The 57,671-nt window shown below is 68.4% G+C and carries 54 protein-coding genes (1 of these 54 running past the window's edge); 33 read left to right on the forward strand and 21 right to left on the reverse strand.

Translation table 11 applies throughout. From position 1 onward, the window contains the following. Positions 1-186 precede the first annotated feature (186 nt). From A5756_RS23740 to A5756_RS23750, 3 genes are read right to left on the reverse strand one after another with little or no spacing between them, the layout of a single operon-like run. The gene (locus tag A5756_RS23740; protein WP_066958148.1) at positions 187-1,461 is read right to left on the reverse strand and encodes an alpha/beta hydrolase; all 1,275 of its coding nucleotides are present in this window, start codon (positions 1,459-1,461) and stop codon (positions 187-189) included. After that, positions 1,461-3,023, reverse strand: a complete 1,563-nt coding sequence (gene fadD12, locus A5756_RS23745) for an acyl-CoA ligase FadD12 (protein WP_232005403.1) — start codon at positions 3,021-3,023, stop codon at positions 1,461-1,463. Before fadD12 ends, A5756_RS23740 begins: the two co-directional genes overlap by 1 nt. A gap of 60 nt (positions 3,024-3,083) precedes the next feature. Beyond that, positions 3,084-3,824, reverse strand: coding sequence for a lysophospholipid acyltransferase family protein (locus A5756_RS23750; RefSeq protein WP_231989078.1), 741 nt, complete (start codon positions 3,822-3,824; stop codon positions 3,084-3,086). A gap of 259 nt (positions 3,825-4,083) precedes the next feature. Here A5756_RS23750 and A5756_RS23755 point away from each other — a divergent pair, with 259 nt between their 5' ends. From A5756_RS23755 to A5756_RS23795, 9 genes are all read left to right on the forward strand, one after another. Next, complete coding sequence (locus A5756_RS23755) at positions 4,084-4,560, forward strand: hypothetical protein (protein ID WP_066958153.1); 477 nt, start codon at positions 4,084-4,086, stop codon at positions 4,558-4,560. Between the two features lie 142 nt (positions 4,561-4,702). Further along, entirely contained in the window at positions 4,703-6,514 is a 1,812-nt protein-coding gene (locus A5756_RS23760) for a DUF3556 domain-containing protein (RefSeq protein ID WP_066958155.1), read from the forward strand. Next, complete coding sequence (locus A5756_RS23765; RefSeq protein ID WP_066958158.1) at positions 6,511-7,938, forward strand: NAD(P)/FAD-dependent oxidoreductase; 1,428 nt, start codon at positions 6,511-6,513, stop codon at positions 7,936-7,938. Before A5756_RS23760 ends, A5756_RS23765 begins: the two co-directional genes overlap by 4 nt. A 116-nt stretch (positions 7,939-8,054) precedes the next feature. Further along, on the forward strand, positions 8,055-9,074 hold the full coding sequence (gap, locus tag A5756_RS23770; RefSeq protein WP_066958160.1) for a type I glyceraldehyde-3-phosphate dehydrogenase: 1,020 nt from the start codon (positions 8,055-8,057) through the stop codon (positions 9,072-9,074). A 2-nt stretch (positions 9,075-9,076) separates the two neighbouring features. Next, positions 9,077-10,315, forward strand: coding sequence for a phosphoglycerate kinase (gene pgk, locus A5756_RS23775; RefSeq protein ID WP_066958162.1), 1,239 nt, complete (start codon positions 9,077-9,079; stop codon positions 10,313-10,315). After that, complete coding sequence (gene tpiA / locus A5756_RS23780; protein WP_066958164.1) at positions 10,312-11,097, forward strand: triose-phosphate isomerase; 786 nt, start codon at positions 10,312-10,314, stop codon at positions 11,095-11,097. Before pgk ends, tpiA begins: the two co-directional genes overlap by 4 nt. Positions 11,098-11,128: 31 nt before the next feature. Next, positions 11,129-11,362 (forward strand): preprotein translocase subunit SecG, encoded by a 234-nt coding sequence (secG, locus tag A5756_RS23785; RefSeq protein ID WP_040624202.1) that lies wholly within the window; start codon positions 11,129-11,131, stop codon positions 11,360-11,362. Positions 11,363-11,407: 45 nt separating this feature from the next. Further along, positions 11,408-14,215 (forward strand): phosphoenolpyruvate carboxylase, encoded by a 2,808-nt coding sequence (gene ppc, locus A5756_RS23790; RefSeq protein WP_066958166.1) that lies wholly within the window; start codon positions 11,408-11,410, stop codon positions 14,213-14,215. A 16-nt stretch (positions 14,216-14,231) separates the two neighbouring features. Then, positions 14,232-15,044, forward strand: a complete 813-nt coding sequence (locus tag A5756_RS23795; protein ID WP_066958168.1) for a DUF1206 domain-containing protein — start codon at positions 14,232-14,234, stop codon at positions 15,042-15,044. Positions 15,045-15,056: 12 nt separating this feature from the next. Here the strand turns inward: A5756_RS23795 and A5756_RS23800 are convergent, their stop codons facing one another. The 6 genes from A5756_RS23800 to tkt are packed head-to-tail and all read right to left on the reverse strand — an operon-like array spanning position 15,057 to position 21,900. Beyond that, positions 15,057-15,446: an ATPase gene (locus tag A5756_RS23800; RefSeq protein ID WP_066958169.1), complete on the reverse strand. Its 390-nt coding sequence runs from the start codon at positions 15,444-15,446 to the stop codon at positions 15,057-15,059. 28 nt (positions 15,447-15,474) lie between these two features. Beyond that, complete coding sequence (gene pgl / locus A5756_RS23805) at positions 15,475-16,230, reverse strand: 6-phosphogluconolactonase (RefSeq protein WP_066958171.1); 756 nt, start codon at positions 16,228-16,230, stop codon at positions 15,475-15,477. Further along, positions 16,227-17,138 (reverse strand): glucose-6-phosphate dehydrogenase assembly protein OpcA, encoded by a 912-nt coding sequence (gene opcA / locus A5756_RS23810; protein ID WP_066958279.1) that lies wholly within the window; start codon positions 17,136-17,138, stop codon positions 16,227-16,229. The genes pgl and opcA overlap by 4 nt, the downstream gene beginning before the upstream one ends. Next, a complete protein-coding gene (gene zwf / locus A5756_RS23815) occupies positions 17,135-18,679 on the reverse strand; it encodes a glucose-6-phosphate dehydrogenase (protein ID WP_066958173.1) in 1,545 nt (514 codons plus the stop codon). Before zwf ends, opcA begins: the two co-directional genes overlap by 4 nt. Then, entirely contained in the window at positions 18,676-19,794 is a 1,119-nt protein-coding gene (gene tal, locus A5756_RS23820; RefSeq protein WP_066958175.1) for a transaldolase, read from the reverse strand. Before tal ends, zwf begins: the two co-directional genes overlap by 4 nt. Before the next feature lie 15 nt (positions 19,795-19,809). Next, positions 19,810-21,900 carry a transketolase gene (gene tkt, locus A5756_RS23825; RefSeq protein WP_066958177.1) on the reverse strand — a complete coding sequence of 697 codons (2,091 nt, stop codon included), beginning with the start codon at positions 21,898-21,900 and terminating at the stop codon, positions 19,810-19,812. A gap of 255 nt (positions 21,901-22,155) precedes the next feature. On the opposite strand from tkt, the gene A5756_RS23830 reads away from it, so the two are divergent. Then, positions 22,156-23,085: a heme o synthase gene (locus A5756_RS23830; RefSeq protein ID WP_066958179.1), complete on the forward strand. Its 930-nt coding sequence runs from the start codon at positions 22,156-22,158 to the stop codon at positions 23,083-23,085. Positions 23,086-23,094: 9 nt separating this feature from the next. Here A5756_RS23830 and A5756_RS23835 read toward each other — a convergent pair whose 3' ends face one another. Then, the gene (locus tag A5756_RS23835) at positions 23,095-24,069 is read right to left on the reverse strand and encodes a quinone oxidoreductase (protein WP_066958182.1); all 975 of its coding nucleotides are present in this window, start codon (positions 24,067-24,069) and stop codon (positions 23,095-23,097) included. Between the two features lie 19 nt (positions 24,070-24,088). Here A5756_RS23835 and A5756_RS23840 point away from each other — a divergent pair, with 19 nt between their 5' ends. Further along, a complete protein-coding gene (locus A5756_RS23840; protein ID WP_066958184.1) occupies positions 24,089-24,760 on the forward strand; it encodes a hypothetical protein in 672 nt (223 codons plus the stop codon). Here the strand turns inward: A5756_RS23840 and A5756_RS23845 are convergent. From A5756_RS23845 to mptB, 4 genes are all read right to left on the reverse strand, one after another. Then, positions 24,710-25,654, reverse strand: coding sequence for a heme A synthase (locus tag A5756_RS23845; protein ID WP_197505824.1), 945 nt, complete (start codon positions 25,652-25,654; stop codon positions 24,710-24,712). The two genes, A5756_RS23840 and A5756_RS23845, sit on opposite strands and share 51 nt — an antisense overlap. Positions 25,655-25,794: 140 nt before the next feature. Further along, the gene (locus A5756_RS23850) at positions 25,795-26,574 is read right to left on the reverse strand and encodes an ABC transporter permease (RefSeq protein WP_066958188.1); all 780 of its coding nucleotides are present in this window, start codon (positions 26,572-26,574) and stop codon (positions 25,795-25,797) included. Beyond that, positions 26,571-27,506, reverse strand: a complete 936-nt coding sequence (locus A5756_RS23855; protein ID WP_197505310.1) for an ABC transporter ATP-binding protein — start codon at positions 27,504-27,506, stop codon at positions 26,571-26,573. The genes A5756_RS23850 and A5756_RS23855 overlap by 4 nt, the downstream gene beginning before the upstream one ends. Continuing rightward, a complete protein-coding gene (mptB, locus tag A5756_RS23860) occupies positions 27,503-29,215 on the reverse strand; it encodes a polyprenol phosphomannose-dependent alpha 1,6 mannosyltransferase MptB (protein ID WP_066958281.1) in 1,713 nt (570 codons plus the stop codon). The genes A5756_RS23855 and mptB overlap by 4 nt, the downstream gene beginning before the upstream one ends. An 87-nt stretch (positions 29,216-29,302) precedes the next feature. Between mptB and A5756_RS23865 the strand changes: the two genes are divergently transcribed. Further along, entirely contained in the window at positions 29,303-30,133 is an 831-nt protein-coding gene (locus A5756_RS23865) for a HugZ family protein (RefSeq protein ID WP_066958192.1), read from the forward strand. A 42-nt stretch (positions 30,134-30,175) separates the two neighbouring features. Here A5756_RS23865 and A5756_RS23870 read toward each other — a convergent pair whose 3' ends face one another. After that, the gene (locus tag A5756_RS23870) at positions 30,176-30,466 is read right to left on the reverse strand and encodes a hypothetical protein (protein ID WP_066958195.1); all 291 of its coding nucleotides are present in this window, start codon (positions 30,464-30,466) and stop codon (positions 30,176-30,178) included. Between the two features lie 126 nt (positions 30,467-30,592). Here A5756_RS23870 and A5756_RS23875 point away from each other — a divergent pair, with 126 nt between their 5' ends. Genes A5756_RS23875 through A5756_RS23905 form a run of 7 tightly spaced genes read left to right on the forward strand, consistent with a single transcriptional unit; the run spans position 30,593 to position 36,849 of the window. Next, positions 30,593-31,381: a metalloregulator ArsR/SmtB family transcription factor gene (locus tag A5756_RS23875; RefSeq protein ID WP_082948051.1), complete on the forward strand. Its 789-nt coding sequence runs from the start codon at positions 30,593-30,595 to the stop codon at positions 31,379-31,381. Then, positions 31,378-32,838, forward strand: coding sequence for a Fe-S cluster assembly protein SufB (gene sufB / locus A5756_RS23880; RefSeq protein WP_066958201.1), 1,461 nt, complete (start codon positions 31,378-31,380; stop codon positions 32,836-32,838). Before A5756_RS23875 ends, sufB begins: the two co-directional genes overlap by 4 nt. After that, positions 32,835-34,001, forward strand: a complete 1,167-nt coding sequence (sufD, locus tag A5756_RS23885; RefSeq protein WP_066958204.1) for a Fe-S cluster assembly protein SufD — start codon at positions 32,835-32,837, stop codon at positions 33,999-34,001. The genes sufB and sufD overlap by 4 nt, the downstream gene beginning before the upstream one ends. Beyond that, a complete protein-coding gene (gene sufC / locus A5756_RS23890) occupies positions 33,998-34,780 on the forward strand; it encodes a Fe-S cluster assembly ATPase SufC (RefSeq protein ID WP_066958206.1) in 783 nt (260 codons plus the stop codon). Before sufD ends, sufC begins: the two co-directional genes overlap by 4 nt. Positions 34,781-34,782: 2 nt before the next feature. Next, positions 34,783-36,030 carry a cysteine desulfurase gene (locus A5756_RS23895; RefSeq protein ID WP_066958209.1) on the forward strand — a complete coding sequence of 416 codons (1,248 nt, stop codon included), beginning with the start codon at positions 34,783-34,785 and terminating at the stop codon, positions 36,028-36,030. Further along, positions 36,027-36,527, forward strand: coding sequence for a Fe-S cluster assembly sulfur transfer protein SufU (sufU, locus tag A5756_RS23900; protein WP_066958212.1), 501 nt, complete (start codon positions 36,027-36,029; stop codon positions 36,525-36,527). The genes A5756_RS23895 and sufU overlap by 4 nt, the downstream gene beginning before the upstream one ends. Next, positions 36,502-36,849 (forward strand): metal-sulfur cluster assembly factor, encoded by a 348-nt coding sequence (locus A5756_RS23905; protein WP_066958214.1) that lies wholly within the window; start codon positions 36,502-36,504, stop codon positions 36,847-36,849. The genes sufU and A5756_RS23905 overlap by 26 nt, the downstream gene beginning before the upstream one ends. Before the next feature lie 22 nt (positions 36,850-36,871). Here A5756_RS23905 and A5756_RS23910 read toward each other — a convergent pair whose 3' ends face one another. The 3 genes from A5756_RS23910 to A5756_RS23920 all read right to left on the reverse strand — a co-directional run bounded on the left by A5756_RS23910 (position 36,872) and on the right by A5756_RS23920 (position 40,415). Beyond that, on the reverse strand, positions 36,872-37,609 hold the full coding sequence (locus A5756_RS23910) for a DUF5666 domain-containing protein (RefSeq protein ID WP_197505821.1): 738 nt from the start codon (positions 37,607-37,609) through the stop codon (positions 36,872-36,874). Between the two features lie 103 nt (positions 37,610-37,712). Further along, positions 37,713-38,504, reverse strand: a complete 792-nt coding sequence (locus tag A5756_RS23915; protein WP_066958283.1) for a DUF5666 domain-containing protein — start codon at positions 38,502-38,504, stop codon at positions 37,713-37,715. 84 nt (positions 38,505-38,588) lie between these two features. Then, complete coding sequence (locus A5756_RS23920) at positions 38,589-40,415, reverse strand: acyl-CoA dehydrogenase (RefSeq protein WP_066958219.1); 1,827 nt, start codon at positions 40,413-40,415, stop codon at positions 38,589-38,591. 267 nt (positions 40,416-40,682) lie between these two features. Between A5756_RS23920 and trxA the strand changes: the two genes are divergently transcribed. From trxA to A5756_RS23940, 4 genes are read left to right on the forward strand one after another with little or no spacing between them, the layout of a single operon-like run. Continuing rightward, complete coding sequence (trxA, locus tag A5756_RS23925; RefSeq protein ID WP_066958286.1) at positions 40,683-41,036, forward strand: thioredoxin; 354 nt, start codon at positions 40,683-40,685, stop codon at positions 41,034-41,036. Positions 41,037-41,091: 55 nt separating this feature from the next. Further along, a complete protein-coding gene (locus A5756_RS23930; protein ID WP_066958222.1) occupies positions 41,092-41,901 on the forward strand; it encodes an enoyl-CoA hydratase in 810 nt (269 codons plus the stop codon). 21 nt (positions 41,902-41,922) lie between these two features. Further along, positions 41,923-43,551 carry an ABC-F family ATP-binding cassette domain-containing protein gene (locus A5756_RS23935; RefSeq protein ID WP_066958226.1) on the forward strand — a complete coding sequence of 543 codons (1,629 nt, stop codon included), beginning with the start codon at positions 41,923-41,925 and terminating at the stop codon, positions 43,549-43,551. A 57-nt stretch (positions 43,552-43,608) separates the two neighbouring features. Further along, complete coding sequence (locus A5756_RS23940; RefSeq protein WP_255360758.1) at positions 43,609-43,854, forward strand: helix-turn-helix domain-containing protein; 246 nt, start codon at positions 43,609-43,611, stop codon at positions 43,852-43,854. Positions 43,855-43,892: 38 nt separating this feature from the next. Here the strand turns inward: A5756_RS23940 and A5756_RS23945 are convergent, their stop codons facing one another. Then, entirely contained in the window at positions 43,893-44,474 is a 582-nt protein-coding gene (locus A5756_RS23945; protein WP_066958233.1) for a TetR/AcrR family transcriptional regulator, read from the reverse strand. Between the two features lie 9 nt (positions 44,475-44,483). After that, the gene (locus A5756_RS23950) at positions 44,484-47,303 is read right to left on the reverse strand and encodes an aconitate hydratase (protein ID WP_197505822.1); all 2,820 of its coding nucleotides are present in this window, start codon (positions 47,301-47,303) and stop codon (positions 44,484-44,486) included. Positions 47,304-47,492: 189 nt separating this feature from the next. Here A5756_RS23950 and A5756_RS23955 point away from each other — a divergent pair, with 189 nt between their 5' ends. The 9 genes from A5756_RS23955 to A5756_RS23995 all read left to right on the forward strand — a co-directional run bounded on the left by A5756_RS23955 (position 47,493) and on the right by A5756_RS23995 (position 56,492). Further along, positions 47,493-48,035, forward strand: coding sequence for a DUF6676 family protein (locus tag A5756_RS23955; protein ID WP_066958238.1), 543 nt, complete (start codon positions 47,493-47,495; stop codon positions 48,033-48,035). Between the two features lie 240 nt (positions 48,036-48,275). Beyond that, complete coding sequence (ripA, locus tag A5756_RS23960; protein ID WP_066958241.1) at positions 48,276-49,712, forward strand: NlpC/P60 family peptidoglycan endopeptidase RipA; 1,437 nt, start codon at positions 48,276-48,278, stop codon at positions 49,710-49,712. Positions 49,713-49,737: 25 nt separating this feature from the next. After that, positions 49,738-50,475, forward strand: coding sequence for an NlpC/P60 family peptidoglycan endopeptidase RipB (gene ripB, locus A5756_RS23965; protein ID WP_066958243.1), 738 nt, complete (start codon positions 49,738-49,740; stop codon positions 50,473-50,475). Positions 50,476-50,627: 152 nt separating this feature from the next. Next, positions 50,628-51,761, forward strand: coding sequence for a MoxR family ATPase (locus A5756_RS23970; protein WP_066958245.1), 1,134 nt, complete (start codon positions 50,628-50,630; stop codon positions 51,759-51,761). Then, a complete protein-coding gene (locus A5756_RS23975) occupies positions 51,758-52,711 on the forward strand; it encodes a DUF58 domain-containing protein (RefSeq protein WP_066958247.1) in 954 nt (317 codons plus the stop codon). The genes A5756_RS23970 and A5756_RS23975 overlap by 4 nt, the downstream gene beginning before the upstream one ends. Further along, complete coding sequence (locus A5756_RS23980; protein WP_066958250.1) at positions 52,708-53,715, forward strand: VWA domain-containing protein; 1,008 nt, start codon at positions 52,708-52,710, stop codon at positions 53,713-53,715. The genes A5756_RS23975 and A5756_RS23980 overlap by 4 nt, the downstream gene beginning before the upstream one ends. 148 nt (positions 53,716-53,863) lie before the next feature. After that, positions 53,864-54,631: a 3-oxoacyl-ACP reductase FabG1 gene (gene fabG1 / locus A5756_RS23985; RefSeq protein ID WP_066958257.1), complete on the forward strand. Its 768-nt coding sequence runs from the start codon at positions 53,864-53,866 to the stop codon at positions 54,629-54,631. A gap of 34 nt (positions 54,632-54,665) precedes the next feature. Continuing rightward, positions 54,666-55,475: an NADH-dependent enoyl-ACP reductase InhA gene (gene inhA / locus A5756_RS23990; RefSeq protein WP_066958259.1), complete on the forward strand. Its 810-nt coding sequence runs from the start codon at positions 54,666-54,668 to the stop codon at positions 55,473-55,475. A gap of 6 nt (positions 55,476-55,481) precedes the next feature. Next, a complete protein-coding gene (locus tag A5756_RS23995; RefSeq protein WP_066958261.1) occupies positions 55,482-56,492 on the forward strand; it encodes a ferrochelatase in 1,011 nt (336 codons plus the stop codon). A gap of 89 nt (positions 56,493-56,581) precedes the next feature. Here A5756_RS23995 and A5756_RS24000 read toward each other — a convergent pair whose 3' ends face one another. Then, entirely contained in the window at positions 56,582-57,508 is a 927-nt protein-coding gene (locus A5756_RS24000; RefSeq protein WP_066958265.1) for a hypothetical protein, read from the reverse strand. 57 nt (positions 57,509-57,565) lie between these two features. On the opposite strand from A5756_RS24000, the gene A5756_RS24005 reads away from it, so the two are divergent. Further along, on the forward strand, positions 57,566-57,671 hold the beginning of the coding sequence (locus A5756_RS24005) for an NfeD family protein (protein ID WP_066958268.1). It continues 332 nt past the right edge of the window; only the first 106 of its 438 coding nucleotides appear in the window; its start codon is at positions 57,566-57,568; its stop codon lies off the right edge, out of view.

The following is a 57,671-nucleotide window of genomic DNA, read 5'->3' on the forward strand; positions in this document are numbered from 1 at the left end:
TCAAAAGACAACCCGCACAACCGATCCACGTCGTCGTCGAGCGCGTCGAAAACCTCGACGATCTCCTCACGACTACTAACACCCACCCCTCAAACCCTACGAACACCCACCGACAAAAAAGACCACATTGTGACCTCTGAAGCCAAAGTGACACAAGGGATTTGCGAGAAAGTGCGGGATGCTCGGCTAGTCGCGGTCGGGTGGGTTCGTCGCGTACACCCAGGACAGGAACCGCGCGACGGCCTCGGCGGATCGATGCGCCCTGGGCGAACTGAAGATGTCGAAAGCGTGCTGCGCGCTTGGTAATTCGGCGTACGCGACAGGGGACTTCGACACCGCGCGCAGCTCCTCGATGAACTCCTGGGCCTCGCCGACGGGGATCAGCGAATCGTCGCAGCCGTGCAGGACGAAGAACGGCGGCGCGTCGGCCCGCAGCCGCCGGATCGGCGAGGCGTCGACGTAGACGTCGCGGTGCGCATCGTATTCCCGCTTCACCACGAACTTTTCGAGCAGGGAAACGAATTCGGGGCGGCCTTCGCCCTCGGTGGAAAACCAGTCGTAGCGGCCGTAGATCGGGACGGCGGCCGCCACCGAGGTGTCGGCTTCTTCGAAGCCCGGCTGGAATTGCGGGTCGTTGGGGGTCAACGCCGCCAATGCGCACAGGTGTCCGCCCGCGGAGCCGCCGGTGACCGCGACGAAGTCGGGGTCACCGCCGTAGTCGGCGATGTTCTCCTTGACCCACGCCAGCGCGCGTTTGACGTCGACGATGTGGTCCGGCCAGGTATGGCGGGGGGAGACGCGATACCCGATCGACACGCACACCCAGCCGCGGGCGGCCAGGTGGCTCATCAGCGGGTAGGCCTGCGGCCGGCGCATCCCGATCATCCAGGCCCCGCCCGGCACTTGCAGCAGCACGGGAGCCTTGGCGTCCCGCGGCAGGTCGCGGCGGCGCCAGATGTCGGCGAGGTTGGCGCGGCCGTTCGGGCCGTAGGACACCACGTTCGTCTTCTCGACGTACCGCCGGCGCGCCACGGTGTTGCCCAGCGGGAGGCTGCGCCGCCCGCTGCGCGTGGGCTTGGCGTGCGGCAGCTTGCCCAGCGCCTCTTCGTAGTCGTGACCGAGCTGCTCGCGCAGGCCCGCCTCGAGCACCGGGCCGGGGGTGGTGATGGCGCGGTAACGGATCACCCCCAGGATCGCCCACGACGCGGCCGTCATGGCCAGCGCCGCCTTGCCGCGCCGCCCCGCGAAGTGGCCGCGCCGCGCGCGTCGCAGCGCGTCCAGCAGCGAGACGGAGAAGTAGATGCCAGGCACCTCCGACGTCGGCCAACCGAACCAGAAGACCAGCACGGTGCTGTAACCCTTGCGCGCCAGCGGCCGTAATCCGTTGGCGGCGTTGGCCAGTTCCAGTGCGGCGCGTGCCAGCGGCCGGGGGCGCCGCAGGTCCGAGAGGCGGCGGCGCATCAGCCGTTGACCCGAGATTGCAGTTCGTTGCGCTGGATCTTGCCGGTGCTGCCCCGCGGGAGTTCGTCGAGGACGGCGATCTCGCGGGGCACTTTGTAGTTGGCCAGGTTTTCCCGGACATGCTGCTTGAGCGTCTCGGGCGTGGCCTGGGCGCCCGCGCTCAAAACGACGAATGCCGCCAAACGCTGGCCATACTGCTCATCGTCGACGCCGATGACCGCGGCCTCGGCCACGTCGGGGTGCGCCGCCAGCGTCTTCTCGACCTCGATCGGATAGACGTTCTCGCCGCCGGAGACGATCATCTCGTCGTCGCGGCCGACCACGAATAACCGGCCGGCCTCGTCGAGGTAGCCGACATCGCCCGACGACATGAACCCCGCGTGAAAATCCTTGGTGGTGCCCGAGGTGTATCCCTCGAACTGGGTGTCGTTGCGCACGTAGATGGTGCCGACCTCACCGGCGGGCAGTTCGTTGAAATCGCTGTCCAGGATCCGGATTTCGGTCCCGCCTGCCGGGCGGCCCGCGGTGTCGGGTGCCGCCCGCAGGTCCTGCGGGGTGGCGGTGGCGATCATGCCGGCTTCGGTGGCGTTGTAGTTGTTGTAGATCACGTCGCCGAACTCGTCCATGAACGCAGTCACGACGTCGGGTCGCATCCGCGAGCCGGATGCCGCCGCGAATCGCAATGACTTGCAGCTGTACCGCTTTCGCACCTCGGGCGGCAGCTCCATGATGCGGTCGAACATCACCGGCACCACCGCCAACCCGGTCGCCTGGTTCCGGTCGATGAGGTCCAGCGTCGCCTCCGGGTCGAACTTGCGCCGGGTGACCACCGTGCACGCCATCGACGCCGCGAAGATCAACTGGGAAAAGCCCCACGCGTGGAACATCGGCGCCACGACCACCACCGTCTCCTCGGCTCGCCACGGCGTCCGGTCCAGGATGGCCTTGAGGGTGCCGATGCCGGCGTTGCCCCCGGTTTGATTGGCGCCCTTGGGAGTTCCGGTGGTGCCGGAGGTCAGCAGGATCATCCTGCCCTTGCGGCCGGTGCGCTCGGGCTGTTGGCCGCTGTGATCGGTGATGAGCTTCTCGACGGTCAGCTCGTGCTGCCCGTCGGTCCAGGCCACGATGCGGGTGGCGTCCGGCTTGTCGGCCAGCGCGCGGTCGACCGTCTCGGTGAACTCCTCGTCGTAGATGACGGCGTCGACGCCTTCGCGGTTGACCACCTCGGCGAGGGCCGGTCCGGCGAACGACGTGTTGAGCAGCACGACGTCGGAGCCGATCCGGTTGGTGGCCACCACCGCCTCGACGAAGCCGCGGTGGTTGCGGCACATGATCCCGACGACCTTGGGTTGCCCTGACGGCAGATCCTGCAGCGCCGCGGCGAGCGCGTTGATCCGCTCGTCGAGCTGGCGCCAGGTCAGCGTGCCGAGCTCGTCGACCAGGCCCGCCCGGTCGGGGCAGCGTTGCGCAGCGCTGGCGAAGCCCACGGTCATCCCCATGCCCTCGCGGCGCATGGCGGCGGCGATCTTCAGGTAGCGGTCGGGCCGCATCGGGGCGATCATGCCGGCGCGCCGCAGGGTGGTGAGGAGGCCGAGGGCTTGGTTGATCGGAGAGGCCACGGTTCAGCCCAGAATCGGGAAACGTCGCTTGGCGGCGAGGTCCTTGAGGGCCTGCTGCATCACCGATCGCACATGCTCGTCGACCTCGTCGACGTCCGGGTCGTCACCGAATTGCGCGGTGATGTCGATCGGCTTCAGCACCTGCGTGACGATCTTGGTGGGCAGCGGCAGATTGGGCGGGATCACCGCACTGAAGCCGAAGGGGAAGCCGAACGACAGCGGCAGGATGGCGCTGCGCAGCAAGCGTTTCACCCCCAACCGCTCGGCCAGCCAGGTGCCGCGCGACAGGTAGAGCTGCGTCTCCTGTCCGCCGATGGATACCGCGGGCACGATCGGGACGCCGGCCTCGATGGCCGTCCTGACGTATCCCTTCCGGCCGTCGAAGTCGATGACGTTCTCCGAGAGCGTGGGCCGGTATGCGTCGTAGTCGCCGCCCGGGAAGACGATGACCACCCCGCCGGACCGCAAGGCCTTGGCCGCGTTCTCCCGGCTGGCCCGGATGTATCCGGTGCGGCGGAAGAACTCGCCGGTGGGGCCGGTCATGAGGATGTCGTGGCTCAGCGTGTAGATCGGCCGGTCGTAGCCGAACTTCTCGTAAAAGTGGACGCTGAAGATGGGAACGTCCATCGGGAACATGCCGCCGGAGTGGTTGCCGACGACCAGCGCCCCGCCGGGCGGGAACGAACCCAGGCCGTGCACCTCCGACCGGAAGTATGTCTTCATGGCCGGGCGCATCACGCTCATCAGGCGCTGGGTCAAGACGGGGTCGAATTTGCCGATGTCGCCGACATCGGAGTGATCGTTGTCGGTCACGTTCCTCCCTTGACGCTCCCGCGAGGCCGCCCTAGGTATGAGGGGCCGCGTTGAGTTCCTCGATGGTAGCGACCGGCGCGCGGCGGCCGTCATGGTGTTTATCTCTTTCCGCGTCCGCGGATATGGTGCCCGCCGGTTCCCGGCGCTATTGTTACGACGCCCTCAGTGAAATCTCGAGAAACGGGACCCGATGGACGTTGCCGGTTTGTCCCCCGAGCGCAACGCCCGCTCGGGAGGCGCGCGCAGGAGTGCCCCCAGCGACCGGCGCTCCCGGCGGCCCCATGCCAGCGTGGTTCGCACCGAACCGGCCCGTCGCAGTCAGGGACCCGCGCCGTCCGCACCGGCCACCGACCGCCCGGCCGGTGACGTCGATCCGACCACCCCGGACGCGGCGGACCACCGCCAGGCCGACTACTTCGTGCGGCTGCTCTCGCAGAACCGCAGGCTCATCGAACAGCGGCTCGACGACTACCGGAAGGCGATCGTCGCCGCGCAAGCCAGCGGCGACGTCGACGCCGTCTGCAACCTTCGCCGGATGGCGCGAATCGAGGAACAGGACCGGGACAATCTCGACGGCATGCTCGAGAAGTTGCGCCGCCGGTTTGTTCGCCGGACGCCGGGGGACCCCGCCGCCCTCTCTGCACGGCCACGCTCCGCGGTTCGGTAGCAATTCGCTTATCGCGCAGCAATTTTCGTTGCTTGGGTGACCGACGACGGGGCGCGTCGCGCCGATTCAGCCCCAGCCGAGCGGCGGTGCCGATACATTTGACGGGCCAACTGGTTTCTTCCGACACCGAGCGAGGCCGCCCATGGGATTCATGACACCGGACCTTCCCGACGTCGATCGCAAGACCTGGCCCACACTGCCCCGGGCCACCCGGCTGCAGGTCGTGACGCGGCACTGGGCGGAACACGGCTTCGGGACACCGTATGCCGTGTATCTGCTGTACCTGATCAAGATCGCCCTGTACATCGCCGTCCCCGCCGCGATCATCTCGCTGACCCCGGGCCTCGGCGGCCTCGGCCGCATCGCCGACTGGTGGACGCAGCCGATCGTCTACCAGAAGGTCATCGTCTTCACGCTGCTGTTCGAGGTGACGGGCCTGGGTTGTGGGTCCGGCCCGCTCACTGGACGGTTCATGCCGCCCATCGGCGGAATCTTGTACTGGCTGCGGCCCAACACGATTCGGCTGCCGGCGTGGCCTGGGAAGGTGCCGTTCACCGCCGGTGACAGCCGTACCGTCGTCGACGTTGCGCTGTACGCAATCGTTTTGGCCGGCGGGGTGTGGGCGCTGCTGTCGCCCGGCCACGGCGGGCCGGTCACCGCTGCCGGCGACGTTGGTCTGATCGACCCCGTCCGCGTCATCCCGACGATCGTCGCGCTAGCGGTCCTGGGCCTGCGCGACAAGACCATTTTCCTGGCCGCGCGGGGCGAGCACTACTGGCTAAAGCTGTTCGTGTTCTTCTTCCCGTTCACCGATCAGATCGCGGCATACAAGCTCATCATGCTGTTGTTGTGGTGGGGCGCCGCAACATCCAAGCTCAACCACCACTTCCCGTATGTGGTGTCGGTCATGACGAGCAATAACGCGCTGCTGCGGCCCAAACTGTTCAACCCGATCAAGCACATGCTGTACCGCGACCACATCAACGATCTGCGTCCCACCTGGTTGCCGAAGATGATGGCCCACGTCGGTGGCACCACAGCCGAATTCGTGGTTCCGACGGTGCTGGTCTTCTTCGCCGGCGATCACCCGTGGCGGTGGTTCCTGATCGGATTCATGGTGATCTTCCACCTCAACATCATTTCCAACCTCCCGATGGGAGTTCCGTTGGAGTGGAACGTCTTCTTCATCTTCTCGCTCTTCTATCTGTTCGGGCACTACGCCTCGATCCGTGCCACCGACCTGCGTTCGCCGCTGCTGTGGGCCCTCGTCATCGCCACGGTGGCACTCGTGATCGCGGGAAACATGTTCCCCAAGAAGATTTCGTTCCTCCCCGCGATGAGGTATTACGCCGGCAACTGGGCGTCCAGCGTGTGGTGCTTCCGCACCGGCGCGGAGGAGAAGGTCGACGCCGAGATCGTCAAGAGCTCCGCCCTCGTCGTCAACCAGCTGGCCCGGCTTTACGACCCCGAGACCGCGGAGATCATGGCGGACAAGACGGCCGCCTTCCGGGCCATGCACGTGCACGGCCGCGCGCTCAACGCCCTGGTGCCTCGCGCCCTGGGGGGAGAGGCCGACGAAGCCAATTACAAGATCCGCGAGGGCGAAATCGTCGCCGGGCCGCTCGTCGGCTGGAACTTCGGCGAGGGCCATCTGCACAACGAGCAGCTGCTCGAAGCCGTGCAGCGCCGTTGCCACTTCGAGGACGGCGACGTGCGGGTGATCGTCCTCGAGGGACAGCCCATCCACATCCAGAAGCAGTGGTACCGCATCTTCGACGCCAAGGCCGGACTGATCGAGGAAGGCTATGTCAACGTCGAGGACATGCTCGCCCGCCAGCCGTGGCCGGAGCCCGGTGACGAGTTGCCCGTGCATGTGATCGATGGCGGCGACCCGCCGCGCCCGGCTCCGCCGCGCTCGCGATCGCCGCGGACCACGCAACGCAGCGCTCGATGACCACCGCCGTCGTGGTCGGCGCCGGCCCCAACGGCCTGGCGGCGGCGATCCACCTCGCCCGTCACGGCGTCGACGTGCAGGTGCTCGAGGCGTGCGACACCGTCGGCGGGGGAGCCCGCTCCGGCGAATTGACGATGGCCGGCGTCATCCACGACCACTGCTCGGCGTTCCACCCGCTGGGCGTCGGTTCGCCGTTCTGGAAGGAGATCGACCTGCAGCGCTACGGGCTGCGGTGGAAGTGGCCGGAGGTCGACTGCGCGCACCCGCTCGACGACGGCACCGCCGGCGTGCTCTATCAGTCGCTGGATGAGACCGTGGCCCGGATGGGGGCCGACGGCGCCCGCTGGCGGCGGGCGATAGGGGATCTGGCGGCGGGATTCGATGAACTGGCCGAGGATCTCATGGGGCCGGTGCTGGGCATCCCGCGTCACCCGCTCCGCCTGGCCGGTTTTGGGCCGCGGGCGCTGCTGCCGGCCACCACCATGGCCCGCTGGTTCCGCACCGAGCAGGCGCGCGCGCTCTTCGGCGGCGCGGCCGCGCACGTCTACACCCGGCTCGACCGGCCGCTCACCGCGTCCCTGGGGTTGATGATCCTGGCCAGTGGACACCGCTACGGCTGGCCCGTCGCGCAAGGGGGCTCCGGGTCGATCAGCCAAGCGCTTTCCGCGGCCCTGCAGGAGTACGGCGGCTCGGTGGCGACCGGGGTGACCGTCAGCAGTCGCAAAGACATCCCGGACGCCGACATCGTCATGCTCGACCTCAGCCCGGCCGCGGCGCTCGCCATCTACGGCGACGTGATGCCGGGCCGGATCAGGCGGTCGTATCGGCGGTACCGCGAGGGCTCGTCGGCGTTCAAGATCGACTTCGCCATCGAGGGCGACATCCCATGGACCAACCCCGATTGCGCCCGGGCCGGCACCGTGCACCTGGGCGGCACGTTCGCCGAGATGGCGGACACCGAACGTCAACGCGCGCAGGGCAAGATGGCCGACCGGCCCTTTGTGCTCCTCGGGCAGCAGTACCTTGCCGACCCGTCCCGCTCGGCGGGCAACGTCAACCCGATCTGGGCGTACGCGCACGTGCCGTTCGGCTACGACGGCGACGCCACCGCCGCCGTCGTCGGCCAGATCGAGCGGTTCGCGCCGGGGTTCTCCGACCGCGTCCTGGCGACGGTCAGCAAGGGGCCCGCCGAGTTGCAGGCCTACAACGCGAACTTCATCGGCGGCGACATCATCGGCGGCGCCAACGACGGGCTGCAGGTGATCTTCCGCCCCCGCATCGCCGTCGATCCCTACGCCACCGGGGTGCCAGGCGTCTACCTGTGCTCACAGTCCACGCCGCCGGGGGCCGGCATCCATGGCCTGTGCGGTTACCACGCCGCCGAGTCGGCGCTGAAGTGGCTGAAAAAGACCCGCCGCGACTGAGGTCACATTGTCCGCGGGAACCGGGGCGGCAACCGCGCATGTTGCTCATCTAGGCTGACCACGAGCGCGTATTCAGCGGACTCAGTAAAGACATCGCCAAGACAGGGAGAGATCAAGTGACGGTCCGAGTAGGCATCAACGGCTTCGGTCGAATCGGACGCAATTTCTACCGGGCCCTACTGGCCCAACAGGAGCAGGGCACCGCCGACATCGAGGTGGTGGCGGTCAACGACATCACCGACAACCACACACTGGCGCATCTGCTCAAATTCGACTCGATCCTGGGCCGGCTGCCCTACGACGTCAGCCTGGAAGGCCAGGACACCATCGTGGTGGGCCCGCACAAGATCAAGGCCCTCGAGGTCAGGGAGGGTCCGGCAGCGTTGCCGTGGGGCGACCTGGGCGTCGACGTCGTCGTGGAATCCACCGGCCTGTTCACCAACGCCGCCAAGGCCAAGGGCCACCTGGACGCCGGCGCCAAGAAGGTGATCATCTCGGCGCCCGCCACCGACGAGGACATCACCATCGTCCTGGGCGTCAACGACGAGAAGTACGACGGCAGCCAGAACATCATCTCCAACGCGTCGTGCACCACGAACTGCCTCGGGCCGCTGGCCAAGGTCCTCAACGACGAGTTCGGCATCGTCAAGGGGCTGATGACCACCATCCACGCCTACACCCAGGACCAGAACCTGCAGGACGGGCCGCACAAGGACCTGCGCCGGGCGCGCGCCGCCGCGCTGAACATCGTGCCGACCTCCACCGGCGCGGCCAAGGCCATCGGGCTGGTGCTGCCGGAGCTGAAGGGCAAGCTCGACGGGTACGCGTTGCGGGTGCCGATCCCCACCGGCTCGGTGACCGACCTCACCGCCGAGCTGTCGAAATCCGCCAGCGCCGAAGACATCAACGCCGCCTTCAAGGCCGCAGCGGAAGGCAAGCTGAAGGGCATCCTGAAGTACTACGACGCCCCGATCGTCTCCAGCGACATCGTCACCGACCCGCACAGCTCGATCTTCGACTCCGGCCTGACCAAGGTGATCGGCAACCAAGCCAAGGTGGTGTCCTGGTACGACAACGAGTGGGGCTACTCCAACCGCCTCATCGACCTCGTCGTACTGGTCGGCAAGTCACTGTAAGCATGGCCGTTCCTACTCTGAAAGACCTACTGGCCGAAGGTGTTTCGGGTCGGGGCGTGCTGGTGCGTTCCGACCTGAACGTCCCGCTCGACGACGATGGCGCCATCACCGACCCGGGCCGGATCACCGCGTCGGTGCCGACGCTGAAAGAGCTCGTCGACGCCGGCGCCAAGGTGGTGGTCACCGCGCACCTGGGGCGGCCGAAAAACGGGTCCGACCCGAAGTTGTCGCTGGCGCCGGTGGCAGCGGCGCTCGGCGAGCAGCTCGGGCGGCACGTGCAGCTCGCCGGTGATGTCGTCGGCGGGGACGCGCTGGCCCGGGCCGAGGGACTCACCGACGGCGACGTCCTGCTGCTGGAGAACATCCGCTTCGATTCGCGCGAAACCAGCAAGGACGACGGCGAGCGGCTCGCGCTCGCCCGCGAACTCGCCGAATTGGTCTCGCCCGGAGGGGCTTTCGTCTCCGACGGGTTCGGCGTGGTGCACCGCAAGCAGGCCTCGGTGTACGACGTGGCCACGCTGCTGCCGCACTACGCCGGCACGCTGGTGGCCGACGAGATCCGGGTGCTGGAGCAGTTGACCAGCTCCACTACCCGGCCCTACGCGGTGGTGCTCGGCGGGTCGAAGGTGTCCGACAAGCTCGGCGTCATCGAGTCGCTGGCGACTAAGGCCGACAGCATCGTGATCGGCGGCGGTATGTGCTTCACGTTCCTTGCCGCACAAGGCTTTCCGGTGGGGAAGTCGCTGCTGGAAGAGGAGATGGTCGACACCTGCCGCCGGCTGCTGGACACCTACGTCGACGTGCTGCGGCTGCCCAGGGACATCGTGGTGGCCCAGCAGTTCGCCGCCGACTCGCCGCCGCAGACGGTGGCCGCCGATGCCATCCCGGACGACATGATCGGGCTGGACATCGGCCCGGAATCGGTGAAGCGCTTCGCGGCCTTGCTGTCCAACGCCCGGACGGTCTTCTGGAACGGTCCCATGGGCGTGTTCGAGTTCCCGGCGTTCGCCACGGGCACCAGGGGCGTCGCCGAGGCCATCGCCGCGGCGACCGGCAAGGGCGCGTTCAGTGTGGTGGGCGGCGGCGACTCCGCGGCCGCGGTGCGCGCGCTGGGCATCCCGGAGGGCGACTTCTCGCACATTTCCACCGGCGGTGGCGCGTCGCTGGAATACCTTGAGGGCAAGACGCTGCCGGGCATCGAAGTTCTCGGGCGGCCGCAACCAAGTGGAGGAGACGCGTGAGCCGCAAGCCGCTGATCGCCGGCAACTGGAAGATGAATCTCAACCACTTCGAGGCGATCGCGCTGGTGCAGAAGATCGCGTTCGCGCTGCCGGACAAGTACTACGACAAGGTCGACGTCACGGTGTTGCCGCCGTTCACCGACCTGCGCAGCGTGCAAACCCTGGTCGACGGCGACAAGCTGCGGCTGACCTACGGCGGCCAGGATCTGTCTCAGCACGACTCGGGCGCCTACACCGGTGACATCAGCGGGGCCTTCCTGGCCAAGCTGGGCTGCAGCTTCGTCGTGGTCGGCCACTCCGAACGGCGCACCTACCACAACGAGGACGACGCGCTGGTGGCCGCCAAGGCCGCCGCGGCCCTCAAGCACGAGCTGACCCCCATCGTGTGCATCGGCGAGCACCTGGACGTCCGCGAGGCCGGCGGGCACGTCAGCCACTGCGAGGAGCAGCTGCGCGGCTCGCTGGCCGGGTTGTCCGCTGAGCAGATCGACAAGGTCGTGGTCGCCTACGAGCCCGTGTGGGCCATCGGCACCGGCCGGGTGGCCAGTGCCGCCGACGCCCAGGAGGTGTGCGCCGCGATCCGGGCGACGTTGACGACCCTCGCCTCGTCCAAGGTCGCCGACACCGTGCGGGTGCTCTACGGCGGCTCGGTGAATGCCAAGAACATCGGCGACATCATCGCCCGCGACGACATCGACGGGGCCCTGGTCGGCGGCGCGTCCCTGGACGGTGAGCAGTTCGCGACGCTGGCGGCGATCGCCGCCGGCGGGCCCCTGCCGTGACGCCGCGGCCCCGCCGGTAAGATTCAGCGTCATGGAGCTGGCCCTGCAGATCACCCTGGTGGTCACAAGCGTGCTCGTGGTGTTGCTGGTGCTGCTGCACCGCGCCAAGGGTGGCGGCCTGTCGACGCTGTTCGGCGGCGGTGTGCAGTCCAGCCTCTCCGGCTCGACCGTGGTGGAGAAGAACCTGGACCGCTTGACGCTGTTCATCACCGGCATCTGGCTGGTGTCCATCATCGGGGTGGCCCTGCTGATCAAGTACCGGTGACCCGTCGGCGGGCGGAGCGCGTGATCCGCACCGATACTGGGACGCATGGTTGACGTTTCCGACATCGCGCTCGAACCCATCGGCGCCGTGCAACGCACGCTCGTCGGTCGCGAGGCGACAGAGCCGATGCGCGCCGACATCCGGATGCTGGGCGCCATCCTCGGCGACACCGTGCGCGAGCAGAGCGGGGACGAGGTTTTCGACCTGGTGGAGCGCGCCCGGGTGGAGTCGTTTCGGGTGCGCCGCTCCGAGATCGAGCGGGTCGACGTGGCGCGCATGTTCGACGGCATCGACATTCACCAAGCGATCCCGGTCATCCGGGCGTTCAGCCACTTCGCGCTGCTGGCCAACGTGGCCGAGGACATCCACCGGGAACGTCGCCGCGCCATCCACGTCTCCGCCGGCGAGCCGCCGCAGGACAGCAGCCTAGCCGCGACCTACGCGAAACTCGATGGGGCCGAACTTGATTCGGCCACGGTGACCGACGCCCTGCGGGGCGCCCTGATCTCCCCGGTGATCACCGCCCACCCGACCGAGACCCGGCGGCGCACCGTCTTCGTCACCCAGCACCGGATCACCCAGCTGATGCGATTGCACGCCGAGGGGCACACCGAAACCGATGACGGGCGCAACATCGAGCGCGAGTTGCGCCGCCAGGTCCTCACCCTGTGGCAGACCGCGCTGATCCGGTTGTCCCGCTTGCAGATCACCGACGAGATCGAGGTCGGGCTGCGTTATTACGCCGCGGCGTTCTTCCAGGTCATTCCGCAGGTCAACGCCGAGGTCCGGGACGCGTTGCGGGCCCGGTGGCCCGACAGCGACCTGCTCGCCGCGCCGATCCTGCGGCCCGGCTCATGGATCGGTGGCGACCGCGACGGCAACCCGAACGTGACCGGCGACGTGGTACGCCAGGCCACCGCCAGCGCCGCGTTCACCGCGCTGTCGCATTACCTGGCCGAGCTCACCGCCCTCGAGCAGGATCTGTCGATGTCGGCGCGACTCGTCCCCGTCACCCCGGGGCTGGCGGAACTGGCCGAGGGCTGCGGGGAGGAGGCCCGCGCCGACGAGCCGTACCGGCGGGCGGTGCGGGTGATTCGCGCCCGGCTCACCGCGACGGGCGCCGAGATCCTGGACAGCCGACCGCAGCACGAGCTGGACCTCGGCCTGACACCGTATTCCGCGCCGGCCGAGCTGCAGGCGGACTTGGACACCATCGACGAGTCGCTGCGCGCACACGGCAGTGCGTTGCTGGCCGACGACCGCCTCGCCCTGCTACGAGAGGGCGTGAGCGTCTTCGGGTTTCACTTGTCCGGGCTGGACATGCGGCAAAACTCCGACGTCCACGAAGAGGTGGTGGGGGAGCTGTTGGCGTGGGCCGGGGTGCACCCCGACTACGCTTCGCTGCCCGAGGACGAGCGGGTCGAGCTGCTGGCCGGCGAGCTGGCTACCCGCCACCCGCTGGTCGGCGACCGCGGGGGCCTGTCCGACCTGGCCCGCAAGGAGCTCGACGTCGTCGGCGCGGCGGCCTATGCCGTCGGGCGCTACGGCCCGGCCGCGGTACCCAACTACGTCATCTCCATGTGCCGCTCGGTGTCCGACGTCTTGGAGGTGGCGATCCTGCTGAAAGAGGGCGGGCTGCTGGATGCGTCCGGGCCGGAACCGTATTGCCCGGTTGCCATCTCACCGCTCTTCGAGACGATCGACGATCTGCACAACGGCGCGACCATCCTGGACGCGATGCTGGAGCTTCCGCTGTACCGGGCGGTCGTCGACGCGCAGGACGGGCGTCAGGAGGTGATGCTCGGCTACTCCGACTCGAACAAGGACGGCGGTTACCTCGCCTCCAGCTGGGCGGTCTACCGAGCCGAGCTGGCATTGGTCGAGGTGGCCCGCAAGGCCGGAATTCGCTTGCGGCTCTTCCACGGTCGCGGCGGTACCGTCGGCCGCGGGGGTGGGCCGAGCTATCAGGCCATCCTGGCGCAACCCCCGGGCGCGGTGAACGGCTCGCTGCGGCTCACCGAACAGGGCGAGGTGATCGCCGCCAAGTACGCCGAACCGCAGGCGGCCCGGCGCAACTTGGAGAGCTTGGTGGCGGCGACGCTGGAGTCGACGCTGCTCGACGTGGAGGGCCTGGGGGACGCCGCGGAGCCGGCCTACGCGGTGCTCGACGAAGTGGCCACCCTGGCGCAGCGCGCCTATGCCGAATTGGTGCATGAAACACCGGGTTTCGTCGACTACTTCATGGCCTCGACGCCGGTCAGCGAGATCGGTTCGCTGAACATCGGCAGCCGCCCGACGTCACGCAAACCCACGTCGTCGATATCGGACCTGCGCGCCATCCCCTGGGTGCTGGCGTGGAGCCAGTCCCGGGTGATGCTTCCCGGCTGGTACGGCACCGGGTCGGCGTTCGAGCAGTGGATCGCGGCCGGGCCCGAAAGCGAGACCGAGCGGGTGGCGATCCTGCACGAGCTATACGAGCGGTGGCCGTTCTTCCGCGGCGTGCTCTCCAACATGGCCCAGGTGCTCGCCAAGAGCGACCTCGGCCTGGCGGCGCACTACTCGGAGCTGGTCGAGGACGAGGAACTGCGGGACCGGGTGTTCGACAAGATCGTGGACGAGCACCGGCGGACCATCGCGATGCACAAGCTGATCACCGGTCATGACGACCTGCTCGCCGACAACCCCGCGCTGGCCCGCTCGGTGTTCAACCGCTTCCCCTACCTGGAGCCGCTGAACCACCTGCAGGTGGAGTTGCTGCGCCGCTACCGCTCCGGTGACGACGACGAACTGGTGCAGCGCGGCATCCTGCTGACGATGAACGGATTGGCCAGCGCGTTACGTAACAGTGGGTGATGGGCATTCGTAAGCCATGCCTGACATCGCCTCGCCCGTCCCCGCGGCTGAGTTGGCCCAGAACGGCGTCTTCGAACGACTCGCGCGCGTCGGGTTCGTCGTCAACGGGGTGCTGCACCTGATCGTCGGCTATCTCGCGATCCGGGTTGCGCTTGGCGACGGCGGCACCGCGGACCAGACCGGCGCCCTGGCGACACTGGCGGCCAAGCCGGGTGGCCCACTCGCACTCTGGATCGCCACGGCCGCCCTGCTGGCGATGGGCCTGTGGCGGCTCGTCGAAACCGCCCTCGGCCGATCATGCGACCGGAGGTCGGAGGGCCCGTCGTCGGATGCGTCCTCGCGGGCGAAGGCCCTTGGGCTGGCGGCTGTCTACCTGGCTTTTGCCTACTCCGCGTTCGGTTTCGCGCGTGGTGCCGGGAAGGCGGCGGATCAACAGAATTCGGGCATCAGCGCGCGCCTCTTGGAAACGACCGGCGGCACCATCGCGCTCGTCGCGGGCGGGCTGGTCATCGTCGTGGTCGGGTGCTACCACATCTACAAGGGCGCCACCCGCAACTTCGTCGACGATCTCCGGGGTAAGTCGGGTGACTGGGTGCGACGGCTGGGGGTGGCCGGGTATATCGGCAAGGGCGCCGTGATCACCCTGACGGGCGCGCTGGTGATCATCGCCGCGTGTCGCTCGGAACCGAAGAAGGCCACGGGGCTCGACGGGGCCCTGAAAACACTCGGGTCCCAGCACTATGGGGCGGCGCTGTTGATCGCGGCCGGCCTGGGACTCATCACCTACGGGCTGTACAGCTTCGTGATGGCCCGGTCGACGAAGATGTAGGCCTGCGAGGTCTCAGCGGTTCCGCAGTCGGTCCAGAGCTCCGCGCACGGCGTGCTCCGTCATCGCGAGCGGCGTCATCACCGTTTCGCCCACTTTCACCATGCCGTCGATCCGCCCGACGATCGCCTCCACGGGCTCGACCAGGACGATCAGTCGCCTGGCGAGATCGTCCAGTCGCGACAAGGTGCCGTCGAGGTGGTCCAGGCCGCTTTCCATGCGCTCGACCGTGGCGTTGAGGTTGGAAAGGGAAGTGTTGAGCTCTTTCATGGTCGTGCTCAGGCCGTCGAGGACGTCTTCGACCTGCTCCACCGTCTTGTCGGCGTTCAACGCAGCCTGGGTGAGGGTCTTGATCCGGCTTCGCTCTTGCCCACCGCGCACGGTTCTGTCTGCCATGCCCGTCATTATGACCCGGATCTCACCGGGTGCGGGACTAGCTTGGCTGACCCGGGCGCGAGGGGAGCTTGGCCGCGGCCTCCTCGTCGAGCAGCCACAGCGTGCTTTCCTGCCCGATCGCACCGGCGGCCGGCACCGAGACGGGTGGGGCGCCGCCGATCGCCGCGGCCACCGCGTCGGCCTTGGATGCCCCGGACACCATCAGCCAAACCTCGCGCGAACGCTGGATCGCGGGCAGCGTCAGGGTGATTCGCTGGGGAGGCGGTTTGGGGGAGTCCTCAACCGGGACCACCATGCGGCTCGTTTCCAGCACGGCGGGGGTGTCGGGGAACAGCGAGTTGATATGGCCCTCCGGCCCCATGCCCAACAGGTGCACGTCGAAATTCGGGACGGGCTGGCCGGGTTCGGCGTTGGCCGCCAGCAGCTGTTCGTAGGCCAGCGCGGCGGCGGCGAGATCGGTGCCGAATTCGCCGTCGCTGGCCGGCATCGTGTGCACATGGCTGGACGGAATGTCGATCCGGTCCAGCAACGCCTCCCGAGCCTGCTTGTCATTGCGCTCGTCGTCGTCCTCGGGGACGTAGCGCTCGTCGCCCCAGAACAGGTGCACCTTGGGCCAGGCGATCTCGTGCCCCGCCAGGGACTTGAGCAACCCGATGCCGTTGCCACCGCCGGTCAGGACGACGAGCGCCCGGTCCCGGGCCGCCACGGCGGTGCGGATGTTGTCGGCCAGTCGGTGGGCCGCGGCCTCGACCAGCGCCTGTGTCTCCGGGAAAACTTCGATGATGGTGCTCACACGTACTGCACTTTCTCAATGCCCTCTAGCGCTAACTGGTAAATCTCATCGGGATCCAGCCGCCGCAGGTCTTCGGCGAGGCACTCGCCGGTTTCCCTGCGGGCCAAGGGAAGCAGAGCCTCCGGCTTGGCGGTGCGGCTCAGTGTCGCCGTCCTGCCCTCTTGGGGCCGGCTCAAGACGATGGTCTCGCTTTTGCGTACGAGTTCCACCTTGAGCTCGCCGACCGCGCGGCGCACCGGGCCGTCGATGCAATTGGCCAGCCAACCCGCCAGGATGTCAAGGGCCGGTTCGGTTTTCAAACCGGACACCAGGGCCGACTCGATCGGTTCGTGGGGCGCCAGGTCGACCGCGGATGTCAACAGCGCCCGCCAGTAGGTGATGCGGGCCCAGGCCAGATCGGTGTCGCCGGCCGTGTACCCGGGCAGTCGACTCTTGATGGCCGACAGCGGATCGGTTCCGTTGGTGGCATCGGTGATGCGCCGAATCGCCAACTTGCCCAACGGATCCTGCGCCGGAACGGCCGGCGCGACGTCGGGCCACCATGCCACCACGGGGATGTCGGGGAGCAGGAACGGGGTGACCACGCTGGCGGCATGCCCGGCGAGCGCCCCGGACAGATTCAGGATCACCACCTCGGTGGCCCCGGTGTCTCCGCCCGCGCGCAGCTGCGCGTCCAGGCGTGGCTGGTCGGCGTACGCGTCACCCCGCATCGTGACGATGACCCGGCTGGGGTGCTCGTGGCTGGCGTTGTTGGCCGCCTCGAGCGACTCTTCGAGGATGGCGTCGCTGTCGGGCGCGATGATCAGCGTCAGCACCCGGCCCATCGTCACGGCGCCGACCTTCTCCCGCAGTTCCTCGAGTTTCTTGTTGACCGCGGTGGTGGTGGTGTCCGGCATGTCGATGATCACGGCCGCCGCCATTCCCGGCCGGTGCGGCGCAGCATCTCGAACGCCGACTCCGGACCCCAGGTGCCCGCCTCGTACGGCTCGGGCTTGCCGTCGGCCGCCCAGTTGTCCAGGACGGGATCCAATATCTCCCAAGCCAATTCGACCTCTTCGTTGACCGGAAACAGGGACGGCTCGCCGAGCAGCACGTCGAGGATCAGCTGTTCGTAGGCCTCCGGCGACTCCTCGGCGAATGCCGAGCCGTAGGAGAAGTCCATGTTGACATCGCGGACCTCCATCGCGGTCCCCGGCACCTTGGAGCCGAACCGCAGCGTGATGCCCTCGTCGGGCTGCACCCGGATGACCATCGCGTTGGTGCCCAGCTCGTCGGTCATGGTGGCGTCGAACGGCAGATGCGGGGCGCGCTTGAAGACGAGCGCGATCTCGGTCACCCTGCGGCCCAGACGTTTTCCGGTCCGCAGATAGAACGGCACACCGGCCCAGCGCCGGGTGTCGACCTCCAGCGTGATGGCGGCGAACGTCTCGGTGGTGGAGTCCTTGGCGAACCCCTCCTCGTCGAGCAGCCCGACGACCTTCTCGCCGCCCTGCCAGCCGCCGGTGTACTGGCCGCGGCTGGTGGTCTCGTCGAGCGGCTCGGCCAGCTGGGTCGCCGAGAGCACCTTGATCTTCTCGGTCTGCAACGCCGCGGGATTGAAGCTGACCGGTTCTTCCATCGCAGTGAGCGCCAGCAGCTGCATCAGGTGGTTCTGGATGACATCGCGGGCGGCACCGATACCGTCGTAATAGCCTGCGCGCCCGCCCAATCCGATGTCCTCGGCCATGGTGATCTGCACGTGATCGACATAGTGTGCGTTCCAGATCGGGTCGAACAACTGATTGGCGAACCGCAGCGCCAAGATGTTGCGTACCGTCTCCTTGCCCAGATAGTGGTCGATGCGGAACACCGCTTCCTCGGGGAAGACGGCGTTGACCGAGTGGTTGAGGGCCTGCGCGCTCTCCAGGTCGTGCCCGAACGGCTTCTCGATGACCACCCGGCTCCAGCGATCACCCTGCGGACGGGCCAATCCGGACTTGTGCAGCTGTTCACACACCACCGGGAAGGACTTCGGCGGGATGGCCAGGTAGAAGGCGTGGTTACCGCCGGTGCCGCGCTCGGCGTCGAGTTTGTCCAGGGTTTCGGCCAGCCGGGCGAACGACGCGTCGTCATCGAAAGAACCTGGCACGAAACGGAATCCCTCGGCCAGCCGCTCCCAGTTCTCCTCCCGGAAGGGCGTCCGGCAGTGATCCTTGACGGCCTGATAGACCACCTTGCGGAAATCCTGGGTCTCCCAGTCCCGACGGGCGAAGCCCACCAGGGAGAAGCTCGGCGGCAGCAGCCCGCGGTTGGCCAGGTCGTAGATGGCCGGCATCACCTTCTTGCGGGCGAGGTCGCCGGTGACGCCGAAGATCACCATGCCGCAGGGGCCGGCGATCCTCGGCAGCCGCTTGTCGCGCTTGTCCCGTAACGGGTTATGCCATTGTGCAGCGGTACGAGCCGGGCTCATTTCGAGGCGGAACCCAGCTGTTTCTGCGTCTCCTCCAGCAGCTCGGTCCACGAGTCCACGAACTTCTCCACGCCCTCGTTCTCCAGCACCACGAACACGTCGGTCAGGTCGATCCCGATCCCGGCCAGCTTGTCGAACACCTCCTGGGCGCCCGAAGCCGTGCCGGTGACGGTGTCTCCCTTGATCTCGCCGTGCTCGGCCACCGCGTCAATCGTCTTCTCCGGCATGGTGTTCACCGTGTTCGGCGCGACCAGCTCGGTGACGTAGAGGGTGTCGGAGTAGTCGGGGTTCTTCACCCCGGTCGATGCCCACAGCGGACGCTGTACGCGGGCGCCGTTGCCCTTGAGCGCCTCGTAGCGATCGCCACCCTCGAACACCTCCTGGTAGGCGGCGTAGGCGAGTCGGGCGTTGGCGACCCCGGCCTGGCCGCGCAACGCCAGCGCCTCCTCGGAACCGATCTTCTCCAGCCGCTTGTCGACCTCGGTGTCCACCCGGGACACGAAAAACGATGCCACGGAATGGATCTTGGACAAGTCGTGTCCCGCCTCGCGCGCCTTCTCCAGGCCGGCCAGGTAGGCGTCCATCACCTGACGGTGCCGCTCGACCGAGAAGATGAGCGTGACGTTGACCGAAATCCCTTCCGCCAGAACCGCCGTGATGGCCGGAATGCCGGCCTTGGTGGCCGGGATCTTGATGAACAGGTTCGGCCGGTCGACGATCTTCCACAGCTCCACGGCCTGCGCCGTGGTCTTGTCGGTCTCGGCGGCCAGTCGCGGGTCCACCTCGATGGATACCCGACCGTCGACTCCGTCGGAGGCTTCCCACTGCGGCCGCAGCACGTCGCACGCGTTGCGGACATCGTCGGTGGTGACCGTGCGGATGGTGGCGTCGACATCGGCGCCGCGCTCGGCGAGCTCGGCGATCTGGTCGTTGTAGGTATCGCTGTCGGCGAGGGCCTTCTGGAAGATCGACGGGTTCGTGGTCACCCCGACAACGCTTTTGGTGTCGATCAGCTCCTGCAGATTGCCCGACTGCAGCCGCTGGCGCGACAGGTCATCCAGCCAAACGGAAACGCCCGCGGCGGACAGCGCCGCAAGGTTTGGGTTCTGAGTCATGTGAATCACCCTTTCTCAGTTATCCACTACCTGTTCCGCGGCGGCCGCGACGGCTTCTGCGGTGAAACCGAATTCACGGAACAAAGTCTCGTAGTCGGCGGATTCGCCGTAGTGCTCGATCGACACGATCTTGCCGGTGTCGCCGACGAGCTTGTGCCAGGGCTGCGCGACGCCCGCCTCGACGGCCACCCGGGCCGACACCGACGGAGGCAGCACGCTGTCGCGGTAGTCCTCGGGCTGAGATTCGAACCATTCCACGCACGGCATGGACACCACCCGCGCGACAATGTCCTTGTCCGCCAACAGCTTCTGGGCCCCCACCGCGAGCTGAACCTCCGAGCCGGTGGCGATCAGGACGACGTCCGGCTCGTCACCGCCCGGATCACCGAGGACGTACCCGCCCTTGGCCACGCCCTCGACGTTGGTGCCTTCGAGGATCGGCACGCCCTGGCGGGTCAGGATCAGCCCGACCGGACCGCTGCCGTTGCCGCGGGCCAGGATGGTGCGCCAGGCGTATGCCGTTTCGTTGGCGTCGGCCGGACGCACCACCGACAGCTTGGGGATGGCGCGCAGCGCAGCGAGGTGCTCGATCGGCTGGTGGGTCGGTCCGTCCTCGCCGAGACCGATCGAGTCGTGCGTCCACACGTAGATGGTGTCGATGTCCATCAGCGCGGCCAGCCGCACCGCCGGGCGCATGTAGTCCGAGAACTGCAGGAACGTGCCGCCGTAGGCCCTCGTCGGGCCGTGCAGCACGATGCCGGACAGGATGGCGCCCATCGCGTGCTCGCGCACACCGAAGTGCAGTGTGCGCCCGTACCAGTCCGCCGTGTAGTCCTTGGTCGAAATCGACGGCGGACCAAAGGATTTGACGTTGTCCATGGTGGTGTTGTTGCTGCCCGCCAGGTCGGCCGAGCCGCCCCACAATTCGGGAAGCTTCGGGCCCACGGCGTTGAGCACCTTGCCGGACGCCGCGCGGGTCGCCAGCGCCTTGTCGCCGGGTTCCCAGCGCGGGATGTCGGCGTCCCAGCCGTCGGGCAATTCCTCGGCGGTCAACCGGTCCAGCAGTGCCTTGCGGTCGGGTTCGCGCTCCGCCCAGGCGTCGAAATCCGCCTGCCACTTCTCGTGCGCTTCCTTGCCCCGGTCCACCAGCTTGCGGGTGTGGGCGATGACCTCGTCGCGCACCTCGAACTTCTTCTCGGGATCGAAGCCCAGGATCTCCTTGACGGCCGCGACTTCCTCGTCGCCCAGCGCCGCGCCGTGCGCCTTGCCGGTGTTCATCAACTTCGGTGCCGGGAAGCCGATGATGGTGCGCATCGAGATGAACGACGGGCGGTCGGTGGTCGCCTTGGCGTTGGCGATGGCCTCCTCGATCGCGACGACGTTCTCGCCGCCCTCGATCTCCTGCACGTGCCAGCCGTAGGCGCGATAGCGCGCGGCCGTGTCCTCGCAGAGCGCGATGTCGGTGTCATCCTCGATCGAGATCTCGTTGTGGTCGTAGAACACGATGAGGTTGCCGAGCTGCTGCACCGCGGCCAGCGACGAGGCCTCGGAGGTGACGCCTTCCTCGATGTCGCCGTCGGAGGCGATCACGTAGATGAAGTGGTCGAACGGGCTGGTGCCCGGCGCGGCGTCGGGGTCGAACAGCCCGCGCTCGTAGCGCGACGCCATCGCCATGCCCACCGCCGAGGCCAGGCCCTGGCCGAGCGGACCGGTGGTGATCTCAACGCCCTTGGTGTGCCGGAACTCTGGGTGCCCGGGCGTCTTGGATCCCCAGGTGCGCAATGACTCGATGTCGGACAGCTCCAGGCCGAACCCACCCAGGTAGAGCTGGACGTACAGCGTCAGGCTGCTGTGCCCGCAGGACAACACGAACCGGTCCCGACCCAGCCAGTAGGTGTCGGTGGGGTCGTGTTTCATCGTGCGCTGGAACAGCGTGTACGCCAGGGGAGCCAGGCTCATCGCCGTTCCGGGATGTCCATTGCCAGCCTTTTGGACCGCGTCGGCGGCCAGCACCCGAATGGTGTCGACGGCGGCCGAGTCGAGCTCGGACCAGTCGTCGGGGAGGTGTGGTTGGGTCAGCGTCGAGATCTCTTCGAGTGTGGTCACAGACTCAGTCCTTGGGGTCATCAAGCTGATCAATCCCACCCTAGTGCGGGAGGGCCGGCTCTTGCAGCGCAGGTTTTGGGTACCCGCCACCGGCTGTTGTGAAAATTACGCGGTGGCCGTCGACCCGTAACATGCAGTTCGGAAATCGGGGAGAAGTCTCCCGTGATTGGACCCTGCGGGCAGGCCGTTATCGGCCCGCGGTCTACCATCGTGTGTAGTAGATGCTGCGCGGCTGCGACCCCAAGGAGTTATTGCGTGAGCGTTCGCGGGCGCGTGATCCCGAGTCGAGAAGTACCGAGCCGAGTACAGGGCACGGTGCTGGCGTATCTGGCACTGACCAAGCCGCGGGTCATCGAGCTGCTGCTCGTCACCACCATCCCGGCCATGCTGCTTGCCCACCGCGGCGCCGTGAACCCGCTGCTGATCCTCAACACGTTGGTCGGCGGGATGCTGGCCGCCGGGGGAGCCAACACCCTCAACTGCGTGGCCGACGCCGACATCGACAAGGTGATGAAGCGCACGGCGCGGCGGCCGCTGGCCAGGGCCGCGGTCCCGCGCAGCCACGCGCTGGTGTTCGGGTTGGCGCTGTCGGTGGCGTCGTTCTTCTGGCTGTGGTGGACGACGAACATGCTGTCGGCACACCTGGCCGGCGCCACCATCGCCTTCTACGTGCTGGTCTACACGCTGCTGCTCAAGCGGCGCACGTCGCAGAACGTCGTGTGGGGCGGCGCCGCCGGCTGCATGCCCGTGATGATCGGCTGGTCGGCCGTCACCGGCACCATCGGCTGGCAGGCGCTGGTGATGTTCGCCATCATCTTCTTCTGGACGCCGCCGCACACCTGGGCGCTGGCGATGCGTTACAAGGACGATTACAAAGCGGCCGGCGTGCCGATGCTGCCCGCCGTCGCGACCGAGCGTCAGGTCACCAAGCAGATCCTGATCTACACCTGGCTGACGGTGGCGGCGACGCTGGCGCTGGCGCTGGCCGCCGGCTGGCTCTACGCGGCGGTCGCCGTGGTCGCCGGGGTGTGGTTCCTGGCGATGGCGCACCAGCTGAACGCCGGGGTCCGCGCCGGCGAGCCCGTCAAGCCGCTGCGGTTGTTCCTGCAATCGAACAACTACCTCGCGGTGGTGTTCTGCGCATTGGCGGTCGACTCGGTCATCGCGCTGCCGCACTTGTTCTGACGCCGCGCCTCAGGGCAGCAGCACGATGGAGCCGGCGGTCTTGCGGCCCTGCAGGTCCTGATGCGCGCGCGTGGCTTCCGCAAGCGGATAGCGTCCGCCGACTTCGACGGTGATGGCCCCGCCGGCGATCGCGTCGAACAATTCCTCGGCCCGCCAGCTGAATTCCTGGCCGGTGCGGATGAAGTGCGCCAGCGACGGCCGGGTCAGGATCACCGAGCCGGCGGCGTTGAGGCGCTGCGGGTCGAACAGGGCAACGGGCCCGCTGGCCGCCCCGAACAGCGCCAGCGTCCCCCGCACGGCCAGGCTGGCCAGGCTGGCGTCGAACGTCGTGGCGCCCACGCCGTCGTATACGGCCTCGACGCCGGCGCCGTCGGTGAGCCCGCGAATCTGCCGGCCGAACTCGTCCGCGTCGTCGGGGTAGGACAGCACCTGGTCGGCGCCGGCCTGCCGGGACATTCGGGCCTTCTCCGGGGTGGAGACCGTGGTGATGACCCGGGCGCCGAGCAGGTGGGCCCACTGCGTCAGGATCAACCCGACGCCGCCGGCTCCGGCGTGCACCAGGATGGTGTCGCCGGCCTGCACCGGATACACCGACTTGAGCAGGTAGTGCGCGGTCAGGCCTTTCAGCAGCACCGAAGCCGCCACGTCGGAGCTCACGCCGTCCGGCACATGTGCCGTCAAAGTCGCTGGGGCGGCGGCGAATTCGGCGTAACCGCCCGACGCCGACGCGCTGACCACCCGGTCGCCGACGCGGAAACCGTCGACGCCGTCACCCGCCGCGGCGACGGTGCCGCACAATTCCGAACCCAGGATGAACGGCAACTCGCGCGGGTACTGGCCCGAGCGAAAGTAGGTGTCGATGTAGTTGACGCCGATCGCCTCGGCCTTGATCAACACCTCGCCGGATCCCGGCGTGGGCTGGGGCGCGTCGATGTAGCGCAACACCTCGGGGCCGCCGGTTTCGCTGACTTCGATTGCGTGCATGTGCTTATCATGCCCGGGCATGAAACTCGCCCGTCCGGACATCTTCCATCCCCGCATCGTGCTGGCGGGTCCTCCCGGGCGCGCGGGCGGCGACCCCGACGACAGCGGGCTGGTGCCCGCGCTGCGAACGCGTGGGCTGCACGCCCGCTGGCGGTCCTGGGACGACCCCGAGGTCGCGCGCGCTGACCTGGTCATCCTGCGTGCGACCGCGGACGATCCGGACCGGCGCGCCGAATTCTCGGCCTGGACGCGGCGGGTGCGCCACCTGCTCAACCCGCCCGACGCGGTCGCTTGGAACCTCGATGAGCGGTACCTGCGCGACCTGGACGACGCCGGGGTGCCGACTGTCCTTGGCGGGCGGCGTGCCGTAACGCAGTCGGCGTTGATCTTCCTGGGCGGCAAGCAGTCGCACGCCTGGCCGGACGAGCCGGAGTTCGAAGCGTGGGACCTCGGCTACACCGCGCTCGCGGTGGCCGCGGATCGCGCCGGAATCGCCGTGCGCGACCTGCTCTACGCGCGCGCCGACGTGGCCGGGGATCGGCTGGTGCGGCTCGACCTCGTCGCGCCGGCGCTGGGCTGGCGGCACCTGGACGCCGCCACCCGCGAACGCGCCCAGCGCGATTTCGCGCTGGCCGTGGAGTCAGCCTGCGAGCGGCTCGGGCTCGGCCCGTTCTCGCATCGACGCCCATAGCGCGGCGGTCGCCGCCGTGCACGCCGCGGCCCCGGCCACGTGCAGGGCGACCAGCGCGGCGGGCACCCCGGTGAAGTACTGGGCGGTGCCGACCGCGGCCTGCGCGCACACCAGGGCCAGCAGTACGAACAGGCGCCGCAGGATGGGCCGGCCGGCGCGCACCGCCAGCAGGCCGAAGCCCAGCCCGACCAGCAGCGCGAGGTAGGCGACCAGCAGCGAGGAGTGCGCGTGGACCAGGGTGTCGACGGCGATCTTGAGGCGCGGCACGGTGCGGGTGGGGCTGCGGTCACCCGCGTGCGGTCCGGCGGCCGTCACCAGCGTGCCGGTGACCAGCACCACGGCCAGGTCCAGGCCGATCAGCGCCGTCAGGGCGCGCAACGGCCGGGGGACGGGCCGGCGCATCACTCCGGTCCGGTCCCCATCGGGCTCGCCGATCTTGACGTAGAGGAGCACCGACAGCCACACCATCGTCATCGAGGTGAGCAGGTGGATGGCCACCGTCCACCACAGCAGCCCGGTACGCACGGTGATGCCGCCGATGACGGCCTGTACCACCGTCGACACCGGCATCAGCCACGCGTACACCAGGACTTCCCGGCGTCGGCGGGCCCGGGTCACGGCCAACACGGCCAGCGCCGCGGCGACGACCACCGCGAAGGTGATCATGCGATTGCCGAACTCGACCGCCTGGTGCACGCGCGGCACCTCTGCGTGCGCGACCGGGACGAAGCTGCCCGGAAAGCATTGCGGCCAGGTAGGACAACCCAGCCCCGACGCGGTGACCCGGACGATCGCCCCGGTGACGGCGATACCGCCCTGGGTGAGGATGACGGCCGCGGCGACGAGGCGCTGGACACGCACGCTCGGATTGGGCAGGAGGTCCACCAACCGCATCAGCGTTCGTCCCACGGGCATGGCCCGATGGTAGGCCAACGAAAACTACGTCCTGTAGTAAACCCTTGCGTCGTCGAGATTGCCGTGACGGCTGTTCTGGCGGCGCCGACCACGACCATGGCGGCAATCTCGCAGCCCGGTCAGGTGAACCGGAACCAGCGCAGCGCCGCCAGCGCCGCGAGCGCACCCCACGCCGCCAGGACGAGGACGCCGAACCAGTCGACCGACAGGACCATCGCCCGCGACAGCGCCTCGGTCAGCGCGCCCGACGGGGTGAGCCGGGCCGCCCACTTGACGCCGGTCGGGATCATCCCGGATTCCACCGTTAGCGCGCCGAGCCCGGCGAAGACGAACCACAGCAGGTTGGCGACCGCGAGCACGATCTCGGCCCGCAGCGTCCCGCCCAGCAACAGTCCGAGGGCGGTGAAGCCCGCGGTGCCCAGCGCGATGACCGCCGCGCCCAACGCCAACGCGGCCAGGGCGGGCCGCCAGCCCAGCGCAAACCCGATGGCGCCCAACAGAATTGCCTGCAGGAACACCACGGTGACCACGGCCAGCGACTTGCCGGCGATGATGCCCCAGACCGGCAGCGGGGTCGCCCCCAACCGCTTGAGCGCGCCGTAGCGGCGGTCGAAGGCGACCGCGATGGCCTGCCCGGTGAAGGCGGTCGAGATGACCGCGAGGGCCATGATGGCCGGGACGAAGGTGGCGGCGCGGTTGTGCCCGAAGGAGCCGAACGGCAGCAGCGTGAGCCCGATCAGGAGCGTGATCGGGATGAACATGGTCAGCAGCAGCTGCTCGCCGTTGCGCAGCAGCAGCTTGAGCTCGAGGCCGAACTGCGCGGCCAGCATCCGCGGAACCGTGCTGGGTCGCGGGTCGGGGGTGAAGGTCCCCGCGGGGAAGACGTTCGATTGGGTCACTGCCGCAACTTCCTGCCGGTGAGGTCGAGGAACACATCCTCGAGGCTGCGCTGCTCGACGCGCATGTCGGTGGCCAGCACGTCGATCCGCGCGCACCACGCCGTCACGGTGGCCAGCACCTGCGGGTCGACCGGGCCCTCGACCAGATACTCGCCGGGCGTCACCTCGCTGGCGCGGTAGTCCTCCGGCAGGGCGGCGGTCAGCAGCGACAGGTCGAGCCGCGGCGGCGCGGTGAACCGCAGCTCGTCCTTCGCGCCGCTGCGCATCAGCTCCGTCGGTGTGCCGGCGGCCACCGTTTTCCCGTGGTCGATGATGACCAGCCGATCGGCGAGCTCCTCGGCCTCCTTGAGCTGATGGGTGGTCAACAGCACCGTCACGCCGTCGCGGCGCAGCGCGTCGATCAGTTCCCACACCAGCAGCCGGGCGTGCGCATCCATGCCCGCGGTCGGTTCGTCGAGGAAGACCAGTTCGGGGCGGCCGACCAGCGCGCACGCGAGCGCGAGCCGCTGTTGCTGCCCGCCGGACAGCCGCCGGTAGGTGGTACGGGCGGCATCGGTGAGGCCCAGGGTGTCCAGCAGCCACGCCGGGTCCAGCGGGTCGGCGGCGTAGGAGGCGACCAGGTTGAGCATTTCGCCCGCCCGTGCGCTGGGGTAGCCGCCACCGCCCTGCAACATCACCCCGATGCGGGTGCGCAGGCGGGTGTTGTCGGCGATCGGGTCCAGCCCGAGCACCTCGATGGTGCCGGCGTCCGGGCGCACGAAGCCTTCGCACATTTCGACCGTCGTGGTCTTGCCGGCGCCGTTGGGGCCCAGCAGCGCGAGCACTTCGGCGGCGTGCACCTCGAGGTCGAGATCGGCGACGGCCGTGGTGGATCCGTAGTGCTTGCTAACCCCGCGCAGTCGCACGACTGTTTCAGGAACGTCCGAGCTCACGTGGAATCAGCGTAGGCGTCGGGCACCGCCTGGGAACGAGGGGTGGCCAGGGGGGCGGCAGCGTTCTCGGGCGCGGGCGCGGTTTCGGCGGCCGTCTCCGGCGCTTCGGCACCCTCGGTCGGGAGCCGCCGCCACGGCAAGCGGGCGTACGTCAGCGCGATGAGCGCCGCGACGATGACGGTGCTCGCCAAAGTGGCGTCGACGATCTGGAAGAGCGCGAAGCGGTCCCCGTTGGCCGTCGGGCCGAAGATGCCGACGACGAGGGTGATGACGATGACCGCCGCCCGGAATCCGCTGCGGGTCGCCCAGGCGGCCAGCGGAATGATCGCCCACAGCAGGTACCAGGGCTGTACGACGGGAAACAGCAGCACCGTGACGCCCAGCGCCACGCCGAGGCCGCCGATAGGGTGCAACCGGCCGCGGAAGACGGCCACCAGCAGCCAGCCCACCATCACCGTGATGATCAGCACGCCGATGGCGCGGGTGAGCCCCAGCACCGCGGTGGTGTGATCGCCGAATCCCAGCAGGATCCCGACCTGCCCGGTGCCCAGGGCGAGCAGGGTGGGCGGCGACATCCAGCTGCGGACGACGTTCGCCGTGCCGAGCGTGTTGATCCAGCCGAACCCGAGGCCGCTGGCCCAGCCGACCGCCGCCATCACCGCCAGCGACAGCGTCGTCATCGCGCCGCCCGCCAGCAGCAGCGCCCGCAGGTTGCCCCCGCAGCGGTAGGCCAGCGCCATCGTGACGAACCCGAGCGCCAGCATCGACGGCAGTTTCACCTGCGACGACAGCGTGATCAAGACGGCGCCGGCCAGCAGCGTGCCCAGCGGCTCCCAGTCGGGACCCGGCCGCCAGGAGGCCGGCAACAGCCGCGGAGAGTCGATGCCCCGCAGCGCGAATTCGGCCCCCGCGAGCATCAGCCCGAGCATCAGCGCCTCGTTGTGCACGCCGGCGACCAGATGCATGATCAGCAGCGGATTGGCCGCGCCCAGCCACAGCGCGCTGACCTCGGCGACGCCGCATCGCCGGGCCAGCCGCGGGGTCGCCCACACGATCAACCCCACCCCGATCAGCTCCACCAACCGGTGACACAGCACGGCGGCGACGATGTTCTCCCCGGTGACCGCCGAGATGCCGCGCCCGATCCACAGGAAGAGCGGGCCGTAGGGCGCCGGCGTCTCCCGCCACAGCGTGGGGACCGACAGCGTGAAGACGTGCGACAGGCCGAGCCCGGACGCCGGCCCCACCCGGTACGGGTCGAGTCCTTCCAGGGAGATCTGGCTCTGGGCCAGGTAGGAGTAGACGTCCTTGCTGTACATCGGCGGCGCGATCAACAGCGGAAGCGTCCACAGCAACAGGGTGCGGTCCAGGTCGCCCCGGGACATTCGCCGGTTGCCCAACGCGAACCGGCCGAGCATCAGCCAGGCCAGCGCCATCATGACCGCGCCGGTCGTCGTCATCGTCAGCGACACCGTCTGAATCCGCGACGGCAGGTTGAGCAACCGCACCCCGAAGGTGGGGTCCTGCACGACGGGCCGGGCCCCGGCGCCCAGCGCGCCGATCGCCATCAGGACGGTGCCGGTGGCCCCGAACAGCCGGGTGCGCTGCAGCGCGGTGAGCTCGGTGTCGTTCAGCGGCGTGCCCACCGCCTGCTCGTCGCCATGCAAGCTGGCGATCGACGAGCTCAGCACGTGGTGGCGGGCTGCCATCAGAGCAGCGTAGCCGTCGGGGCGGGCCGGCACCCCGGCCAACCCGGGTGTGACCAGCGCAACGCCCTTCGCGCTAGCCTCGCCTTCGTGGCGATTCGCGACCATGGCGACCCCGGGGACGCACCCTCCGCGCCGACACCCCTGCGCCCGCCGACTAACGCCGCCCGCCCGTCCGCGGCGGAGCAGGCCCGCAGCATCGCCGCCGCCACCAACGCCGCCACGCTGGCCACGTTGACCGCTGACGGCGACCCGTGGGCGTCGTTGGTGGCCTATGGACTGCTGGACGGGATGCCCGTGCTGTGCGTCTCGAGTCTGGCCGAGCACGGCCGCAACCTCGCGCGAGACCCGAGGGCCAGCCTGTCGATCGTGGCGGCGACCGACGACACCGACCCGCTGGCCGGCAGCCGAATCACGCTGGCCGGGACGGCCGCCGAGCCCACGGGCTCCGAGCACGGCGACGCCCGGGCGGCATTCCTGACGGCGGTCCCCGCCGCCCGGCACTACCTGGACTTCAGCGACTTCAGCCTGTGGGTGTTACGGGTTCAGCGGGTGCGCTGGGTAGGTGGATACGGTCGGATGGACTCGGCCACCGGCGATCAGTACGCGGCCGCCTCCCCGGATCCGGTTGCGCCCGTGGCGGCCTGGGCCCTCGCGCATCTCAACGCCGACCACGCCGACTCCCTGGCCGCCATGGCCCGAATCTTCGGCGGCTACCCCGACACCGGGACCGCTTTGTGTACCGGCGTCGACCGCTACGGCCTGGACCTGCGGGTGCACACCCCCCGCGGCGTGGCCTACGCCCGGATCGGGTTTCCCGCAAGGCTGGAATCCGCCAACGAATTGCGTTCGGCCACAGCGGCATTAGCCCGTGCCGCGGACCAGGCTGTCGACGAACACGGCCCGCATGAAGGCGTTTGATCCGCAGCACTGACACGAGCCGGCGAAAGGCCCCCGCCCTGGCTACTTCCGTTCGCCGTCGGCCTTGCTCAGCGCCCGGTCCGCGGTCGAGACCAGCCTGCGGTTGAACTGATACTGGGCGGCGACGAGCTTGTCCGCCAGTTCGATAGCGGCGTCGACAATCTTGGTGCGCAGCGGTTGCACTGCCTCCGGGATTGCCTCGTCAAGGGTCTTGTGGAACGCCCGAAGCGCCTCCGCCGCGGCGTGCTGGCCGGCTTTTGCCGACTCGCGTACCTCGTCGAGCAGGTCGGTCGAATACGATGCGACGGACTTCGATTCAGTCGTCTGAGCCATGTCAATTCCTTCTTTGGGAGTTTTCAATACCACCGCCGACGCTATTCGGCGCGGGGGTTCGGCCACTATGGGCGAAGGTCCCAAAGTGGGCGGGTGTGACCAGCGCAACGGCCGCTCAGGGCACCCTTGGTGGACCGATCCCCGGAATTGCGTCACACTGGTGTTGTGAAAATCCGAACCGACCTCGACGACGCTGCCGTGGGTGCAGCGGCCGCCGCGGTGCGGGACGGTCACACCCGGCGCGCCATCGTGGGCCTGCTGGTGGAGTCTGGATCGATCACCGCCGGCGAGATCGGCGAGCGGCTCGGGTTGACGGCCGCCGGCGTGCGGCGCCATCTCGACGCCCTGATCGAGGCGGGCGACGCCGAGGCGGTGCCCGCCGCGTCCTGGCAGCAGGTGGGGCGCGGGCGCCCCGCCAAGCGTTTCCGGCTCACCGCGGCGGGCCGCGCCAAGCTCGAGCACGCCTACGACGACCTCGCGTCGGCCGCCATGCGGCAGCTGCGCGAGATCGGCGGGGAGGACGCCGTCCGCACGTTCGCCCGGCGCCGCATCGACGCGATCCTGTCCGGCGTGCCCGCGGCGGACAGCGACGACGACGCCGAGGTCGAGGCGGCCGCCGAACGGGTGGCCGGCGCGCTGACCAAGGCCGGCTACGTCGCCACCACGACACGGGTCGGCGGCCCGATCCACGGCGTGCAGATCTGCCAGCACCACTGCCCGGTGTCGCACGTCGCCGAGGAATTCCCGGAGCTGTGCGAGGCCGAGCAGCAGGCCATGGCCGAGGTGCTCGGGACCCACGTGCAGCGGTTGGCGACCATCGTCAACGGGGACTGCGCCTGCACCACCCACGTACCACTGACCCCGGCGCCCAGCCCGCGTCGCGACACCACGAGCATCGAAGGAGCGTCGTTATGACCCTCACGCCAGAGGCCCAAAAGGCCTTTAAAGCGGGAGAAGCTGAGCCGTTGACCCAGGAGCAGGCGATCGCCTCGCTGGGCCGCTACGGCTACGGCTGGGCGGACACCGACGTCGCGGGGTCCAGCGCCCAGCGCGGGCTGTCCGAGGCGGTGGTCCGCGACATCTCGGCGAAGAAGAACGAGCCCGAATGGATGCTGCAGACGCGGCTGAAGGCGTTGCGCATCTTCGAGCGCAAGCCGATGCCGACGTGGGGTTCGGACCTCGGGGGCATCGACTTCGACAACATCAAGTACTTCGTGCGCTCCACCGAAAAGCAGGCCGCCTCTTGGGACGACCTGCCCGAGGACATCCGGAACACCTACGACCGGCTGGGCATCCCGGAGGCCGAGAAGCAGCGCCTGGTCGCCGGTGTGGCCGCCCAGTACGAGTCCGAGGTGGTATACCACCAGATCCGCGAGGACCTGGAGGCCCAGGGCGTCATCTTCCTCGACACCGACACCGGGTTGCGGGAACACCCCGAGCTGTTCCAGCAGTACTTCGGCACCGTGATCCCGGCCGGGGACAACAAGTTCTCCGCGCTCAACACCGCGGTGTGGAGTGGCGGTTCGTTTATCTACGTCCCGCCGGGGGTGCAAGTCGACATCCCGCTGCAGGCCTACTTCCGGATCAACACCGAGAACATGGGCCAGTTCGAGCGGACGCTGATCATCGTCGACGAAAATGCCTATGTCCATTACGTGGAGGGCTGCACCGCCCCCATCTACACGTCGGACTCGCTGCACTCTGCGGTGGTGGAAATCATCGTAAAGCCCGGTGGCCGTTGCCGTTACACGACCATTCAGAACTGGTCGAACAACGTGTACAACCTGGTCACCAAGCGGGCCCGCGCCGAGGCCGGCGCCACCATGGAGTGGGTCGACGGCAACATCGGGTCCAAGGTGACCATGAAGTACCCGGCGGTCTGGATGACCGGGGAGCACGCCAAGGGCGAGGTCTTGTCGGTCGCCTTCGCCGGGGAGGGCCAGCACCAGGACGCAGGCGCCAAGATGCTGCACCTGGCGCCGAACACGTCGAGCAACATCGTGTCCAAGTCGGTCGCCCGCGGCGGTGGCCGCACGTCCTACCGCGGCCTGGTGCAGGTGAACAAGGGCGCGCACGGGTCGCGCTCCAGCGTGAAATGCGATGCGCTGCTGGTCGATACGATCAGCCGCAGCGACACCTACCCCTACGTCGACATCCGCGAGGACGACGTCACGATGGGCCACGAGGCCACCGTGTCCAAGGTCAGCGACAACCAGCTGTTCTACCTGATGAGCCGCGGACTGACCGAGGACGAAGCGATGGCGATGGTGGTTCGCGGCTTCGTCGAGCCGATCGCCAAGGAACTGCCGATGGAGTACGCGCTCGAGCTCAACCGGCTCATCGAGCTGCAGATGGAGGGCGCGGTCGGATGACCGCTTCTGCTGCTGCTGCCCTGAACAAGGGTGAGTTGTTCGCGTCCTTTGACGTGGACGCGTTCGAGGTGCCCGGCGGCCGCGACGAACTCTGGCGGTTCACCCCGCTGCGTCGGCTGCGGGGCCTGCACGACGGGTCGGCTCAGGCGACCGGCAAGGCGCAGATCAGCGTCGGTGGTCAGCCGGGCGTGCAGGTCGAGACCGTCCGCCGCGGCGACGAACGGCTAGGACGTGGCGGCGTGCCCACCGACCGCGTTGCGGCGCAAGCGTTTTCGTCGTTCAACTCCGCGACGCTGGTGAGCATCGGGCGTGACACGCAGATCGCCGAGCCGGTCAACATCACCGTGACGGGCCCCGGCGCCGGCGCGGTGGCGTACGGGCACCTGCAGATCAGCGTCGCCGAACTCGGCGAGGCGGTCGTGGTGATCGACCATCGGGGCAGCGGAACCTACGCCGACAACGTCGAATTCATCGTCGACGACGCCGCCCGGCTCACCGTCGTGTGGATCGCGGACTGGGCCGACGACATGGTTCACCTGTCCGCGCAGCACGCCAGGCTGGGCAAGGACGCGGTGCTGCGGCACGTCGCCGTCACCCTGGGCGGCGAAGTGGTGCGGGTGTCGGCCAACGTGCGGTACGCCGCCCCGGGCGGGGACGCGGAACTGCTCGGGTTGTACTTCGCCGACGACGGGCAGCACCTGGAGTCGCGGCTGCTGGTCGACCATGCGCAGCCCAATTGCAAGTCCAACGTGCTCTACAAGGGTGCGCTGCAAGGGGATCCGGCATCGCAGCGGCCCGACGCGCACACGGTCTGGGTGGGCGACGTGCTGATCCGCGCCGAGGCCACCGACACCGACACCTTCGAGGTGAACCGCAACCTGGTGCTCACCGACGGGGCGCGGGCCGACTCGGTGCCCAACCTGGAGATCGAGACGGGCGAAATCGTCGGCGCCGGGCACGCCAGTGCCACCGGGCGATTCGACGACGAGCAACTGTTCTACCTGCGTGCCCGTGGCATCCCCGAAGAGCAGGCACGCCGGCTGGTGGTGCGCGGCTTCTTCGGCGAGATCATCTCGAAGATCGCCGTGCCCGAGATCCGCGAGCGCCTGACCGCCGCCATCGAACACGAACTGGAAATCACGGAGAAGACAACAGCGTCATGACGACATTGGAAATCAAAGACCTGCACGTCAGCGTCGAAGACCCGAACGCGCCCGAGGGAAGCCGCGAGATCCCCATCCTCAACGGCGTCAACCTGACCGTGAATTCAGGTGAGACGCACGCGGTGATGGGGCCCAACGGCTCGGGCAAGTCCACGCTGTCCTACGCGATCGCCGGTCACCCGAAGTACCGGGTGACGTCCGGGTCGATCACGCTGGACGGCCAGAACGTCCTCGACATGAGCGTCGACGAGCGCGCCCGCGCCGGATTGTTCCTGGCCATGCAGTACCCGGTCGAGGTGCCGGGCGTGTCGATGTCGAACTTCCTGCGCAGCGCCGCGACCGCCGTCCGCGGCGAGCCGCCGAAACTGCGGCATTGGGTCAAGGAGGTCAAGGCCGCCATGGGTGACCTCGACATCGACCCGGCGTTCGCCGAACGCAGCGTCAACGAGGGGTTTTCCGGCGGCGAGAAGAAGCGCCACGAGATCCTGCAGCTGGGCTTGCTCAAGCCCAAGATCGCCATCCTCGACGAGACCGACTCCGGCCTGGACGTGGACGCGCTGCGAGTGGTCAGTGAGGGCGTGAATCGCTACGCCGAGGCGGAGCACGGCGGCATCCTGCTCATTACCCACTACACCCGGATCCTGCGCTACATCCGCCCGCAGTTCGTGCACGTGTTCGTCGGCGGGCGAATCGTCGAATCCGGCGGCCCGGAGCTGGCCGACGAGCTCGAGGAGAGCGGCTACGTGCGCTTCACCGAAGCGGCGGCCGCGGGGGCTTAGCCATGACGGGGACAGCACTGGACGTCGACGCGATCCGCGCCGACTTCCCCATCTTGAAGCGCGTGATGCGCGGCGGGAAGCAGTTGGCGTACCTGGATTCCGGCGCGACGTCCCAGCGCCCGCTGCAGGTGCTCGACGCCGAGCGCGAGTTTCTGATCACCTCCAACGGCGCGGTGCATCGCGGTGCGCACCAGCTGATGGAGGAGGCGACCGACGCCTACGAGCAGGGTCGCGCGGACATCGCCGCGTTCGTCGGCGCCGACGCCGACGAGCTGGTGTTCACCCGCAACGCCACCGAGGCGCTCAACCTGTCGTCATATGTGTTGGGCGACAAGCGGTTCGACCGGGCCGTGGGCTCCGGTGACGTCATCGTCACCACCGAGCTGGAGCACCACGCCAACATTGTCCCGTGGCAGGAGCTGGCCCGCCGCAGCGGCGCCACGCTGCGCTGGTACGGCGTTACCGACGACGGGCGCATCGACCTGGATTCGCTGGAGCTCGACGAACGCGTGAAAGTCGTTGCTTTCAGCCATCATTCGAATGTTACGGGCACTGTGGCGCCGGTGGCCGAACTGGTCCGGCGCGCTCACGCGGTGGGCGCGGTGACGGTGCTGGACGCCTGCCAGTCGGTGCCCCACCAGCCGGTCGACCTGCACGCGCTCGGCGTCGACTTCGCCGCCTTCTCCGGTCATAAGATGTTGGCGCCCAACGGGGTGGGCGTGCTTTACGCCCGTCGCGAGGTGCTGTCGCAGCTGCCGCCGTTTCTCACCGGTGGGTCGATGATCGAGACGGTGACGATGGAGGCGTCGACCTACGCGCCCGCGCCGCAACGGTTCGAGGCCGGCACGCCGATGACCTCCCAGGTCGTCGGGTTGGGCGCGGCCGCAAGATATTTGGGCGCCATCGGCATGGACGCTGTCGAGGCGCACGAGCGCGAGCTGGTCGCCGCGGCACTCCAAGGCCTGTCGGGCATCGACGGCGTGCGGATCGTCGGGCCGACCGTCATGGAAAACCGTGGCTCGCCCGTCTCTTTCGTGGTCGACGGCGTGCACGCGCACGACGTCGGGCAGGTGCTCGACGACGACGGCATCGCGGTTCGCGTGGGGCATCACTGCGCGATGCCGCTGCACCGCCGGTTCGGCGTGGCGGCCACCGCACGGGCGTCGTTCGCCGTCTACAACACCCCCGACGAGGTCGAGCGGCTGGTGGCCGGAGTGCGACGCGCGCTCGAATTCTTTGGGAGACAATGACAGTGCGCCTGGAGCAGATGTATCAGGACGTGATCCTCGATCACTACAAGCATCCGCAGCACCGCGGGCTGCGGGACCCGTTCGGGGCGCAGGTCCACCACGTCAATCCGGTCTGCGGTGACGAGGTGACGCTGCGGGTCGCGCTGTCCGACGACGGCCGGCGCGTCGCGGACGTCTCCTATGACGGCCAAGGCTGCTCGATCAGCCAGGCGGCCACCTCGGTGCTCACCCAGCAGGTGATCGGCCAGACCGTGCCCGAGGCGCTGCACACCGTGACCGCATTCACCGAAATGGTGTCCTCGCGCGGCAGCATCGAGGGCGACGAGGACATCCTGGGCGACGGGATCGCCTTTGCCGGAGTGGCCAAATACCCGGCCCGGGTGAAATGCGCACTGCTGGGATGGATGGCGTTCAAGGACGCATTGGCGCAGGCTTGCACTGACAGGGGCGCGGACTTCGAGGAGGAAGAAAATGAGCGAGACCGCCGCACCGGATGACGAATTCCTTGCCGACCTCGAGGAGGCGATGCGCGACGTCGTCGACCCCGAATTGGGCATCAACGTCGTCGATCTCGGACTGGTCTACGGCCTCAACGTGGAAGAGGGCGACGAGGGAACCGTCGCCCTGATCGACATGACGTTGACCTCGGCGGCCTGCCCGCTGACCGACGTCATCGAGGACCAGTCACGCAGCGCGCTCGTCAGCAGCGGGCTGGTCGACGAGCTGCGGATCAACTGGGTGTGGAACCCGCCGTGGGGGCCCGACAAGATCACCGAAGACGGGCGCGAACAGCTGCGTGCCCTCGGGTTCACCGTCTGAGGCCGAACCCACGTCCTCGCCGCTAGAGGTGGAAGGGCAGATGCGGCAGGTGCAGGTGATGGTGCGGGTGCCCCATCGGCGGGCAAGTCTGCAGGCTGATGGTCATCGCGTGCAGCACGCCGGCGTCCTGAATTCCCTGAGCCCCCATGCACTTACCGTTCGCGATCGTCTGGGCGTCCGACGGCGTCTGCAGCTGGTATGAGGTCGAGTTGACGACCGTCACGGTGGTCGGTTTCGGCTGCGCACCGATACCGTTGACCGCGATCGTGTCACCCGCGACCGACGTGACCGTGCCGTAGAAGCCCGCCGGCGGCGGGCACTTGCCGTCGACGGCGGAGGCGATGGTCACCGCCTGCGCGGTGATCGCGCCACCGGTCGGCGCGCTCTGGGGGGTGGCCCGCACGTTGACGCAACTGCCGGGGGTGACGTCGGTCAGCTTGGCCGGGGCGACCTGCACGACCCGCGTCGACGGCGCGAAATCCACCGTCGCGCTTCCGGTTCGTGTCCTGAGCGCAATCGTGCCGCCCGATACCGACTCGATCAGCCCTTCCACATAGTCCTTGGGCACGGGCGGGGGTGCCGGGGGCGGGGCCGCGCTCGGCGCCGCGCTGGGCGGGGCGGCCGCCGGCACCGACGGGTTGGCGGGGCTGCTGGTTTTCGTGTCGTTCGAACGGCACATGGCGACGCACAGCAGGATCACCGCGATGACGGCGACGAGCGCGAGCCGGGCGAGCCGGGGTTTCACCGGGGTGGCAGGCATCGTCACTTCTCCGATCGCGCGGGTTACCCTCGCCAGCGAGTACCCAGGCGAGCGCGGTTATCACAGCCGCGCTCGCCTGGAGTGACGGTAATCTCAGCCGCGATCAGCCACCCTGGCCGGGCTGCTTGGGCTTGCCGCATTTGCCGTCGGTGGCCTGCCGCACGTTGATGCTGGTCGCCTGCAGCGCGCCCCCGTTGTCCATCGTTCCGCGCGCCCAGAGGCACTTACCCTGCGCAATCGCGTCGGTGGTGGCGGAGGCCTGCTTGCTGTACTTGGTCTTGTCATCGACCGTCACCGCGGTCTGCGTGGTGTTGCCGCTGGGGTCGGTGCCGGTGACGTTGATGGTGTTACCCGACACCGACGCCACCGACCCGCGGACCGGGGCCGGCTTCGGGGCCGGCGCGGGCGAGCCTGGGGGCGCCGGGGTGGTGGAACTCGGTCCCGAACCCTGCCCCGCCGGCTTGGCCGGGCAGGCGCCGTTCACGGAAGGGCTGACCTTCACGGACGCCGCGGTGACGGGTTGCCCGCCCTGGGGCGGCTGAGTCGGCCGCACGGTGACGCAGCTGCCGGAGGTGACGTCGGTCAGTGCGGCGGGGATGGTCTCGGTGATCTTGGTGGTCGAGGTGAAGTTGACCGCGGCGGTCGATTTGTCTTCCTTGGTGACCTGGATGGAATTGCCCGCGACGGACGCGATCATGCCGCTGACCCGGGCTTCGCCGCTGGCCGGGGCCGGCGACGTGGTCGTCGAGGTCACCACCGAGGTGGACGTCGAGGTCGACGTCGTCGGCGTTGCTTTGTTCGACGAACTGCATGCGGCGACGGACAGCGCGGCGACCCCGGTGACCGCGAGGACTGCGAACCGGGTGCGCCGGGGCGTTGGACAGCTGGCAGACATCAACGTTTCTCCAATCATGGTTGGACCCAACGGAATGGGTATTACCCGTCGAAGCTGTAGCTAACCTGTGTGTAATGCCGGTGGTCAGAATGCCTGTTCCGGAACGCGCATGATCTCGCCGTCGATGGACTCGATGACCTTGCGCAGGGATGTGAGCTTCGGAAGCATGTTCTTGGCGAAGAACGCCGCGGTCGCCACCTTGCCCCGATAGAAGGCGGCGTCGGTCGCGGCCCCGTCGGCCAGCGCCGCGTGCGCGACGCCCGCCTGCACCAGCAATCGCCAGCCGATCAGGAGCTCCCCCACCGCGAGCAGGTAACGCACCGATCCGAGCCCCACCTTGTAGATCTCGCCTGGGTGCTGGGCGGCGGACATCAGGTAACCGGTCAACGCGCCCGTCATCGCCATGACCTCGTCGAGCGCGGTCTGCAGCAGTTGGGCCTGCGGCTCGAGGGCCTCGTCGCAGGCATCGATGGTCTCGCTGATCTGAGCCGTCACGAACTGCAGAGCCTCACCGCGGTCGCGAACGATCTTGCGGAAGAAGAAGTCCAGCGCCTGGATGGCGGTGGTGCCCTCGTAGAGGGAATCGATCTTGGAGTCCCGGATGTACTGCTCGAGGGGATAGTCCTGCAGGAAGCCCGAACCGCCCAGCGTCTGCAGCGACTCGGTGAGGATTTCGTAGGCCCGTTCGGAGCTGACGCCCTTCACGATCGGCAGCAGCAAGTCGTCGACGCGGTGCGCCATCCCGTGGTCCGCCCCCGAAACATGTTGCGCCACAGCGTCATCCTGGTGCGCGGCGGCGTAGAGGTACAGCGCCCGTAAACCCTCGGCGTAGGCCTTCTGCGTCATCAGGCTGCGGCGCACGTCGGGGTGGTGGATGATGGTGACCCGCGGCGCGGTCTTGTCGGCCATCTGCGTCAGGTCCGCGCCCTGCACCCGCTCTTTGGCGAAGGCCAGCGCGTTCAGATAGCCCGTGGACAGGGTGCCGGCGGCCTTCACGCCGATCGTCATGCGCGCGTGCTCGATCACGGTGAACATCTGCGCGATCCCGTTGTGCACGTCGCCGACCAGGTAACCGACGGCGGGCAAATCCGTTGCGCCGAAGGTTAATTCGCATGTCGGCGAGGACTTGATCCCCATTTTGTGTTCCAGGCCGGTGGCGAAGACCCCGTTGCGCGCGCCGAGTTCGAACGTTTCCGGGTCGAACAGGAATTGCGGGACGTAGAACAGACTCAGCCCTTTGGTGCCCGGGCCGGCGCCCTCGGGCCGGGCCAGCACGAGATGAAAGACGTTGTCGGCGGTGGCGCCAACGTCCCCGCCGGAGATGAACCGCTTGACGCCCTCGATGTGCCAGGTGCCGTCGGGCTGCGCGATGGCCTTGGCCCGACCGGCGCCGACGTCGGAGCCCGCGTCTGGCTCGGTGAGCACCATGGTGGCCGCCCAGCCGCGCTCCACGCCCTCCGCCGCCCAGCGCCGCTGCTCCTCGTTGCCCTCGACGTACAGGGCCTGGGCCATCAACGGGCCGAGGCAGAAGAAGTTGGCGGAAGGATTGGCGCAGATGATCATTTCGTTGACCGCCCACGCCAGCGGTGGGGGCGCGGCCATGCCGCCGATCTCCTCGTCGAGCATCAGCCGCCACCAGCCGGCCTCCTTGATCACCTGCACGGTCTTGACCAACTCGTCCGGCACGCTGATCGTGTGCTCGGCGGGGTCGAAGACCGGCGGGTTGCGGTCGGCGAACGCGAAGGATTCGGCCACCGGGCCCTCCGCCAGGCGAGCGGCTTCGGCCAGGATGGTTCGCGCCGTTTCGACGTCGAGGTCGCTATAGCTTCCGGCGCCCAGCACAGCGCCCAGACCGAGCACTTCGAACAGGTTGAACTCGAGATCACGGACGTTAGCGATGTAATGGCCCAACGCGATTTCCTCACTGGTCCCTGAGGCGGCGAATCGTCCGCATCAGTGTGTCCGACGTGGGAAAACGTACGCAACCGTAACCTACGGCGGGCCGCGGCCCGATTACGCGTCGATGTCGACGCGGCGAACCGCGCGCGAGCCCGCATCCATTGCGCGGCAGGCAAACCCGGGAAGGGGGTCCGGATGGCCCGGCAGGTCCGGCGTGGTGGGGTATCGGCGGCCTGGCAACCGGGGAACATCAAGCCGCGTTCGGGCGTTATGGCAAATGTGACAACACTCGATCTCACCGCTGAGAAGTTCAACGAAACCATCGAGGGCAACGACATCGTGCTCGTCGATTTCTGGGCGTCCTGGTGCGGGCCGTGCCGCCAGTTCGGGCCCACCTTCCAGGCGTCCGCGGAGAAGCACCCCGACATCGTGCACGCCAAGGTCGACACCGAGGCCGAGCAGCAGCTGGCCGCGGCCGCCCAGATCCGTTCCATCCCCACGCTGATGGCCTTCAAAAAGGGCAAACTGCTGTTCAACCAGGCCGGGGCGCTGCCGCCGGCGGCTCTCGAAGACTTGGTGCAGCAAATCAAGGCGTTCGACGTCGACGCGGCCCAGGCCGGTCAAGCCGAATAGTCCCGACACCGCGGCGCGCGCAGGGCGGTGCCCGGCTACGCGCTAGGTTGCTTGGGTGAGTCTGGTACTGGTAGAGCACCCGCGGCCCGGCGTCGCGCTGATAACCCTCAATCGGCCCGAGCGGATGAACTCCATGGCTTTCGACGTCATGGTGCCGCTCAAAGAGGCCTTGGAGAAGGTCAGGTACGACAATTCGGTGCGCGTGGTCGTGCTGACCGGGGCGGGCCGGGGCTTCTCCTCGGGCGCCGACCACAAGTCCGCGGGCTCTGTGCCCCACGTCGAGGGGCTGACCCGCCCGACCTACGCGCTGCGTTCCATGGAGATCCTCGACGAGGTCATCCTGGGGCTGCGCCGCCTGCATCAACCGGTGATCGCCGCGGTCAACGGCCCGGCCATCGGCGGCGGCCTGTGTTTGGCGCTGGCCGCCGACATCCGGGTCGCCGCCACGAGCGCGTACTTTCGCGCCGCCGGCATCAACAACGGCCTGACCGCCAGCGAACTGGGGCTGAGCTACCTGCTGCCCCGGGCCATCGGCTCGTCGCGGGCGTTCGACATCATGCTGACCGGCCGCGACGTCACCGCCGAGGAGGCCGAGCGCATCGGGCTGGTGTCGTGCCAGGTGCCCGACGAGCAGCTGCTGGACACCTGCTACGCCATCGCCGCGCGGATAGCGGCGTTCTCGAGGCCGGGAATCGAGTTGACCAAGCGCACACTGTGGAGTGGACTGGACGCCGGTAGCCTGGAAGGGCACATGCAAGCCGAAGGCTTGGGTCAGCTGTTCGTTCGTCTGCTCACCGCCAACTTCGAAGAAGCGGTTGCCGCGCGCGCGGAGCGACGCCCGCCGGTATTCACCGACGACAAGTAGCCGTAGCAAAAGGGAGAAGATGTGATCACGGCCACGGACCTCGAGGTCCGCGCTGGTGCGCGCATCCTGCTCTCACCCGACGGCCCGGATCTGCGCGTTCAGCCCGGCGACCGCATCGGGCTGGTCGGCCGCAACGGCGCGGGCAAGACGACGACTTTGCGCATCCTGGCGGGGGAGACCGAGCCGTACGCCGGATCCGTTGTGCGCGCCGGCGAAATCGGTTATCTGCCACAGGATCCCAAAGAAGGCGACCTCGAGGTGCTGGCTCGCGACCGCGTCCTGTCGGCCCGCGGCTTGGACGTTCTGCTCACCGATCTGGAAAAGCAGCAGGCGTTGATGGCCGAGGTGGCCGACGACGACGCCCGCGACCGCGCCATCCGCCGCTACGGGCAGCTGGAGGAGCGGTTCGTCGCGTTGGGCGGCTACGGCGCCGAGAGCGAGGCCAGCCGCATCTGCGCCAGCCTCGGCCTGCCGGATCGGGTGCTGACGCAGAAGCTGCGCACGCTGTCCGGCGGGCAGCGCCGCCGGGTGGAGCTGGCGCGCATCCTGTTCGCCGCGTCCGACACCGGGGCGGGCTCGTCGACCACCCTGCTGCTCGACGAGCCGACCAACCACCTGGACGCGGATTCGGTGGGTTGGCTGCGCGATTTCCTGCGGTCGCATACCGGCGGTCTGGTCATCATCAGCCACAACGTTGAGCTGCTCGCCGATGTGGTGAACCGGGTGTGGTTCCTGGACGCCGTCCGCGGCGAGGTCGACGTCTACAACATGGGCTGGCAGAAGTACCTGGACGCCCGGGCCACCGACGAACAGCGGCGCCGTCGTGAACGCGCCAACGCCGAACGCAAGGCCGCCGCGTTGCGCACGCAGGCCGCCAAGCTGGGCGCCAAGGCCACCAAAGCCGTTGCGGCACAGAATATGTTGCGTCGCGCCGACCGGATGATGGCCGCTCTCGACGAGGAGCGGGTCGCCGACAAGGTGGCCCGGATCAAGTTCCCCACCCCGGCCCCGTGCGGGCGCACGCCGCTGGTCGCCAAGGGGCTGAGCAAGTCATACGGGTCGCTGGAGGTGTTCAGCGGTGTCGATCTTGCCATCGACCGCGGCTCGCGGGTGGTGGTGCTGGGGCTGAACGGCGCCGGCAAGACCACGCTGCTGCGTCTGCTGGCGGGCACCGAGGAGCCCGACACCGGCGGGCTTGAGCCCGGACACGGTTTGCGCATGGGCTATTTCGCGCAGGAGCACGACACACTCGACAACGACGCGAGCGTCTGGGAGAACATCCGACACGCCGCACCGGATTCGGGTGAGCAGGATCTGCGCGGCCTGCTCGGCGCGTTCATGTTCAGCGGGCCCCAACTCGACCAGCCGGCGGGCACCCTGTCGGGCGGTGAGAAAACCCGGCTCGCGCTCGCGGGCCTGGTGGCGTCCACGGCGAACGTCCTGCTGCTCGACGAGCCGACGAACAACCTCGATCCCGCCTCCCGCGAACAGGTGCTGGACGCGCTGCGCAGCTACCAGGGTGCGGTGGTGCTGGTGACGCACGACCCGGGTGCCGCCGAAGCCCTCGACCCGCAGCGCGTTGTGCTGCTGCCCGACGGCACCGAGGATTTCTGGTCCGACGAATACCGGGACCTGATCGAGCTCGCCTGACTTCTGGGTGCTTTTCGGCCAATTCCGCCCGCGGCCGACGGCGGGTTCTTACTCTGGGTGCTTGTCGATCGTGTTCGGGCGCGGAGGGCATCCATGAAAAGGACACCGCAAAGGTCGAAGCAGACCCGGGAACAGTTGCTGTTCGAGCTGCGCAACGCCTACGAGGGCGGGGCCAGCATCCGCACGCTGGCCGCGTCCACCGGCAGGTCGTACGGATCGGTCCACAGCATGTTGCTGCAGGCCGGCGCAACGATGCGCGGTCGTGGTGGGCCCAACCACACCTCGCGATCTGCGCGGGTATAGCGTCACTGCGAAATCACGTCCCCTTGTTCGCAGTGACGCTATGCCTGCGGCCCAGAGTCCTTGCGGCGTACCGAATTCTCCACCAGGTCGAGCACGGCGGACAACCGGCGCGGATCTTCGCCTGACGCCAGCCGGGCCACCAGGCCGTCGAGCACCAACTCCAGGTAGCACTGCAAAACGTCGCCGGGAACGTCGTCGCGGACCCGGTGCGCCTCCTTCTGCCGGCGCAACCGATCGGTCGTCGCCGCCGCCAATTCCGCGGACCGCTCCGCCCAACCGCGGCTGAACTCCGGGTCGTTGCGCAGCTTGCGTGCGATCTCCAACCTGGTCGCCAGCCAGTCGAACTGGTCCGGCGCGGCGAGCATGTCGCGCATCACCTGGATGAGGCCCGCGCGCGACGCCACGTCGGCCATCCGCTCGGCATCCTCGTGCGCCAGCGCGAAGAACAGCGCGTCCTTGTCGCGGAAGTGGTGGAAGATCGCACCGCGCGACATCCCGATCGCTTGTTCCAGCCGCCGAACCGTGGCCTTGTCGTAGCCGTATTCGGCGAAGCAGTGGCGAGCTCCGTCGAGGATCTGGCGGCGGCGCGCCGCCAGATGGCCCTCGCTTACCTTGGGCACGACTAGGGACTAGCCGGACTTAAGCATGTTGCGCAGCACGTACTGCAGGATGCCGCCGTTGCGGTAGTAGTCGGCTTCCCCGGGGGTGTCGATGCGCACCACCGCGTCGAACTCGACCGGGTCGCCGCCATCCTTGGTGGCCTTGACGCGCACCGTCTTTGGCGTCTTGCCGTCGTTGAGCGCCTCGATGCCGGTGATGTCGAACACCTCGGTGCCGTCCAGCCCCAATTCCTTGGCGGACTTGCCCTCCGGGAACTGCAGCGGGATCACGCCCATGCCGATCAGGTTGGAGCGGTGGATGCGCTCGAACGACTCGGCGATCACCGCCCGCACGCCCAGCAGCAGCGTGCCCTTGGCCGCCCAGTCGCGTGAGGAGCCGGACCCATATTCCTTACCGCCCAGCACCACCAGCGGAATGTCCTGCGCCGCATAGTTTTGCGCGGCGTCGTAGATGAACGCCTGCGGGGCGCCGTCCTGGGTGAAGTCGCGGGTGTAGCCGCCGGAAACGTCGTCGAGCAGTTGGTTGCGGAGCCGGATGTTGGCGAAGGTGCCGCGGATCATCACCTCGTGGTTGCCGCGCCGGGAGCCGAAGGAGTTGTAGTCCTTGCGATCGACGCCGTGCTCGTCAAGGTACTGCGCCGCGGGCGTCCCCGGCTTGATGGCACCGGCGGGGGAGATGTGGTCGGTGGTCACCGAGTCACCCAGCAGCGCCAGCACCCGCGCGCCGGTGATGTCGCTGACTGGCTCGGGCTCCGCCGACATCCCCTCGAAGTACGGGGGCTTGCGCACGTAGGTCGAATCCTGGTTCCACTCAAAGGTATTGCCGCTCGGAGTGGGCAGGTTGCGCCAGCGCTCGTCGCCCTTGAACACGTCGGCGTAGTTCTTGGTGAACATCTCCTGGCTGATCGCCGAGGCGATGGTGTCCGACACGTCCTTCTGCGACGGCCAGATGTCTTTGAGGAAGACGTCGTTGCCGTCCTTGTCGGTGCCCAGCGGCTGCTTATCGAAGTCGAAGTCCATGGTCCCGGCCAACGCGTAGGCCACCACCAGCGGCGGGGACGCCAGGTAGTTCATCTTCACGTCGGGGTTGATCCGGCCCTCGAAGTTGCGGTTACCGGACAGCACCGCCGACACCGACAGGTCGTTGTCGTTGATCGCCTTGGAAATCTCCTCGGGCAGCGGGCCGGAGTTACCGATGCACGTGGTGCAGCCGTAGCCGACGAGGTAGAAGCCGAGCTTCTCCAAATACGGCCACAGGCCGGCCTTGTCGTAGTAGTCGTGGACCACCTGCGAACCCGGCGCCATCGTGGTCTTCACCCACGGCTTGGACGCCAACCCCTTCTCGACGGCGTTGCGGGCCAGCAGCGCCGCGCCCAGCATCACCTCGGGGTTGGAGGTGTTGGTGCACGACGTGATCGCCGCGATCACCACCGCCCCGTGGTCGAGCTCGAACTCGCCGCGGTCCTCGGAGCGCACCCGCACCGGGTTGCTCACCCGGCCCTTGGCATGTGCCGCAGCCGATTCGAACTTCGGGGCGTCGTCGGCGTGGCCGTTCTCCAGCGCCCCGGGGTCGCTGGCCGGGAAGGACTCGTCGACCGACTCGTCGAGCTTGGAGTACTCCTTCTTGTCGGGGTCGTCGCCGACGTAGTCGCCGATCTGACCACGGAAGGTGGACTTGGCCTCCGACAATGGGATTCGGTCCTGCGGGCGCTTCGGCCCGGCGATCGACGGCACCACGTCGGACAGGTCGAGTTCGAGGTATTCGGAGAAGGCCGGCTCGTGCTCGGGGTCGTGCCACATGCCCTGCTCTTTGGCGTACGCCTCGACCAGCGCCAGCTGCTCTTCGGAGCGGCCGGTGAACCGCAGGTAGGAGATGGTCTCCTCGTCGATCGGGAAAATCGCTGCGGTGGAACCGAATTCGGGGCTCATGTTGCCCAGGGTGGCGCGGTTGGCCAGTGGCACCTCGGCCACGCCCTCGCCGTAGAACTCGACGAACTTGCCGACCACGCCGTGCTTGCGCAGCATCTCGGTGACGGTGAGCACGACGTCGGTGGCGGTGACGCCCGCCTGGATCTCACCGGTCAGCTTGAACCCGACGACCCGCGGGATCAGCATCGACACCGGCTGACCGAGCATCGCGGCCTCGGCCTCGATGCCGCCGACGCCCCAGCCCAGCACACCCAGGCCGTTGACCATCGTGGTGTGCGAGTCGGTGCCCACGCAGGTGTCCGGGTAGGCCACCCCGTCACGGTCCATCACCACGCTGGCGAGGTACTCGATGTTCACCTGGTGGACGATGCCGGTGCCCGGCGGCACCACCTTGAAGTCGCGGAAAGCGCCTTGGCCCCAACGCAAGAACTGATAGCGCTCCCCGTTGCGCTGGTACTCGATTTCGACGTTGCGTTCGAAGGCGTCGGCGGTGCCGAACAGGTCGGCGATCACCGAGTGGTCGATCACCAGGTCGGCCGGCGCCAGCGGGTTCACCTTCTCCGCCTTGCCGCCGAGGTCGCCGATTGCCTCGCGCATGGTGGCCAAGTCGACGATGCACGGCACCCCGGTGAAGTCCTGCATCACGACGCGAGCGGGGGTGTACTGGATCTCAATGCTGGGCTCCGCCTTGGGATCCCAGTTCGCGATGGCCTCGATGTGGTCCTTGGTGATGTTGGCGCCGTCCTCGTTGCGCAGCAGGTTCTCGGCGAGGACTTTGAGGCTGTAGGGGAGTTTTTCAGTGTTGGGGACGGCGTCGAGGCGATAGATCTGATAACTCTTGTCGCCGACCTTCAGGGTGTCGCGTGCTCCGTATGAGTTCACAGAATCTTCTTTAGTCACTTCAACTCCCGGGATTAAGTTCTTCCGCCGACGGGCCGTGTCGGCGGCGCGGTGCTACTTTAACAGTACGCTTGTCCTGCATTACGACGGGGCGCCCGTAGGTCCAGTCTTATCGCGTAAGTCGACGGTTTAAACCCCCCGAAATGAAGTCGCGTACGGTGCCTGTAGCGCTACGGCAGGAGGGACATCATGACCTTGCATCCGGTCCTACCCGTCTACATCCCGCAAGACGTCGACATGACCGCGGTCAAGGCCCAGGTCGCCGCGACCGGCGTCAGCGCGCCGGCGGCGGACATGCCGGGCCTGCTGCACATCGTCGACGAGGCCCATGCCAAGGGCATCAACCTCAAGATCGTGCTGCTCGACCACAACCCTCCGAACGACACCCCCCTGCGGGACATCTCCACGGTGGTCGGCGCCGACTACCACGACTCCACCGTCCTGACGCTGAGCCCGAGCTACGTCGGCAGCTACAGCACTCAGTTCCCGCGGGTCACGCTGGAGGCGGGCGAGGACATCGCCAAGACCGGTAACCCGGTGGTCTCGGCGCAACACTTCGTCAACGAGCTGAGCGCCCCGGAATTTCCCTGGACGGTCCTGACCATCTTCCTGTTGCTGGCCGTGCTCGCGGCGGCCGTCGGGACCCGAATCCTGCAGGTGCGCGGCAGGCGCTCAGCAACGCCGGCGGATTCGGGGGGAGCGCAGGAAGTGACGCCCACCAACACGGCCTAGCCACCCGCATCCGCCCCGGCCGGCTCCGTCGGTCGGGCCCTGGGACGTCGTCCCGGCAAACCCGGTAGATAACCGTTCGGTCACATTAAACGCACGTAGAGAGTGCGATTTCCGTGGAGCGTTTGCGCGCCCAAAGGTGTGACGTACGGTGCAAATGATGCTGGTGTTGTCTTTGGCGCCCTTAACGAACTCTGTGGCCGGCGCCGCCCGTCGCGTTGAGCCGTAGGAGACCTGAGTCGAATGAGACGCACACGCCGGGGCTCTACTGCGCAGCCGGTCGCAAGGCTGGTGCGGCCGGTCGTGCCGTCGGTGGTGAGCGTGGCCCTGCTGCTCTGCACGCCCGGGCTGGCGCACGGTGATCCCGCCGCCGACAGCCTGGCCGGGCTGATCGCCAACGTCGCCAAGGCCAACCAGCGCCTGGAAAACCTGAGCGCCGAAATTCAGACGGAACAGGAGAGCGTCAACAAGGCCCTGGTCGACGTCGAGACCGCCCGGGACAACGCCGCCGCCGCCCAACACGACCTCGAGACCAGCCAGCAGTCGGTCAAAGACGCCAACGCCGCGATCGCCGCGGCGCAGCAGCGGTTCGACACGTTCGCGGCGGCCACCTATATGAATGGCCCGTCGAGCGGATACCTGACAGCCAGCAGCCCCGACGACATCATCGCCACCGAGGCCGCCGCCCAGACGCTGTCTTCGAGTTCCCAAACGGTGATAGCCAAGCTGCAGCGGGCGCGGACCGAACAGGTGAACAAGGAGTCGGGGGCGCGGCTGGCCAAGCAGAAGGCCGACAAGGCCGCGGCCGACGCCAAGGGCAGCCAGGACGCCGCGGTGGCGGCGCTGACCGACTCCAAGCGCAAGTTCGACGAACAGCGCGACCAAATCGCTCGCCTGGCCGCCGAACGCGACGAGGCTCAGGCCAAACTGGAAGCGGCCAAACGGCAGTGGGCTTCCGGCCCGGGCGGCCCCGCGGCTCCAGCGTCGGGCGACCGGTGGGAGACCGGCTCGCCGGGCGCGCCGGCGCCGCAGGCCGGGGCTCGCCGCTGGGACGGTGGGTGGGACCCGACCCTGCCGATGATCCCCAGCGCCAACGTGCCCGGCGACCCGATCGCGGTCATCAACCAGGTGCTGGGCATCTCGGCGACCTCCACGCAGGTCACCGCCGGGCTGGGCCGCAACTTCCTGCAGCAGATGGGCATCCTCAAGCCCGACGACACCGGCATCACCAACGCGTCCCCCGGTGCGACGGCCGGGCGGATCCCGCGGGTCTACGGCCGGCAGGCCAGCGAATACGTGATCCGGCGCGGGATGTCGCAGATCGGCGTCCCGTACTCCTGGGGCGGCGGCAACGCGGCGGGGCCGAGCAAGGGCATCGACTCCGGCGCCGGCATCACCGGCTTCGACTGTTCGGGGCTGGTCCTGTACTCGTTCGCCGGGGTGGGCATCAAGCTGCCGCACTACTCGGGCTCGCAGTACAACCTGGGCCGCAAGATTCCGTCCTCGCAGATGCGCCGCGGCGACGTCATCTTCTACGGCCCCGGCGGCAGCCAGCACGTGACGATCTACCTCGGCGACGGCCAAATGCTCGAGGCTCCGGACATCGGTCTGAAAGTCCGCGTCGCGCCGGTGCGCACCAGCGGTATGACGCCCTACGTGGTCCGCTACATCGAGTGGTGAACGAATGAGAACTGAACGGGGAGTCATGCGCCGCAAGCGGATTCGTCTGATCAACTTCGCCTGGATCACCACCGTGGTGACCGGGCTGATGTTGTCTTCGGCCATTTCCGGGGCCGCCCCCGCCACCGCCGACCCCGGCGGGTGGGATCCCACCCTGCCGGCGACCATCAGCGCCGGCGCCCCGGGTGATCCGCTTGCCGTCGCCAACGCCTCGCTGCAGGCCACCGCGCAGGCCACCCAAACGACGATGGACCTGGGCAGGCAGTTCCTTGGCGGCCTCGGAATCAACATCCTGGGCGATCCCGCTCCCACCGCGGCCAGCCCCACCAACCCCGGCGGCAAGATCCCGCGGGTCTACGGTCGGCAGGCCATCGAGTACGTGATCAAGCGGATGGGATCGCAGATGGGCGTCCCGTACTCGTGGGGTGGTGGCTCGCTGGACGGTCCCAGCAAGGGCGTCGGCGACGGCGCCGACATCAACGGCTTCGACTGCTCGGGCCTGATGCGCTACGGCTTCGCCGGGGTCGGCGTGCTGATCCCGCGGTTCTCGGGCGACCAGTACAACGCGGGCCGGCACATCCCACAGGACCAGGCCAGGCGCGGTGACCTCATCTTCTACGGGCCGAACGGCGGCCAGCACGTCACCATGTATCTGGGCAACGGCCAGATGCTGGAGGCGTCCAGCCTCGCCGGCAAGGTGACCGTCAGCCCGGTGCGCAAGCCCGGCATGACGCCGTTCCTGACTAGGATCATCGAGTACTGATCCAGGTGTGTTCGCCCGGCGGGATCCCGGGGGCGAACCACCAGCGTCGACGGAATCCGGCGGGCCTGGAATAGTTGGACGCGGGCACGTCGCGGCCCCACGACAGTCGTGGTGCAAGCAGTCGTGTCCGATTGAGCTGTGGAGGGTTATTGATGACAGCAGCAGGTGGGCCGCCTCCGGGCGCCAGCGGTTACTCGGGCCCGGGTGGTCCTTCCGGCTCGCCGGCCCAGGAAGCGCCGTCCGGCGGCGGTAACGGCCTGGCCGCCGAGGTCCACACCCTGGAGCGCGCCATCTTCGAGGTCAAGCGGATCATCGTCGGGCAGGACCAGCTCGTCGAGCGCATGCTGGTCGGTCTGCTCTCCAAGGGCCACGTGTTGCTCGAGGGTGTCCCCGGCGTGGCCAAGACGCTGGCCGTCGAGACCTTCGCCAAGGTCGTGGGCGGCACGTTCGCCCGCATCCAGTTCACGCCCGACCTGGTGCCCACCGACATCATCGGTACCCGCATCTACCGGCAGGGCAAGGAAGAGTTCGACACCGAGCTCGGCCCGGTGGTGGTGAACTTCCTGCTCGCCGACGAGATCAACCGCGCGCCGGCCAAGGTGCAGTCGGCGCTGCTGGAGGTCATGCAGGAACGCCAAGTGTCCATCGGTGGCAAGAGGTTCCCGCTGCCCAACCCGTTCCTGGTGATGGCCACCCAGAACCCGATCGAGCACGAGGGCGTGTACCCGCTCCCCGAGGCCCAGCGGGACCGCTTCCTGTTCAAGATCAACGTCGGCTACCCGTCCCCGGAAGAGGAGCGGGAGATCATCTACCGCATGGGCGTGCGGCCGCCGGAGCCCAAGCAGATCCTGAACACCGGCGACCTGTTGCGGCTGCAGGACATCGCGGCCAACGGCTTCGTGCACCACGCGCTGGTCGACTACGTGGTGCGCGTCGTCATGGCCACCCGTTATCCCGAGCAACTCGGGATGAACGACGTCAAGACGTGGATCTCGTTCGGTGCGTCCCCGCGTGCCTCGCTGGGCATCATCGCCGCGTCCCGGTCGCTCGCGCTGGTGCGCGGCCGCGACTACGTGATCCCGCAAGACGTCGTCGACGTGATTCCCGACGTGCTGCGGCACCGCTTGGTGCTCACCTATGACGCGCTCGCCGACGAGATCTCGCCGGAGATCGTCATCAACCGGATCCTGCAGACGGTCGCCCTGCCTCAGGTGAACGCCGTTCCGCAGCAAGGGCAGTCGGTGGCCCCGGTGATGCAGGCCGCCGGCGCGGCTAGCGGTCGGTGACCGACCCCAAGCAGCCGGCGGTGCCTCATCCGCCATCGATGCAGCGCGGGCAGATCGTGGACCCGAAGCTGGCGGCGGCGCTGCGGCAGCTCGAGCTGACGGTCAAGCGCAAGCTCGACGGCGTCCTGCACGGCGACCACCTCGGCCTGATCCCCGGGCCGGGCTCGGAGCCGGGGGAGTCACGCGAGTACCAGCCCGGCGACGACGTCCGGCGGATGGACTGGGCCGTGACCGCGCGCACCATGCACCCCCACGTCCGGCAGATGATCGCCGACCGCGAGCTGGAGACCTGGATGGTGGTCGACATGTCGGCCAGCCTGGACTTCGGCACCGTCGGGTGCGAGAAGCGGGACCTGGCGGTGGCGGCCGCGGCCGCGATCACTTTCCTCAACAGCGGCGGCGGCAACCGGCTGGGCGCGCTGATCGCAAACGGCGAGACGATGGTCAGGGTTCCGGCGCGCTCCGGGCGCCAGCACGAGCAGACGCTGCTGCGCACCATCGCCACCACACCCAGGGCGCCGGTCGGGGTGCGCGGGGACCTGGCGATGGCCATCGACGCGTTGCGCCGCCCGGAACGCCGACGCGGCATGCCGGTGATCATCAGCGACTTCCTGGGGCCGATCAACTGGATGCGCCCGCTGCGCGCGATCGCGGCCCGGCACGAGGTGCTTGCCATTGAGGTGCTCGACCCCCGCGACGTCGAACTGCCCGACATCGGCGACGTCGTGCTGCAGGACGCCGAATCCGGCGTGACCCGCGAATTCACCATTGACGCGCAGCTGCGTGACGACTTCGCCAAGGCGGCCGCGGCGCACCGCGCCGAGGTGGCGCGCACCATCCGCAGCTGCGGGGCCCCGGTGCTGACGCTGCGCACCGACCGCGATTGGATCGCCGACATCGTCCGTTTCGTCGAGTCCCGCCGGCGCGGTGCATTGGCGGGGCGGCAGTGACATTGCCGCTCCTCGGCCCGATGTCGTTGTCGGGCTTCGAACACTCGTGGTTCTTCCTGTTCCTACTCGTCGTCGCCGGGCTCGCCGCGATGTACGTGCTCATGCAGCTGGCGCGACAGCGGCGGATGCTGCGATTCGCCAACATGGAGCTGTTGGAAAGCGTTGCGCCCAAACGGCCTTCGCGATGGCGGCACGTGCCGGCCATCCTGCTGGTGGCGTCGCTGGTGCTGTTCACCATCGCGATGGCCGGGCCGACACACGATGTCCGCATTCCGCGCAACCGCGCGGTGGTGATGCTGGTGATCGACGTGTCGCAGTCCATGCGGGCCACCGACGTGCAGCCCAACCGGATGGCGGCCGCACAGGAAGCGGCCAAGCAGTTTGCCGACGAGCTGACCCCGGGCATCAACCTCGGGCTGATCGAGTATGCGGGGACCGCCACCGTGCTGGTGCAACCCACGACCAACCGGGAGGCGACCAAGAACGGGCTGGACAAGCTGCAGTTCGCCGACCGCACCGCCACCGGCGAGGGCATCTTCACCGCGTTGCAGGCCATTGCGACCGTTGGCGCGGTGATCGGGGGCGGCGACAAGCCGCCGCCGGCGCGCATCGTGTTGTTCTCCGACGGCAAGGAGACGATGCCGACCAACCCGGACAACCCGAAGGGCGCGTTCACCGCCGCGCGCACCGCCAAAGACCAGGGCGTGCCCATCTCGACGATTTCGTTCGGCACCCCGTATGGCTTCGTCGAGATCAACGACCAGCGCCAGCCGGTGCCCGTCGACGATTCCACCATGAAGAAGGTCGCCGAGCTCTCCGGCGGGAGCTGGTACAGCGCCGGCAGCTTGGCCGAGCTGAAAAACGTGTACGCGACGCTGCAGCAGCAGATCGGCTACGAGACGATCAAGGGCGACGCCAGCGTCGGCTGGGTGCGGTTGGGTGCGCTGGTGTTGGCGTTGGCGGCGCTGGCGGCGCTGCTCATCAACCGCCGCCTGCCGACGTAGCTGCCGCCTTTGCCCCTTTTTGCTCCCCTTTTGCTCCCGAGCGTCACGCCAGCGTGGCTGTGGCAGTCGAGTGTCACGCCAGCGTGACCGGGGCGACATCCCAGGGGGACATTTCAACCACGCGGGACCCAGGCGCTAGGTTGACGGGGTGACTGACACGGCCACCGAGAACACCACCGAAAGTGCCGCCGACGGCGGCAAACCCGCATTCGTATCCCGTTCCGTCCTGGTGACGGGCGGAAACCGGGGAATCGGTCTGGCGATCGCGCGGCGGCTGGCGGCCGACGGCCACAAGGTTGCCGTCACGCACCGCGGATCCGGGGCGCCCGAGGGGCTGTTCGGCGTCGTATGTGACGTCACCGACAACGATGCGGTCGACCGCGCGTTCAAGGAGGTCGAGGAGCACCAGGGTCCGGTCGAGGTGCTGGTGTCCAACGCCGGGATCTCGAAGGACGCCTTCCTCATCCGGATGACCGAGGAGCGTTTCGCGGAGGTCATCAACGCCAACCTCACCGGGGCGTTCCGCGTGGCACAGCGGGCATCGCGCAGCATGCAACGCAAGCGGTTCGGCCGCATCATCTTCATCGGATCGGTCTCCGGCATGTGGGGCATCGGCAACCAGGCCAACTACGCCGCCGCCAAGGCCGGCCTGATCGGCATGGCACGCTCGATCTCCCGCGAGCTGTCCAAGGCCGGGGTGACCGCCAACGTGGTCGCCCCCGGCTACATCGACACCGAGATGACCCGCGCGCTGGACGAGCGGATCCAGGCGGGCGCACTGGAATTCATCCCGGCCAAGCGGGTCGGCACCGCCGAGGACGTCGCCGGGGCGGTCAGCTTCCTGGCGTCCGAAGATGCGGGCTATATCGCCGGCGCGGTGATCCCGGTCGACGGCGGCATGGGCATGGGCCACTGAATTCACCCACGACACAAGGATATTAAGGACTGACATGGCAGGACTGCTCGACGGCAAACGGATTCTGGTCTCCGGGATCATCACCGACTCGTCGATCGCGTTTCACATCGCCAAGGCGGCCCAAGAAGCGGGGGCGCAGTTGGTGCTGACCGGGTTCGACCGGTTGCGCCTGATCCAGCGCATCGCCGACCGGCTGCCGGAGAAGGCCCCCCTGATCGAGCTCGACGTGCAGAACGAGGAGCACCTCAACAGCCTCGCCGAGCGGGTCACCGCCGAGATCGGTGAGGGCAACAAGCTGGACGGGGTGGTGCACTCGATCGGCTTCATGCCGCAGACCGGGATGGGCATCAACCCGTTCTTCGACGCGCCCTACGAGGATGTCTCCAAGGGCATCCACATCTCCGCGTATTCGTATGCGTCGCTTGCCAAGGCGCTGCTGCCGATCATGAACCCCGGCGGGTCCATCGTCGGCATGGACTTCGACCCCAGCCGGGCCATGCCGGCCTACAACTGGATGACGGTGGCCAAGAGCGCGCTGGAATCGGTCAATCGGTTCGTTGCCCGCGAGGCGGGCAAGTTCGGGGTGCGCTCTAATCTCGTTGCGGCGGGCCCCATCCGGACGCTGGCGATGAGCGCGATCGTCGGCGGCGCGCTCGGCGAGGAGGCCGGCGCCCAGATGCAGCTGCTGGAGGAGGGCTGGGACCAGCGCGCACCGATCGGCTGGAACATGAAGGACCCGACGCCGGTCGCCAAGACGGTGTGCGCCCTGCTCTCCGACTGGCTACCGGCCACCACCGGCACCATCATCTTCGCCGACGGCGGCGCCAGCACCCAATTGCTCTAGGTTCCAATGGAATTCGACGCTATCCTGCTGCTGTCCTTCGGCGGCCCGGAGGGACCCGAGCAGGTGCGGCCGTTCCTGGAGAACGTCACCCGCGGGCGCAACGTGCCCCCCGAACGCCTGGACGACGTCGCACAGCACTACCTGCATTTCGGTGGCGTGTCACCGATCAACGGGATCAACCGCGCCCTGATCACCGAGCTCCAGGCGGAGCAGGACCTGCCGGTCTACTTCGGCAACCGCAACTGGGATCCCTATGTCGAGGACACCGTAAAGAGCATGCGTGACAACGGCGTCCGGCGTGCCGCGGTGTTCACCACGTCGGCGTGGAGCGGCTACTCGAGCTGCACGCAGTACACCGAAGACATCGCCCGGGCGCGGGGCGCGGCCGGACCCGACGCGCCCGAGCTGGTCAAGCTTCGGCCCTATTTCGACCACCCGCTCTTCGTCGAGATGTTCGCCGGCGCCGTCGAGGCGGCGGCGCAGAGCGTGCCCGATGGCGCGAGGCTGGTGTTCACCGCCCACTCGGTTCCGGTGGCCGCCGACCGGCGCCTGGGCCCGAGCCTGTACAGCCGTCAAGTCGCCTATGCCACAAGGCTTGTCGCGGCCGCGGCGGGATACTCCGATTTCGATCTGGCCTGGCAGTCGCGCTCGGGCCCGCCGCAGGTGCCGTGGCTGGAACCCAGTGTCGAGGACCATCTCTCCGCGCTGGCCGCGGCGGGCACCGAGGCCGTCATCGTCTGCCCGATCGGGTTTGTCGCGGACCACATCGAGGTGGTCTGGGACCTTGACGAAGAGTTGCGAGCCCAGGCCGAGGCGGCGGGGCTGGCGTTCGCCCGGGCCGCCACACCCAACGCCGATCGCCGATTCGCCCGGCTGGCCGCCGATCTCATCGATGAGCTGCGCACCGGCCGACGGCCGGCCCGGGTGGCCGGCCCCGACCCGGTGCCCGGTTGTTTGGCCAGCGTCGACGGCGCGCCGTGCCGTCCGCCGCACTGCGTCGCCTCGGAAGCGGGCTAGCGGCGATCGCGAGCGCGGCAGAGCGGGCGAAGTGGGTTGCCGCCATAAGGGGGCATAGCCGGGCGAAGCGGGTCGCCTCGGAAGCAGGGCTAGTCGGCCCACGCCGAGTGCAGGATCGCGGTGACGGCGGCCATCCGCGCCGAACGCACCACCGCGGTCAGCGGCCGCAGCGCGTCGCTGGCGATGCGGGCCTCCGAAGACGATTGGGCGCCAAACGGCTCCGGGCCGGCGACGACGGGAGCGGTGAACCGCTCCGGCGAGTCGGGTGACCGACTGAGTCCGGCGCTGACCGCGACGATGGCGTCGACGTGCGCGGCATTCTCCAGCACCCGCAGCGCCCGGGTCGGCGCATGTTCGGGAACCCGGTGCTGCCGTGCGGATTCCAGCAGTTGCTCGACGAGTCCCCGCGGATCGTCGACGTCGGCCGCCGCCGCTCCCAGCCCGATGGCGCCGAGCGCGGCGGCGGCCGACCGGACTGCCGAGCGCAGCTCGTATTCGGCATCGCCGAGCTCGTAATGGTCGAGGACCGGCGCGCCCGGCAGCGAGTACACCGTCCAGGACAGCGCGCACAGGTCGGCGAAGTCCTCCGGCTCGTCGTCGTAGGAGAACTCGGGGACCAGCCCCACGGCGGTGGCGGGATCGTGGGGGTTGGCGATGATGATCGCCTCGCCCGCGGACAGGGCATCACGCTCGAACTGCGTCCCGGGGGCAAGCCCGCGCACGTCGCCGGGCACGGGCAAAAGCATATTGATCGTCCCGCGCAGCCGGCCCGGGCCATCCGGGGTGGGCGCCGACCGGCCGACCGCGGCGCGCAGCGTCTGCAGCAGCGTCACCGTTCCGGCGTCGTGCACATCGGGCCACGGCAGCCCGGTGTGGCCGGCGGCGACCGCATCATACGCGGTGACCGATTGCTTTGGCGCCCATGCCGATAACGCGTCCAAGACGTCGTCGGGCGCGGCCTTGCCTGCGAGCCAGGCGTTGGCCCACAGGGACAGCGAGACACTGGGACACCACACGATTCCGCAGTGTAGTTGTTTTGCCCGGCAAAGGCGGATCACGCGTATTCTGGCCGCATGCACGCCGCGGTGCTTTGGCTAATATTCGCGCTGGTGCTTGCCGGTGCGGAGGCGCTCACCGGCCATATGTTTTTGGTGATGCTCGGCGGCGGTGCCCTGGCCG

This window comes from Mycobacterium sp. 852002-53434_SCH5985345, from assembly GCF_001667155.1.
In the GTDB taxonomy this organism is placed as follows: domain Bacteria; phylum Actinomycetota; class Actinomycetes; order Mycobacteriales; family Mycobacteriaceae; genus Mycobacterium.

Bases quoted from the DNA above. Each gene is read 5' to 3' on its own strand.
- A5756_RS23740 (WP_066958148.1), bottom strand. From the start codon at position 1,461: ATGCGCCGCCGCCTCTCGGACCTGCGGCGCCCCCGGCCGCTGGCACGC.
- fadD12 (WP_232005403.1), bottom strand. From the start codon at position 3,023: ATGATCGCCCCGATGCGGCCCGACCGCTACCTGAAGATCGCCGCCGCC.
- A5756_RS23750 (WP_231989078.1), bottom strand. From the start codon at position 3,824: ATGAGCGTGATGCGCCCGGCCATGAAGACATACTTCCGGTCGGAGGTG.
- A5756_RS23755 (WP_066958153.1), top strand. From the start codon at position 4,084: ATGGACGTTGCCGGTTTGTCCCCCGAGCGCAACGCCCGCTCGGGAGGC.
- A5756_RS23760 (WP_066958155.1), top strand. From the start codon at position 4,703: ATGGGATTCATGACACCGGACCTTCCCGACGTCGATCGCAAGACCTGG.
- A5756_RS23765 (WP_066958158.1), top strand. From the start codon at position 6,511: ATGACCACCGCCGTCGTGGTCGGCGCCGGCCCCAACGGCCTGGCGGCG.
- pgk (WP_066958162.1), top strand. From the start codon at position 9,077: ATGGCCGTTCCTACTCTGAAAGACCTACTGGCCGAAGGTGTTTCGGGT.
- secG (WP_040624202.1), top strand. From the start codon at position 11,129: ATGGAGCTGGCCCTGCAGATCACCCTGGTGGTCACAAGCGTGCTCGTG.
- ppc (WP_066958166.1), top strand. From the start codon at position 11,408: ATGGTTGACGTTTCCGACATCGCGCTCGAACCCATCGGCGCCGTGCAA.
- A5756_RS23795 (WP_066958168.1), top strand. From the start codon at position 14,232: ATGCCTGACATCGCCTCGCCCGTCCCCGCGGCTGAGTTGGCCCAGAAC.
- A5756_RS23800 (WP_066958169.1), bottom strand. From the start codon at position 15,446: ATGACGGGCATGGCAGACAGAACCGTGCGCGGTGGGCAAGAGCGAAGC.
- zwf (WP_066958173.1), bottom strand. From the start codon at position 18,679: ATGAGCCCGGCTCGTACCGCTGCACAATGGCATAACCCGTTACGGGAC.
- tal (WP_066958175.1), bottom strand. From the start codon at position 19,794: ATGACTCAGAACCCAAACCTTGCGGCGCTGTCCGCCGCGGGCGTTTCC.
- A5756_RS23835 (WP_066958182.1), bottom strand. From the start codon at position 24,069: ATGCACGCAATCGAAGTCAGCGAAACCGGCGGCCCCGAGGTGTTGCGC.
- A5756_RS23840 (WP_066958184.1), top strand. From the start codon at position 24,089: ATGAAACTCGCCCGTCCGGACATCTTCCATCCCCGCATCGTGCTGGCG.
- A5756_RS23845 (WP_197505824.1), bottom strand. From the start codon at position 25,654: ATGCGGTTGGTGGACCTCCTGCCCAATCCGAGCGTGCGTGTCCAGCGC.
- mptB (WP_066958281.1), bottom strand. From the start codon at position 29,215: ATGGCAGCCCGCCACCACGTGCTGAGCTCGTCGATCGCCAGCTTGCAT.
- A5756_RS23870 (WP_066958195.1), bottom strand. From the start codon at position 30,466: ATGGCTCAGACGACTGAATCGAAGTCCGTCGCATCGTATTCGACCGAC.
- sufB (WP_066958201.1), top strand. From the start codon at position 31,378: ATGACCCTCACGCCAGAGGCCCAAAAGGCCTTTAAAGCGGGAGAAGCT.
- sufD (WP_066958204.1), top strand. From the start codon at position 32,835: ATGACCGCTTCTGCTGCTGCTGCCCTGAACAAGGGTGAGTTGTTCGCG.
- sufC (WP_066958206.1), top strand. From the start codon at position 33,998: ATGACGACATTGGAAATCAAAGACCTGCACGTCAGCGTCGAAGACCCG.
- A5756_RS23895 (WP_066958209.1), top strand. From the start codon at position 34,783: ATGACGGGGACAGCACTGGACGTCGACGCGATCCGCGCCGACTTCCCC.
- sufU (WP_066958212.1), top strand. From the start codon at position 36,027: ATGACAGTGCGCCTGGAGCAGATGTATCAGGACGTGATCCTCGATCAC.
- A5756_RS23905 (WP_066958214.1), top strand. From the start codon at position 36,502: ATGAGCGAGACCGCCGCACCGGATGACGAATTCCTTGCCGACCTCGAG.
- A5756_RS23910 (WP_197505821.1), bottom strand. From the start codon at position 37,609: ATGCCTGCCACCCCGGTGAAACCCCGGCTCGCCCGGCTCGCGCTCGTC.
- A5756_RS23915 (WP_066958283.1), bottom strand. From the start codon at position 38,504: ATGTCTGCCAGCTGTCCAACGCCCCGGCGCACCCGGTTCGCAGTCCTC.
- A5756_RS23955 (WP_066958238.1), top strand. From the start codon at position 47,493: ATGACCTTGCATCCGGTCCTACCCGTCTACATCCCGCAAGACGTCGAC.
- ripA (WP_066958241.1), top strand. From the start codon at position 48,276: ATGAGACGCACACGCCGGGGCTCTACTGCGCAGCCGGTCGCAAGGCTG.
- ripB (WP_066958243.1), top strand. From the start codon at position 49,738: ATGCGCCGCAAGCGGATTCGTCTGATCAACTTCGCCTGGATCACCACC.
- A5756_RS23970 (WP_066958245.1), top strand. From the start codon at position 50,628: ATGACAGCAGCAGGTGGGCCGCCTCCGGGCGCCAGCGGTTACTCGGGC.
- inhA (WP_066958259.1), top strand. From the start codon at position 54,666: ATGGCAGGACTGCTCGACGGCAAACGGATTCTGGTCTCCGGGATCATC.
- A5756_RS23995 (WP_066958261.1), top strand. From the start codon at position 55,482: ATGGAATTCGACGCTATCCTGCTGCTGTCCTTCGGCGGCCCGGAGGGA.